Source organism: Streptomyces sp. TP-A0356, from assembly GCF_001417775.1.
In the GTDB taxonomy this organism is placed as follows: domain Bacteria; phylum Actinomycetota; class Actinomycetes; order Streptomycetales; family Streptomycetaceae; genus Streptomyces.
On the sequence record NZ_BBZJ01000024.1, the window covers coordinates 114011 to 170988 of the forward strand.

General features: G+C 69.2%; 50 protein-coding genes, 1 tRNA gene, 1 pseudogene and 1 riboswitch (2 of these 53 running past the window's edge). Of the genes and pseudogenes, 27 read left to right on the forward strand and 25 right to left on the reverse strand.

The window, feature by feature from the left end; translation table 11 throughout:
- Positions 1 to 1732 carry the 3' portion of a transglycosylase domain-containing protein gene (locus tag ASC56_RS25970; RefSeq protein ID WP_055493966.1) on the forward strand. 938 nt of this gene lie to the left of the window's left edge, so only the last 1732 of its 2670 coding nucleotides appear in the window; its start codon lies beyond the left edge, outside the window; it ends in the stop codon at positions 1730 to 1732.
- Between the two features lie 128 nt (positions 1733 to 1860).
- A complete protein-coding gene (locus ASC56_RS25975; protein ID WP_055493967.1) occupies positions 1861 to 3366 on the forward strand; it encodes a glycosyltransferase family 87 protein in 1506 nt (501 codons plus the stop codon).
- Positions 3367 to 3449: 83 nt separating this feature from the next.
- Here the strand turns inward: ASC56_RS25975 and ASC56_RS25980 are convergent, their stop codons facing one another.
- The 3 genes from ASC56_RS25980 to ASC56_RS25990 form a co-directional block, all read right to left on the reverse strand.
- On the reverse strand, positions 3450 to 4481 hold the full coding sequence (locus ASC56_RS25980; protein ID WP_055493968.1) for an alanine racemase: 1032 nt from the start codon (positions 4479 to 4481) through the stop codon (positions 3450 to 3452).
- 120 nt (positions 4482 to 4601) lie between these two features.
- Positions 4602 to 5720, reverse strand: coding sequence for a peptidoglycan bridge formation glycyltransferase FemX (gene femX / locus ASC56_RS25985; RefSeq protein ID WP_055493969.1), 1119 nt, complete (start codon positions 5718 to 5720; stop codon positions 4602 to 4604).
- 160 nt (positions 5721 to 5880) lie between these two features.
- Positions 5881 to 6189 carry a hypothetical protein gene (locus ASC56_RS25990; protein WP_055493970.1) on the reverse strand — a complete coding sequence of 103 codons (309 nt, stop codon included), beginning with the start codon at positions 6187 to 6189 and terminating at the stop codon, positions 5881 to 5883.
- Between the two features lie 263 nt (positions 6190 to 6452).
- On the opposite strand from ASC56_RS25990, the gene rpsF reads away from it, so the two are divergent.
- The 4 genes from rpsF to rplI all read left to right on the forward strand — a co-directional run bounded on the left by rpsF (position 6453) and on the right by rplI (position 8181).
- Entirely contained in the window at positions 6453 to 6743 is a 291-nt protein-coding gene (rpsF, locus tag ASC56_RS25995) for a 30S ribosomal protein S6 (protein WP_055493971.1), read from the forward strand.
- Positions 6744 to 6818: 75 nt separating this feature from the next.
- A complete protein-coding gene (locus tag ASC56_RS26000; RefSeq protein WP_055493972.1) occupies positions 6819 to 7397 on the forward strand; it encodes a single-stranded DNA-binding protein in 579 nt (192 codons plus the stop codon).
- 82 nt (positions 7398 to 7479) lie between these two features.
- Positions 7480 to 7716: a 30S ribosomal protein S18 gene (rpsR, locus tag ASC56_RS26005; RefSeq protein WP_003949403.1), complete on the forward strand. Its 237-nt coding sequence runs from the start codon at positions 7480 to 7482 to the stop codon at positions 7714 to 7716.
- A gap of 18 nt (positions 7717 to 7734) precedes the next feature.
- Positions 7735 to 8181: a 50S ribosomal protein L9 gene (rplI, locus tag ASC56_RS26010; protein ID WP_055493973.1), complete on the forward strand. Its 447-nt coding sequence runs from the start codon at positions 7735 to 7737 to the stop codon at positions 8179 to 8181.
- A 191-nt stretch (positions 8182 to 8372) separates the two neighbouring features.
- On the opposite strand, the gene ASC56_RS26015 is transcribed toward rplI, so the two are convergent.
- The gene (locus ASC56_RS26015; protein WP_055494043.1) at positions 8373 to 9710 is read right to left on the reverse strand and encodes an MATE family efflux transporter; all 1338 of its coding nucleotides are present in this window, start codon (positions 9708 to 9710) and stop codon (positions 8373 to 8375) included.
- A gap of 459 nt (positions 9711 to 10169) precedes the next feature.
- On the opposite strand from ASC56_RS26015, the gene dnaB reads away from it, so the two are divergent.
- Together dnaB and ASC56_RS26025 are read left to right on the forward strand one after the other, a co-directional pair.
- A complete protein-coding gene (gene dnaB / locus ASC56_RS26020; RefSeq protein ID WP_055493974.1) occupies positions 10170 to 11645 on the forward strand; it encodes a replicative DNA helicase in 1476 nt (491 codons plus the stop codon).
- Positions 11646 to 11720: 75 nt separating this feature from the next.
- On the forward strand, positions 11721 to 13106 hold the full coding sequence (locus tag ASC56_RS26025; RefSeq protein WP_055493975.1) for a serine hydrolase: 1386 nt from the start codon (positions 11721 to 11723) through the stop codon (positions 13104 to 13106).
- A 76-nt stretch (positions 13107 to 13182) separates the two neighbouring features.
- On the opposite strand, the gene ASC56_RS26030 is transcribed toward ASC56_RS26025, so the two are convergent.
- From ASC56_RS26030 to ASC56_RS26040, 3 genes are all read right to left on the reverse strand, one after another.
- Positions 13183 to 13635 carry a GNAT family N-acetyltransferase gene (locus ASC56_RS26030; protein WP_055493976.1) on the reverse strand — a complete coding sequence of 151 codons (453 nt, stop codon included), beginning with the start codon at positions 13633 to 13635 and terminating at the stop codon, positions 13183 to 13185.
- 53 nt (positions 13636 to 13688) lie between these two features.
- Entirely contained in the window at positions 13689 to 14147 is a 459-nt protein-coding gene (locus ASC56_RS26035; protein ID WP_055493977.1) for a MarR family winged helix-turn-helix transcriptional regulator, read from the reverse strand.
- 132 nt (positions 14148 to 14279) lie between these two features.
- Positions 14280 to 15146: a GNAT family N-acetyltransferase gene (locus ASC56_RS26040; RefSeq protein WP_055494044.1), complete on the reverse strand. Its 867-nt coding sequence runs from the start codon at positions 15144 to 15146 to the stop codon at positions 14280 to 14282.
- Positions 15147 to 15385: 239 nt separating this feature from the next.
- On the opposite strand from ASC56_RS26040, the gene ASC56_RS26045 reads away from it, so the two are divergent.
- A complete protein-coding gene (locus tag ASC56_RS26045) occupies positions 15386 to 16018 on the forward strand; it encodes an HAD family phosphatase (RefSeq protein WP_055493978.1) in 633 nt (210 codons plus the stop codon).
- Positions 16019 to 16436: 418 nt separating this feature from the next.
- Positions 16437 to 17915, forward strand: coding sequence for a globin domain-containing protein (locus ASC56_RS26050; RefSeq protein WP_234377059.1), 1479 nt, complete (start codon positions 16437 to 16439; stop codon positions 17913 to 17915).
- Between the two features lie 22 nt (positions 17916 to 17937).
- Here the strand turns inward: ASC56_RS26050 and ASC56_RS26055 are convergent, their stop codons facing one another.
- The 5 genes from ASC56_RS26055 to ASC56_RS26075 all read right to left on the reverse strand — a co-directional run bounded on the left by ASC56_RS26055 (position 17938) and on the right by ASC56_RS26075 (position 21745).
- Positions 17938 to 18420, reverse strand: coding sequence for an NUDIX domain-containing protein (locus tag ASC56_RS26055; RefSeq protein WP_055493979.1), 483 nt, complete (start codon positions 18418 to 18420; stop codon positions 17938 to 17940).
- A gap of 129 nt (positions 18421 to 18549) precedes the next feature.
- Positions 18550 to 19455: a LysR family transcriptional regulator gene (locus ASC56_RS26060; RefSeq protein WP_055493980.1), complete on the reverse strand. Its 906-nt coding sequence runs from the start codon at positions 19453 to 19455 to the stop codon at positions 18550 to 18552.
- A gap of 258 nt (positions 19456 to 19713) precedes the next feature.
- Positions 19714 to 20868 carry a cystathionine gamma-lyase gene (locus tag ASC56_RS26065; protein WP_055493981.1) on the reverse strand — a complete coding sequence of 385 codons (1155 nt, stop codon included), beginning with the start codon at positions 20866 to 20868 and terminating at the stop codon, positions 19714 to 19716.
- Positions 20865 to 21356: a low molecular weight protein-tyrosine-phosphatase gene (locus ASC56_RS26070; protein WP_055493982.1), complete on the reverse strand. Its 492-nt coding sequence runs from the start codon at positions 21354 to 21356 to the stop codon at positions 20865 to 20867. The genes ASC56_RS26065 and ASC56_RS26070 overlap by 4 nt, the downstream gene beginning before the upstream one ends.
- An 8-nt stretch (positions 21357 to 21364) precedes the next feature.
- The gene (locus ASC56_RS26075) at positions 21365 to 21745 is read right to left on the reverse strand and encodes a phage holin family protein (RefSeq protein WP_055493983.1); all 381 of its coding nucleotides are present in this window, start codon (positions 21743 to 21745) and stop codon (positions 21365 to 21367) included.
- 59 nt (positions 21746 to 21804) lie between these two features.
- On the opposite strand from ASC56_RS26075, the gene ASC56_RS26080 reads away from it, so the two are divergent.
- The 4 genes from ASC56_RS26080 to ASC56_RS26095 all read left to right on the forward strand — a co-directional run bounded on the left by ASC56_RS26080 (position 21805) and on the right by ASC56_RS26095 (position 24134).
- Positions 21805 to 22122 carry a cupin domain-containing protein gene (locus tag ASC56_RS26080; RefSeq protein ID WP_055493984.1) on the forward strand — a complete coding sequence of 106 codons (318 nt, stop codon included), beginning with the start codon at positions 21805 to 21807 and terminating at the stop codon, positions 22120 to 22122.
- Between the two features lie 166 nt (positions 22123 to 22288).
- Positions 22289 to 22501 carry a DUF5326 family protein gene (locus tag ASC56_RS26085; protein ID WP_055493985.1) on the forward strand — a complete coding sequence of 71 codons (213 nt, stop codon included), beginning with the start codon at positions 22289 to 22291 and terminating at the stop codon, positions 22499 to 22501.
- 250 nt (positions 22502 to 22751) lie between these two features.
- A complete protein-coding gene (locus tag ASC56_RS26090; protein WP_234377060.1) occupies positions 22752 to 23597 on the forward strand; it encodes an IclR family transcriptional regulator in 846 nt (281 codons plus the stop codon).
- Between the two features lie 99 nt (positions 23598 to 23696).
- On the forward strand, positions 23697 to 24134 hold the full coding sequence (locus tag ASC56_RS26095) for an SsgA family sporulation/cell division regulator (RefSeq protein ID WP_055493986.1): 438 nt from the start codon (positions 23697 to 23699) through the stop codon (positions 24132 to 24134).
- 165 nt (positions 24135 to 24299) lie between these two features.
- Here ASC56_RS26095 and ASC56_RS26100 read toward each other — a convergent pair whose 3' ends face one another.
- On the reverse strand, positions 24300 to 25748 hold the full coding sequence (locus ASC56_RS26100; protein ID WP_055493987.1) for a YibE/F family protein: 1449 nt from the start codon (positions 25746 to 25748) through the stop codon (positions 24300 to 24302).
- 71 nt (positions 25749 to 25819) lie between these two features.
- Positions 25820 to 25975: riboswitch (TPP riboswitch) on the forward strand.
- Here ASC56_RS26100 and thiC point away from each other — a divergent pair.
- Positions 25968 to 27752, forward strand: coding sequence for a phosphomethylpyrimidine synthase ThiC (gene thiC, locus ASC56_RS26105; protein ID WP_055493988.1), 1785 nt, complete (start codon positions 25968 to 25970; stop codon positions 27750 to 27752). It overlaps the preceding riboswitch by 8 nt.
- Before the next feature lie 91 nt (positions 27753 to 27843).
- Here the strand turns inward: thiC and ASC56_RS26110 are convergent, their stop codons facing one another.
- From ASC56_RS26110 to ASC56_RS26125, 4 genes are all read right to left on the reverse strand, one after another.
- A complete protein-coding gene (locus tag ASC56_RS26110; protein WP_055493989.1) occupies positions 27844 to 28659 on the reverse strand; it encodes a glycosyltransferase family 2 protein in 816 nt (271 codons plus the stop codon).
- Between the two features lie 306 nt (positions 28660 to 28965).
- Entirely contained in the window at positions 28966 to 29832 is an 867-nt protein-coding gene (locus ASC56_RS26115; RefSeq protein WP_055493990.1) for a hypothetical protein, read from the reverse strand.
- 194 nt (positions 29833 to 30026) lie between these two features.
- A complete protein-coding gene (locus ASC56_RS26120) occupies positions 30027 to 31136 on the reverse strand; it encodes a metallophosphoesterase (RefSeq protein WP_267887638.1) in 1110 nt (369 codons plus the stop codon).
- A gap of 227 nt (positions 31137 to 31363) precedes the next feature.
- Positions 31364 to 32476 carry a LacI family DNA-binding transcriptional regulator gene (locus tag ASC56_RS26125; protein WP_055493992.1) on the reverse strand — a complete coding sequence of 371 codons (1113 nt, stop codon included), beginning with the start codon at positions 32474 to 32476 and terminating at the stop codon, positions 31364 to 31366.
- 459 nt (positions 32477 to 32935) lie between these two features.
- On the opposite strand from ASC56_RS26125, the gene hisC reads away from it, so the two are divergent.
- The 6 genes and pseudogenes from hisC (at position 32936) to ASC56_RS26160 (ending at position 42915) form a co-directional block, all read left to right on the forward strand.
- Positions 32936 to 34015 (forward strand): histidinol-phosphate transaminase, encoded by a 1080-nt coding sequence (gene hisC, locus ASC56_RS26130; protein WP_055493993.1) that lies wholly within the window; start codon positions 32936 to 32938, stop codon positions 34013 to 34015.
- Positions 34016 to 34260: 245 nt separating this feature from the next.
- Positions 34261 to 35264 (forward strand): annotated as a pseudogene (locus ASC56_RS38430) (IS5 family transposase).
- Between the two features lie 279 nt (positions 35265 to 35543).
- Positions 35544 to 37052, forward strand: coding sequence for a cytochrome ubiquinol oxidase subunit I (locus tag ASC56_RS26145; RefSeq protein ID WP_055493995.1), 1509 nt, complete (start codon positions 35544 to 35546; stop codon positions 37050 to 37052).
- An 18-nt stretch (positions 37053 to 37070) separates the two neighbouring features.
- On the forward strand, positions 37071 to 38078 hold the full coding sequence (gene cydB / locus ASC56_RS26150; RefSeq protein ID WP_055493996.1) for a cytochrome d ubiquinol oxidase subunit II: 1008 nt from the start codon (positions 37071 to 37073) through the stop codon (positions 38076 to 38078).
- A 99-nt stretch (positions 38079 to 38177) separates the two neighbouring features.
- Positions 38178 to 41729 carry a thiol reductant ABC exporter subunit CydD gene (gene cydD / locus ASC56_RS26155; RefSeq protein WP_055493997.1) on the forward strand — a complete coding sequence of 1184 codons (3552 nt, stop codon included), beginning with the start codon at positions 38178 to 38180 and terminating at the stop codon, positions 41727 to 41729.
- A 118-nt stretch (positions 41730 to 41847) separates the two neighbouring features.
- Positions 41848 to 42915 carry a M23 family metallopeptidase gene (locus tag ASC56_RS26160; RefSeq protein ID WP_055493998.1) on the forward strand — a complete coding sequence of 356 codons (1068 nt, stop codon included), beginning with the start codon at positions 41848 to 41850 and terminating at the stop codon, positions 42913 to 42915.
- Between the two features lie 67 nt (positions 42916 to 42982).
- Here the strand turns inward: ASC56_RS26160 and ASC56_RS26165 are convergent, their stop codons facing one another.
- The 4 genes from ASC56_RS26165 to ASC56_RS26180 all read right to left on the reverse strand — a co-directional run bounded on the left by ASC56_RS26165 (position 42983) and on the right by ASC56_RS26180 (position 47573).
- Positions 42983 to 43852: an HAD hydrolase family protein gene (locus ASC56_RS26165; RefSeq protein WP_055494048.1), complete on the reverse strand. Its 870-nt coding sequence runs from the start codon at positions 43850 to 43852 to the stop codon at positions 42983 to 42985.
- A gap of 94 nt (positions 43853 to 43946) precedes the next feature.
- The gene (locus ASC56_RS26170) at positions 43947 to 44849 is read right to left on the reverse strand and encodes an LLM class flavin-dependent oxidoreductase (protein ID WP_055493999.1); all 903 of its coding nucleotides are present in this window, start codon (positions 44847 to 44849) and stop codon (positions 43947 to 43949) included.
- Between the two features lie 78 nt (positions 44850 to 44927).
- Complete coding sequence (locus tag ASC56_RS26175) at positions 44928 to 45488, reverse strand: RNA 2'-phosphotransferase (protein ID WP_055494000.1); 561 nt, start codon at positions 45486 to 45488, stop codon at positions 44928 to 44930.
- Positions 45489 to 45818: 330 nt separating this feature from the next.
- A complete protein-coding gene (locus ASC56_RS26180; RefSeq protein ID WP_055494001.1) occupies positions 45819 to 47573 on the reverse strand; it encodes an SDR family oxidoreductase in 1755 nt (584 codons plus the stop codon).
- Between the two features lie 304 nt (positions 47574 to 47877).
- On the opposite strand from ASC56_RS26180, the gene ASC56_RS26185 reads away from it, so the two are divergent.
- From ASC56_RS26185 to ASC56_RS26210, 6 genes are all read left to right on the forward strand, one after another.
- Entirely contained in the window at positions 47878 to 48840 is a 963-nt protein-coding gene (locus ASC56_RS26185) for an ABC transporter ATP-binding protein (RefSeq protein ID WP_055494002.1), read from the forward strand.
- Positions 48830 to 49738: an ABC transporter permease gene (locus ASC56_RS26190; protein ID WP_055494003.1), complete on the forward strand. Its 909-nt coding sequence runs from the start codon at positions 48830 to 48832 to the stop codon at positions 49736 to 49738. The genes ASC56_RS26185 and ASC56_RS26190 overlap by 11 nt, the downstream gene beginning before the upstream one ends.
- Positions 49735 to 50646, forward strand: coding sequence for an ABC transporter ATP-binding protein (locus ASC56_RS26195; protein ID WP_055494004.1), 912 nt, complete (start codon positions 49735 to 49737; stop codon positions 50644 to 50646). The genes ASC56_RS26190 and ASC56_RS26195 overlap by 4 nt, the downstream gene beginning before the upstream one ends.
- 10 nt (positions 50647 to 50656) lie before the next feature.
- Positions 50657 to 51376, forward strand: a complete 720-nt coding sequence (locus ASC56_RS26200) for an ABC transporter permease (protein WP_055494005.1) — start codon at positions 50657 to 50659, stop codon at positions 51374 to 51376.
- A 174-nt stretch (positions 51377 to 51550) separates the two neighbouring features.
- Entirely contained in the window at positions 51551 to 51793 is a 243-nt protein-coding gene (locus tag ASC56_RS26205) for a hypothetical protein (RefSeq protein ID WP_055494006.1), read from the forward strand.
- A gap of 345 nt (positions 51794 to 52138) precedes the next feature.
- Positions 52139 to 52223 (forward strand) — tRNA-Ser (locus ASC56_RS26210).
- A 19-nt stretch (positions 52224 to 52242) separates the two neighbouring features.
- Here ASC56_RS26210 and ASC56_RS26215 read toward each other — a convergent pair.
- The 4 genes from ASC56_RS26215 to efeB form a co-directional block, all read right to left on the reverse strand.
- Entirely contained in the window at positions 52243 to 53067 is an 825-nt protein-coding gene (locus ASC56_RS26215; RefSeq protein WP_055494007.1) for an HAD family hydrolase, read from the reverse strand.
- Entirely contained in the window at positions 53064 to 54341 is a 1278-nt protein-coding gene (gene serS / locus ASC56_RS26220) for a serine--tRNA ligase (RefSeq protein WP_055494008.1), read from the reverse strand. The genes ASC56_RS26215 and serS overlap by 4 nt, the downstream gene beginning before the upstream one ends.
- Before the next feature lie 534 nt (positions 54342 to 54875).
- A complete protein-coding gene (gene pheA, locus ASC56_RS26225) occupies positions 54876 to 55808 on the reverse strand; it encodes a prephenate dehydratase (RefSeq protein WP_055494009.1) in 933 nt (310 codons plus the stop codon).
- 144 nt (positions 55809 to 55952) lie between these two features.
- Positions 55953 to 56978, reverse strand: partial view of an iron uptake transporter deferrochelatase/peroxidase subunit gene (gene efeB / locus ASC56_RS26230; protein WP_055494010.1) — the 3' portion only. 267 nt of this gene lie beyond the right edge of the window; 1026 of the gene's 1293 nt are visible here — the last part of the coding sequence; the start codon falls outside the window, past its right edge; its stop codon occupies positions 55953 to 55955.

The window sequence follows — 56978 nt, forward strand, 5'->3', positions numbered from 1 at the left end:
GATGGTCAAGGGTGCCACCTACTACGACCCGGCGGGTGCGACGTCCATCGACCCGGCCGCCACTCCCCAGGCCAACAGCAAGCGGGCCCTGGCGCAGATGCAGGACACGCTCAACAAGATGGTCCAGTACGGCCACCTGAGCGCCGCGGAGAGGGCCAAGTACACGACACTGCCGAAGGTCCAGAACCCGCGGTCCAACTCCCGGCTCAGTGGTCAGATCGGTTATCTGGTCGACCTGGCCAACAGCTATCTGCTCACCCACAGCAAGGAAACCGGGATCACCCCGGACAAGCTGCGGCAGGGCGGCCTCTCGATCTACACGACGTTCGACAAGAAGAAGGTCGAGGCACTCGAGAAGGCCGTCAAGAACGTCCAGCAGGCCAACATCAAGCCCAAGCTACGCCCGGACACGGACAAATTCGTCCAGTTCGGTGGAGCTTCCGTGAACCCGTCCTCCGGTGCCATCGAGGCGATCTACGGCGGTGAGGACGCCACCAAGCACTTCACCAACAACGCCGACTCGACCGGTGCCCAGGTGGGTTCCACGTTCAAGCCGTTCGTGCTGGCGGCGGCCATGCAGGACGGCATCCTCAATCGCCACGGAGGCCCGTCGCAAGCCCAGGACGAACGCACCCAGATCTCGCCCAAGAGCCTGTACAGCGGCCAGAACAAGCTCAAGATCAAGAAGTATGACGGGACGGTCTGGACCGACAAGGACGGCAAGGAGTGGCTGCAGACGAACGACGGCAACGAGTCGGTGGGCAACCCGCCCACCTACCAGATCGACCTGCGTGAGGCGATGCGGCTCTCGGTCAACTCCGCCTACGTCCAGCTCGGCATGGATGTCGGCCTGGACAAGGTCGAGCAGGCGGCCGAGAGTGCGGGCATCCTGAAGTCCAGCCTGGCCAGTTCCAACTACCCGTCGTTCTCCATCGGCACCTCCTCCCCGAGCGCGATCCGCATGGCAGGTGCCTATGCCACCTTCGCCGCCAGCGGCAAGCAGAACGACCCGTACTCGGTCGACCATGTCAAGAGCAAGGACGGGTCGGTCTTCCAGCACGCCAAGAAGCCCACGGATGCCTTCACCAAGGCGGTCGCCGACAACGTGACCGACGTACTGAAGACCGTGGTCGACAAGGGCACCGGTACCGCCGCGCAGCTGCCCGGCCGTGACGTCGCGGGTAAGACGGGTACGACGGACGGCAACAAGTCCGCCTGGTTCGTCGGGTACACCCCGCAGCTGGCGACCGCGATCGGCATGTACCGCCTGGACGACAACGAGACCAGCAAGAACCGCCAGTTCCTGCAGATGTATGGAACCGGCGGTCAGAAGAAGATCCACGGTGCCTCGTTCCCGGCGGAGATCTGGCACGACTACATGGCAGAGGCGCTCAAGGGGCTGCCCTCGGAGCCGTTCCCGACGCCCGAGCCCATTGGTGTGGTGGTCAACGCGAACCCGAGTCCGAGCGTGACGCCCAGCCCCACGCCGAGCCAGTCGGCGAGCCCGACGCCGAGCCCGACGCCGAGCAAGTCGCTGCTCTCTCCATCGCCGTCGCCGAGCGACACCTGTGGAGCCTTCGGCTGGAACTGTGTTCCCAACGGCGGCACCGGCAATGGAGGCACCGACGCCGGCAGTACGGGCGGAGTGACCCCGAGCCCGTCGGGCACCACCGGCACTGGAACCTCCCGGGGCGGTGGCAACGGGGGGATCTTCGCAGGTCCGCACGGATAACCGTCACTGGCTGTGTTTCACGTGAAACCCTCCGTTTCACGTGAAACATCGACCGAAGGGGGCCGTCACACCGATCAGGTGTGGCGGCCCTCGGCATTCTCCTAGGTGAATGCGGCAGGATGAGCCTCATGCCCAGTGCAGAGACGACGCGAGCGAGCGTCCATGAGCCGGACCGGGTGCGGCCCACCAGGGAGGACGAGGTTGCCGCGGCCGGCAGTGAGTTGATCGGCGGTCCCATCGGACGACGTGCGCTGCTCGGGACGTCCTGGTGGACTCCCGTGCGGGTCGTGGCGCTCGTCGCGATCGGCATGTTCGTCCTTGGCATGGTCCAGAAGCTGCCTTGCTACGACAGCAGCTGGTTCTTCGGCGCCAGCTCGCAGTACACGCATGCGTGCTACTCGGACATCCCGCACCTCTATCAGGGACGCGGATTCGCCGACGGGCTTGTGCCCTACTTCGACAAGCTCACCGGCGACATGGACTACCTTGAGTATCCGGTGCTCACCGGTGTGTTCATGGAGGTCGCCTCGTGGCTGACGCCCGGCAGCGGCGCGCTCCAGCCCCGTGAGCAGACCTACTGGATGGTCAACGCCGGAATGCTTCTGGTGTGCGCCGTGGTCATCGCGGTGTGCACCGCGCGGATTCACCGCCGGCGCCCCTGGGACGGCCTCCTGGTCGCCCTCGCGCCCGCCTTCGCGCTGACGGCCACCATCAACTGGGATCTGCTCGCCGTCGCTCTGCTGGCCGCCGCGATGCTGATGTGGTCGCGTGGACGGGCTCTCGCCTTCGGCATCCTCGTCGGGCTTGCCACGGCCGCCAAGTTCTATCCGTTCCTGGTGCTCGGCCCGCTCCTCGTGCTGTGCTGGCGGGCGGGCAAATGGCGGGAGTTCTGGGCCGCGATGCTGGGTGCCGTGGGCGCGTGGCTCGCGGTCAACGTGCCGGTGATGTTCCTTGCCCCCGAGGGCTGGGCGAAGTTCTACCGCTTCAGCCAGGAGCGCGGGGTCGACTTCGGTTCGGTCTTCCTGTTCATCTCGAGGTGGCTCAACATCGAGATCACCAAGGATGTCGCCAACACCTGCGCGATGATCATGATGTTGGTCGTCTGCGCGGGTATCGCCGCGATGACGCTGACGGCCCCGCGCCGCCCGCGCTTCGCACAGCTCGCCTTCCTGATCGTCGCGGCGTTCATCCTCACCAACAAGGTCTACTCGCCGCAGTACGTCCTGTGGCTGGTCCCCCTCGCCGCGCTGGCCCGGCCGCGCTGGCGGGACTTCCTGATCTGGCAGGCCTGCGAGGTGGCGTACTTCCTGGGCATCTGGATGTACCTCGCCTACACGACCAGCGGAGACGCGCACAAGGGGCTGCCGACGGAGGGGTACCAACTCGCCATCGCCATGCACCTGCTGGGGACGCTCTACCTGTGTGCCGTCGTCGTACGCGACATCTTCATGCCGGAAAGGGACATGGTGCGCCGTGCCGGTGACGACGACCCGTCAGGCGGTGTGCTGGACGGGGCGCCGGACGTCTTCGTGCTGGGCACCGCCGCCCATCCGCCGCGGCACGCGGTGCACGGCGACGGGCCACAGGTGGAGTGGGGCAGCCGGGACGAACCCACGGGCGACGGTTCGCTCTGAGCGAACAGCGTGCGGAGCACCACGCACAAGGCCGTACACGGGCTCCGTGTACGGCCTTTGCGGTTTGGTCGTCCCGCCCTGGCTCAGCGGTCGACGAGCCGGTCGAACTGCGTGGTGGTGTGCCGCAGATGGGCCACGAGTTCGTCCCCGACCTTGGGCTCGGTGGCGTCCGCGGGAATGAACAGGATCGAGACCTGCATGTGCGGGGGCTCGGCGAACCAGCGCTGCTTGCCCGCCCAGACGAACGGTGAGAGGTTGCGGTTCACCGTCGCGAGGCCGGCTCGGGCGACGCCCTTGGCGCGCGGCATGACACCGTGCAGGGCCTTCGGGGCCTCCAGGCCCACCCCGTGCGACGTTCCGCCGGCCACGACGACCAGATAGCCGTCGGAGGCCGCCTTCTGCTGCCGATAGCCGAAACGGTCGCCCTTGGAGACGCGCGTGACGTCCAGGACGGCCCCGCGGTACTCGGTCGACTCATGGTCCCCCAGCCACAGCCGGGTGCCGATGCGGGCGCGGAAGCGGGTCTGCGGGAACTGCTGCTGCAGCCGGACCAGGTCGTCGGCCTTGAGGTGACTGACGAACATCGTGTGCAGGGGCAGCCGGGCCGCGCGCAGTCGGTCCATCCAGCCGATGACCTCCTCGACGGCGTCGGAGCCGTCCGTGCGGTCCAGCGGCAGGTGGATGGCGAAGCCCTCAAGACGGACGTTCTCTATGGCGGCGTGCAGCTGCGGCAGTTCCTGCTCCCTCACGCCGTGCCGCTTCATCGAGGACATCACCTCGATGACCACACGGGCGCCCACGAGCCCGTACACGCCGTCCACGGACGACACCGAGCGGATGACGCGGTCCGGCAGCGGCACGGGTTCCTCGCCCCGCCGGAACGGCGTCAGCACCAGCAGGTCGCCACCGAACCAGTCCTTGATGCGGGCCGCCTCGTACGTCGTGCCCACGGCGAGGACGTCCGAGCCCAGGCGCGTGGCTTCTTCCGCCAGCCGCTCGTGGCCGAATCCATAGCCGTTGCCCTTGCAGACGGGGACAAGCCCCGGGAACTGCTCCTGCACGTGCTTGTGGTGTGCCCGCCAGCGCGCGGTGTCGACGTAGAGCGTGAGCGCCATGGCCGGTCCCGGAACCTTTCTCGTGGCTGCCGTGTGTCAGAGGTCTGAAGGGGAATTGTGACGGATCCGCCGGGCCGGCGGCCGATGCCGGGCCTTGTGAGCGGCCCGGTGCGGGCGGCGTCAGCGGCGCGACATGTAGATGTCGAGCGCCTTGTGGAGCAGCTTGTTGAGCGGGAAATCCCACTCGCCCAGGTACTCGGCTGCCTGGCCGCCCGTGCCCACCTTGAACTGGATCAGGCCGAAGAGGTGGTCCGTCTCGTCCAGCGAGTCGGAGATGCCGCGCAGGTCGTAGACGGTGGCGCCGAGCGCGTAGGCGTCGCGCAGCATCCGCCACTGCATCGCGTTCGAGGGCCGGACCTCACGGCCGATGTTGTCGGAGGCGCCGTAGGAGTACCAGACGTGTCCGCCGACGATCAGCATGGTCGCCGCCGACAGGTTCACGCCGTTGTGGCGTGCGAAGTAGAGCCGCATACGGTTGGGGTCCTCGGTGTTGAGGGCCGTCCACATGCGCTGGAAGTACGACAGCGGGCGGGGCCGGAAGTGGTCGCGCACGGCCGTGATCTCGTACAGCCGCTGCCATTCCTCAAGGTCCTGGTAACCGCCCTGGACCACCTCGACGCCGGCCTTCTCGGCCTTCTTGATGTTGCGGCGCCACAGCTGGTTGAAGTTCTTGTGGACCTCTTCCAGGGAGCGGTTCGCGAGCGGCACCTGGTAGACGTAGCGGGGCTGCACATCGCCGAAGCCGGCGCCGCCGTCCTCCCCCTGCTGCCAGCCCATGCGGCGCAGCTTGTCGGCCACCTCGAAGGCACGTGGCTCGATGAAGTCGGCCTCGATGTCGCGCAGGCGCTTCACGTCCGGGTTCTGGATGCCCTGCTTGATGGAGTTGGCCTCCCAGCGCCGGATGATCACCGGCGGGCCCATCTTCACGGAGAACGCGCCCTGGTTCTTGAGGTGCGCGAGCATCGGCTGGATCCAGTCGTCGAGGTTCGGCGCGAACCAGTTGATGACCGGACCCTCGGGCAGGTACGCGAGATAGCGCTTGATCTTGGGCAGCTGGCGGTACAGCACCAGGCCCACGCCGACGAGTTCGCCGTTCCTGTCGAACCAGCCGAGGTTCTCGGAGCGCCACTCCGCCTTGACGTCTGCCCAGGCCGGGACCTGCATGTGGCTCGCCGCCGGCAGGCTCTGGATGTACGCCAGATGCTGCTCGCGACTGATCGTCCTCAGGGTCAGGCTCATTCGGGGCGCTCCTCGGGCTGGTGTGTCCCCATGGGTACAGGGGCTCCGGCTCTCGCGCCGAAGCCTACTGCGCCCTGCGAGCGCCCCGTCTGGCCGCATCCAACCTGTGTGACCGCCGGGTCGTCCGGCGGGCCCCGTGGTCGGCCGGTGACCTCGTGGATCAGAGACCGCCGAAGAGACCGCCGTGGGCCATGCCGAGGAAGAAGCCGATGGCCGAGGCGCCGAGTCCCAGGATCAGTCCGAAGCGCTCGCGGGTGGTCACCGAGATGTACTGCCCGTACGCACCCGTGAAGATCCCCACCAGGCCGGTCCAGGAGCTGATCAGATGCAGGTTGTGGAACATCGCCGTGACGAAGGCGGTGACCCCGAGCACCAGGGTCACCGCGAGAAAGGTGTCCTGGACGGGATGGGCCTTGCCGTCCGTGGCGAAGAGGGAACCGGTGGTGTTGGGTCGCAATACCTGTGCCATGGGGCACCTCCTGCGGAAGGCGGCGCATCGTAGCGCCATACACACCCGATGTGTACAGATTGACGGCCTTGGCGGCCGGATTTCAACCGGAAGCTCGTGTGCGGGTACTCTGTACCGTCTGCACCGGTGTCTGCCCAGGCCGAGCCGGGTCAACCGCCGACTGGCCCCGATTGTCAGTGGCGGCCGATACCGTTGCGTACGCATCACAACCCTCCTGCCACGGAACGACCGTGGCCGCTGAGTCCAGAGGAGGTGGGTTCCACATGCGTCACTACGAGGTGATGGTCATCCTCGACCCCGATCTCGAGGAGCGCGCTGTCTCCCCGCTGATCGAGAACTTCCTTTCCGTCGTCCGTGATGGTGGCGGAAAGGTCGAGAAGGTCGACACCTGGGGCCGTCGTCGTCTCTCGTACGAGATCAAGAAGAAGCCCGAGGGCATCTACTCGGTCATCGACCTGCAGGCCCAGCCTGCGGTCGTCAAGGAGCTCGACCGCCAGATGAACCTGAACGAGTCGGTCCTCCGGACCAAGGTCCTCCGTCCCGAGACCCACTGAGCCTCCGGCTCAGGCGATCTCGGGATTCGAGTAGCAGCACAAGCAGCCAGCAGCAAACCCGCCGAGAGGTTCCCCATGGCAGGCGAGACCGTCATCACGGTCGTCGGCAATCTTGTCGACGACCCCGAGCTGCGCTTCACCCCGTCCGGTGCGGCGGTCGCGAAGTTCCGCGTCGCGTCCACTCCCCGCACCTTCGACCGCCAGACGAACGAGTGGAAGGACGGCGAGAGCCTGTTCCTGACCTGCTCGGTCTGGCGCCAGGCGGCGGAGAACGTCGCCGAGTCGCTCCAGCGAGGCATGCGCGTGATCGTGCAGGGTCGGCTGAAGCAGCGGTCCTACGAGGACCGTGAGGGCGTCAAGCGCACGGTCTACGAGCTGGACGTCGAGGAAGTCGGCGCCAGCCTGCGCAATGCCACGGCCAAGGTCACCAAGACCGCCGGCCGCGGTGGCCAGGGCGGTTACGGCGGCGGTGGCGGCCAGGGCGGCGGCCAAGGTGGCGGTGGCTGGGGCGGTGGCCCCGGCGGCGGTCAGCAGGGCGGCGCTCCGGCCGACGACCCGTGGGCGACCGGCGCTCCAGCCGGTGGCCAGGGCGGTGGCGGCGGCTGGGGCGGTGGCTCCGGCGGTGGCGGCTACTCGGACGAGCCCCCCTTCTAGGCCTCGGTGCCGGGTCCCTGGGGACCGGCCGGGTCGAGGGTGGGTCCGTATCCCAACTTCTTGATCACACAGGAGAAACACCATGGCGAAGCCGCCTGTGCGCAAGCCGAAGAAGAAGGTCTGCGCCTTTTGCAAGGACAAGGTCACGTACGTGGACTACAAGGACACGAACATGCTGCGGAAGTTCATTTCCGACCGCGGCAAGATCCGTGCCCGCCGCGTGACCGGCAACTGCACGCAGCACCAGCGTGACGTCGCCACGGCCGTCAAGAACAGCCGTGAGATGGCGCTGCTGCCCTACACCTCCACCGCGCGATAAGGGAAGGGTGACCGACTCATGAAGATCATCCTCACCCACGAGGTCTCCGGCCTCGGTGCCGCGGGCGACGTCGTCGACGTCAAGGACGGTTACGCTCGCAACTACCTGATCCCGCGGAAGTTCGCGATCCGCTGGACCAAGGGTGGCGAGAAGGACGTCGAGCAGATCCGTCGCGCTCGCAAGATCCACGAGATCCAGACCATCGAGCAGGCCAACCAGGTCAAGGCCCAGCTCGAAGGTGTGAAGGTCCGTCTGGCCGTCCGCTCGGGCGACGCCGGCCGTCTGTTCGGTTCCGTCACCCCGGCCGACATCGCCTCGGCGATCAAGGCCTCCGGTGGCCCCGAGGTCGACAAGCGCCGCATTGAGCTGGGCTCGCCGATCAAGACGCTGGGCTCGCACCAGACGTCCGTGCGTCTGCACCCCGAGGTTGACGCCAAGGTCAACATCGAGGTCGTCGCGGCCTGAGCGCAGCACTCGCTGAAGCGACACAGAGGGCCGCACCCTTCGGGGTGCGGCCCTCTGCGCTTGCCAACGAATGTCCGACCAGGAGGTGCGGGGCCTCGTTGTTTCACGTGAAACATGGTGAGCTGTCGGCTTTCGCCGATGCCTCGTGGCGCCTGCGCCGCCGTGCACATCCTCCTCCATGCGCCTTCTCGTCAGCGTGTCGCTCCCGTCACGATCCAGCGCCCCGAGCGAGCGCGCAGCCACAGCGTGAGCATCCGCACGGTCATCATCAGAGTCATCGCCGCCCACAGAGCGGTGAGCCCGCCGCCGATGACCGGCACGAGCAGGGCCACGGGAGCGAAGACCGCCAGGGTCAGCACCATCGCCCAGGCGAGGTACCTTCCGTCGCCCGCGCCCATGAGCACGCCGTCCAGCACGAAGACCACGCCGCAGATGGGCTGCGCGACGGCCACGAGCGCCAAGGCGGGCAGGGCCGCATGGTGGACGGCCGTGTCACCGGTGAACAGCGGCAGGAAGAGCGGGCGGGAGACGAGGACCAGGAATCCGAGCCCGATCCCGGCGGCGATACCCCACTGCACCATGCGGCGGCAGGCCTCGCGGGCGCCCTCCGCGTCGTCTGCGCCGAGATAGCGGCCGATGATGGCCTGCCCGGCGATGGCGATCGCGTCGAGGGCGAAGGCGAGCAGACTCCACAGCGACAGGATGATCTGGTGCGCGGCGATGTCGGCGTCCCCGAGCCTGGCGGCGACTGCTGTGGCGATCATCAGGATCGCCCGTAGCGAGAGGGTTCGCACCAGCAGGGGCACTCCCGCCTGAGCGCAGGCACGTATCCCGGCCGCGTCCGGTCGAAGTGAAGCGCCGTGTCGGAGGGCGCCATGGACGACGACGTAGAGATAGACAGCGGCCATGCCGCACTGGGCGATGACGGTGCCCCAGGCGGAACCGGCGATGCCCAGGCCGGCACCGTAGACGAGCCCCGCGTTGAGGGCCGCGTTCGCGATGAAGCCCGCGATGGCGACGTACAGCGGTGTCCTCGTGTCCTGCAGTCCGCGCAGGACACCGGTCGCGGCGAGCACGATCAGCATTGCGGGGATGCCGAGTGCCGAGATCCGCAGATATGTCGTGGCGTACGGGGCGGCGGTCTGCGAGGCTCCGAAGAGGTCCACGATCCCGGGCGCCGTGGGCAGGACGACGACGATGACGGCGATACCGAGCAGCAGAGCCAGCCAGATGCCGTCCATGCCCTGGCGGATGGCGGCTCTGAGATCGCCCGCGCCGACCCTGCGCGCGACTGCGGCCGTGGTGGCGTATGCGAGGAACACGAACACGCTCACCGCGGTGGTCAGCAGCGCCGAGGCCACGCCGAGGCCGGCCAGCTGCGCGGTGCCGAGGTGGCCGACGATCGCGCTGTCGGCCATCACGAAGAGGGGTTCCGCGACGAGTGCGCCGAAGGCCGGAACGGCCAGCGCGACGATCTCCCGGTCGTGCCGGCGTCGAGTGGCGCCGGGTGGCGCGAGAGCGGGTGTCATGGCCACCAATCTAATCGTCCACAGGTAAGAGATGTGATGGGCTATTGTCCCTTACTTCCTGGTCGGCGGGGTGTGGTGCTGTGCACCGTTCGCGGCGATCTTGGCCCGAGAGGTGAAGTTTTTCTTCTGCACAGCCAGTGGACGGGAAAGACGCAGCTCAGGGCGGGTGTGATGAGGTCACTGAGGGCTTGTTCACAGGGCTGTCCACCGTGTCGTGCACAGGTTTTGCGGAGTTCTCCACAGCATCGGGGCCGTCGTCCACATGGCCTGTGGATAACCAGATTGGCTGACGGTGCCGACGGGCCTACCGTGGTCCGGCGCCCACTCCCCCTCCGTGCTCGGAAATCGCGCAGAACCGACGCGTCTGAACCGGAGCTGGGCCTCTCAGTTTGTCAGTGTCGTGTCCTAGAAATGAGGGGCACGGCGAGGTCCGCGCGGCGGACGGGAGGAGGCGGCCCGGTGAGCATTTCCGAGCCCTTGGACGATCCGTGGGCCGACAGCGGGCCCAGCGATCGTGTCCCCGCCTCCCGCCGGCGACGCGACGGTGGCCCGGGCCGTGACGAGCAGCACGAACGAGGCCCGGACAGTGGCTCCTGGGACGGCTCCGGCCCCTCCTTCGAGCGCGTTCCGCCACAGGACCTGGACGCCGAGCAGTCCGTCCTCGGCGGCATGCTCCTGTCCAAGGACGCCATCGCGGACGTCGTCGAGGTCCTCAAGGGCCATGACTTCTACCGGCCCGCGCACGAGACGATCTATCAGGCGATCCTCGACCTGTACGCGAAGGGCGAGCCGGCCGACCCCATCACGGTCGCGGCCGAGCTGACCAAACGCGGCGAGATCACCAAGGTCGGCGGTGCCTCGTATCTGCACACGCTGGTGCAGACGGTGCCGACCGCGGCGAACGCCGAGTACTACGCGCAGATCGTGCACGAGCGCGCGGTCCTGCGCCGCCTGGTGGAAGCGGGCACACGCATCACACAGATGGGGTACGCGGCCGACGGCGACATCGACGAGATCGTCAACAGCGCCCAGGCGGAGATCTTCGCGGTCACCGAGCAGCGGACGGCCGAGGACTATCTGCCGCTCAGCGACATCATGGAGGGCGCGCTCGACGAGATCGAGGCGATCGGCTCGCGGTCGGGGGAGATGACCGGCGTACCGACCGGCTTCACCGACCTCGACCAGCTCACCAATGGCCTGCACCCCGGCCAGATGATCATCATCGCGGCCCGCCCGGCCATGGGTAAGTCGACGCTCGCTCTGGACTTCGCGCGGGCGGCGTCCATCAAGCACAACCTGCCGAGCGTGATCTTCTCGCTCGAAATGGGCCGCAACGAGATCGCGATGCGTCTGCTGTCCGCGGAAGCCCGCGTGGCCCTGCACCACATGCGGTCGGGCACGATGACGGACGAGGACTGGACCCGGCTCGCGCGCCGTATGCCGGACGTCTCGGCCGCCCCCCTCTACATCGACGACTCGCCGAACCTCTCGATGATGGAGATCCGCGCCAAGTGCCGGCGCCTGAAGCAGCGCAACGACCTGAAGCTGGTCGTCATCGACTATCTGCAGCTGATGCAGTCGGGATCCAAGCGGTCCGAGAGCCGGCAGCAGGAAGTCTCCGAGATGTCGCGAAATCTGAAGCTGCTGGCCAAGGAGCTGGAGCTACCGGTGATCGCGCTCTCGCAGCTGAACCGAGGCCCCGAGCAGCGCACGGACAAGAAGCCCATGGTGTCCGACCTGCGTGAGTCCGGCTCGATCGAGCAGGACGCCGACATGGTGATCCTGCTGCACCGTGAGGACGCCTACGAGAAGGAGTCGCCGCGCGCGGGCGAGGCGGACATCATCGTCGGCAAGCACCGAAACGGCCCGACGGCGACGATCACGGTCGCCTTCCAGGGCCACTACTCCCGTTTCGTGGACATGGCGCAGACCTGACCCGTCGTCCTTCCTGTGCGCGGCGCCGAAGGAAATGCACTCGACGCGGCATGTGGGGCCGGGTGGACTGTGCCCATGACGACATCTCAGGACGAGCTGCTTCCCGCCACCCACCGGGCCCTGTTGCACCGCATCGCCGTGGCACAGGCCGAGGGAAGAGCCCCCTCGTTGGTGGCGGCGGTCGTCCGGGACGGGCGGACGGTGTGGCATGGCTCGCGCACCTGTGTGGACGGCCACGCCCCGGACGAGAACGTGCAGTACCGGATCGGCTCGATCACCAAGACCTTCACCGCGGTTCTCGTGCTGCGGTTGCGGGACGAGGGGCTGCTGGACCTCGGGGATGCGCTGGAGAAGTATCTGCCCGGCACCGGAGCGGGGGAGGCGACCATCGCGGAACTGCTCTCGCACACGGGTGGTCTGGCGGCCGAGTCGCCCGCCCCGTGGTGGGAGCGCACGCCGGGCTCGCTGCGCCCAGAACTCGTTGATGTGCTGGGTGAGCAGCCCCTGCGGCATCCGGTCGGCCGCAGGTTCCACTACTCCAACCCCGGCTATACGCTCCTGGGCGCCCTGGTCGAGGAGCGTCGCGGGGCCCCTTGGGAGGACGTGCTGCGACGCGAAGTGCTCGGGCCCCTGGGCCTGCACCGGACGAGTGTCCAGCCGCAGGCTCCGCACGCGGGTGGCTGGGCCGTGCATCCGTGGGCCGATGTGATGCTCCCGGAGCCCGCCGAGGACCTCGGGCGGATGACCCCGGCCGGTCAACTGTGGTCAACCACCGGTGACTTGGCGCGCTTCGCGGTGTTCCTGGCCCGCGGTGACGACCGGGTCCTGAGCGCTGAGGCCGTCCAGGAGATGCGGACGCCCGCCGCGCCGTCCGAGGCCGCGGACCTGGCGGCAGGCTATGCCTACGGTCTCGGGCTGGAGTTCCGGCACCGGGACGGCCGCCTGCTGGTCGGGCACTCCGGCTCCCTGCCGGGCTTCCTCGCGAGCCTCACCTTCAGCGTCGAGGACGATGTGGCGGCCGTCGTGCTGGCCAACTGCACCGCAGGTCCGCTGGTTTCCGGTGTCGCCGCCGATCTTGTGGGCATTGTGGCCGAGGCGGAACCCCGGATCCCGGAGCCGTGGCGGCCGGTGTCCGATGTCGACCGGGCGGTCCTGGAGCTGACGGGGCAGTGGTACTGGGGCACCCAGGGCTATCTGCTGCGGCTGACGGCCGACGGCGGTGTCTCTCTGGAACCGCTCTCCGGTGTGGGTCGACACGCACGGCTGCGCCCGAACGGGGACGGCACGTGGACCGGGCTCGACGGCTACTACGCGGGAGAGCTTCTGAAGGCTGTACGGAGGCCGGACGGATCCGTGAGCCATCTGGACCTCGGGTCATTCGTGTTCACGCGGCAGCCGTACGACGACGGGGCTGCGGTGCCCGGTGGAGTGGACCCCGAGGGCTGGGGTGGCACTCGATAGACGCCGCCCGCCGTCATACAGGGGCCCGTTTCACGTGAAACAGGCCCCTGCACCCTGAGCGGGTCCTTGAGGGGTGTCAGAGCGTCCGCTTGAAGCCCACGTGTGACGCCTCGAAGCCCAGACGCTCGTAGAAGCGGTGGGCGTCGGTACGGGTGGCGTCGGAGGTCAGCTGGACCAACCGGCAGTCCTGGCGGCGGGATTCCTCGACCGCCCACTCGATCAGCTGTGTACCCAGACCGGCGCCACGCTCGTCGGCGTGGATGCGCACGGCCTCGATGAGCGAGCGGGTCGCACCCTTGCGGGACAGGCCGGGAATGATCGTGAGCTGGAGGGTGCCCACGACACGGCCGTCGCGTACGGCGACCACCAGATGCTGGTTCGGATCGCCGCTCAGCCGCTCCAGGGCGTTCAGGTAGGGCGTCAGGTCGTCCGGGGACTCACGACGGGCGCCCAGCGGATCGTCGGCGAGCAGGGCCACGATCGCCGGGACGTCGTCCGTGACGGCGGGGCGTATCTCAAGATCTCCCATGGGGGGCACCCTATGCGGGCCGGCGCTCCCTCGGGCCGACAGGAGGCGCGGTCCTACGTGGGCACTTTGAGCGACTCGACCACCCGGACCAGAGGAGCCAACTCGGGGTTCTTCGCCGCCTCGTCGAGTGCCTCGCGAAGGGCGGCGTCATTGGTGGGGCGGGCCTCTTCCAGGAGCGCGAGCCCGGACTCGCTGACGCTGGTGTAGATACCGCGCCGGTCGTGCGTACAAAGGTAGCGCGAGAGCAGGCCGCGGTCCTCAAGGCGCGTGACCAGACGGGTCGTGGCGCTCTGGCTGAGGACCACCGCATCGGCGACCTGCTTCATCTGCAGCATGCCGCCTTCGCCGTCGTGCTGCCGACTGAGCACATCGAGCAGCGAGTACTCCCGCACGCTCAGGCCGTGCTTGGCCTGGAGGGCCCGCTCGATGTGTGCCTCGATCCTCCCGTGCAGCAGGGAGAGGGCGCACCAGCCTTGAGCAAGGGCGGTGAGCGCGGGGTCCGTCGCTGTCATGGCGTTCTCCTCCGTCCCGGAGCGGCTCCCTTCCAGGATAGAGCACCACCGCAATATCCGGCGATAGCATGTAGCACGCGTATGCAAGTATTCTTCCCGGCGAGACGGCACGCGCTTCCCGTTCCTGTGGATTCAGCCGGCCGCCACCGTCAGCGGAGCGAAGCGCCGTGTCCAGTCGCCGGGCAGGTCGGGGGTCCCGTACGTCATCACCGCGTTGAAGCCGACGGAGGTGAGCCCATGCTCCTTCAACCAGGTCAGCAGAGCCTCGTGCCGCACGTCCACGTCGGTGCGCAGCGGCCGGTCCGTGTGGGCGGCGAGGGACGCGACGAGGGCTTTCGTCGTCTCCGTGTCGCGGGCGACGAGTGGTCCCACGACATGGGTGTCCATGTTGGGCCAGAGGGCCGCGTACCCGGTGATCCGCCCGCCCTCCTCGGCGACGCGCAACTGGTCGGCGAAGGCGGGCAGCCGCGTGATCAGATGCGTGCGGTCGGCACCGAAGACCTCCTCGTCGAGCCGGACCAGGGTGGAGAGGTCCTCCCCGGTGGCGGGACGTGTGGCGACGGCGGAGCAGGGTCCACCGGCCCTGAAGTGCCCGCGCACCATTTCCGAGGTGCCGGTGACCTTGAAACCCAGTTCCTCGTAGAGAGGACGTCCGTACGGGGTTGCGTAGAGGGTGAGCGGGGTGGTGCCTGCCTCAGCCACCACATGGCGCATCAGTCGGCGGCCGACCCCCTGGCGGGCATGCCGCTCGGCGACGAGGACCATGCCGATGGCGCACAGATCCGGACGGTCCCCGGTCCCGTACCCGGTCACGACACAGGCGGTGACGAGACCACCCTCGGGATCGTCGATGCCGTAACCCTTTCCGGCGGCGAGCAGCAGCCCCCACTTGTGTTCCTCCCGGGGCCAGCCCCGGTCCTCGGACAGGTCGGCGCAGGCGTGGAGATCGCGGTGCGTCAGACGGCGGATGGGCAGATCGGCGAGGGCAGGTGTCGACACGCAGGTCAGGCTGTCTGACATGTGCCACTGGCGTCCACCTGTTTGCGGTGGAGCGCACACGCTTTTGGCCATGTCATGCCCGACAGAACAGCACAGCGCGGTACAGGGACGGATGTTTCACGTGAAACGGCGTGGCTTCGGCCACGATCGGTCGGCAGTCGGCCGATGACCGGTCACGGCCGGGCACAACCAGGGTGTGCCTGTGATGCCGGGGGAGGTGGCCGTTAGCCTCCTCGCCCATGGCGAGGCTTCATCTCTTCGATCTCGACGGGACGTTGTTGCACGGGACGTCAGCCCCCGTGGAGATATCCCGGCAACTGGGCCTAGAGGCCGAGACCGTGGCACTGGACCGGGCGGTCGCGACCGGGCTCATCGGTCCCCCGGAGTACGCGGCACAGGTGCACGCCCTTTGGTCGGAGCTCACGGAGACGCATGTGACCGCGGCCTTCGTGGCGGCTCCCTGGTTGTCCCGCATCCAGGAGGTGTGGGCGGCGATCCGCGAGAACGGTGACTACTGCGCCGTCGTCTCCCTGTCGCCCTCCTTCTTCGTGGAGCGGCTGACGGAGTGGGGCGCGCATGCGGCGTTCGGCTCCCGCTTCCCCGCGCTGCCCTTCCGGGAAGCGGTGGACCCTTCGGGAATACTCAGCGCCGCGGCCAAGGTGCGGATCGCGGAGCGGCTCTGCGTGGAGTTCGGTGTGCGGCGCGCCGACTGTGTCGCCTATGGCGACTCGATGTCGGACAAGGACCTGTTCGACGCGGTGCCGGTATCCGTCGCGGTCAATGGCGACCGGCATCTGGCGGGCCGCGCCACCCACTCCTATGTCGGGCGGGATCTGTGGGATGCCTATGAATTGGTGCGGGGCGCCCGGTAATTGAGGGAAACCCGGGTTCGCCCCGGCCCTCCCTTCCTGGGCGGGCCACGGGGGTACTTGTCTGTGGGACGGTGACCGGTATGGTCGAGTCCGGTTGGCGTCCCGTGTGGTGTGCGCACGTCTCGCAGGACGCGAACGCAGGCCAGTGCAGCCTAACGGGACGGAGAGGTCGAAGACCCGCATTCTCTGTTACGCGGCCGGGGGTGGGCCCGGGGTGGGATGCTGCGGTGCGAGAACTGCGGCCAATGTCACACTCTCGTCTTACTTGTCCGTACGCGGCGGAATTCCGGGTTGAATGTGGCCGCATTGGCCGTCAGGGACTCAACGGGGAAAGCAAGGCAGTCGGCGGGGGAAACAGGCACCCTCCGACCGGGGAAGTGCGCAGACCTACCGAAAGATGTTCGAGGCGAGGCACACCATGGACGCTCCGACCACCATGTCGGCCGACAACGGCACGTCCGGCGGCAGCGGCGGGGGCGGCTGGTTCACTCCCCGCAAGAAGCCCCAGGCGCCCGCGAGCGGAGAGCAGGAGACGCGCGAGGCCGGCCGTCCGGCCGCGATCCGTCCCGTCGGCCGGCGACACCCCGGTGCGGGGACGGAGCCGCCGCGAATAGACCGGACGCCGCGGGGCGCGACCGCACCGACGGAATCTCCTCGCGCCGAACCGGAGCCCGCACACGAGGCGGGCCGCCCCGCCGCCCACGACGTCCCGCAGACGGATGCCCGGCCCGAGCCACGGGTCCCGCCTCAGGGGACCGCATCCATCCCCAATGCCTCTCCCGACGCCGTGCTGATCCGGCGGACCATGGCCGAGATCGGGCCGATCGCCGACAAGGTCACCTCGTACTTCTACGCTCTCCTCTTCGTGCGCCACCCGGACCTGCGATCGCTGTTCCCCGCCGCGATGGACACCCAGCGGGACCGGTTGCTCAGAGCGCTGCTGACGGCGGCCGAACACCTCGACAACACCGACATCCTCGTCGCGTATCTGAAGAACCTCGGCCGTGGCCACCGTAAGTACGGAACCCGGCCCGAGCACTACCCTGCGGTCGGCGAGTGCCTCATCGGGGCGCTGAGCAAGTACGCCGCCGCGATCTGGAACGCGGAGACCGAGGCTGCCTGGGTGCGGGCGTACACGACGATCTCCCAGGTGATGATCGACGCGGCCGCCGCGGACGAGCTGCACGCCCCGGCCTGGTGGCACGCGGAGGTCGTCTCGCACGACCTCCGCACCCCGGACATAGCGGTGATCACCGTCCGGCCCGACCAGCCGTACCCGTTCCTCGCCGGGCAGTACACAAGCCTGGAGACGCCCTGGTGGCCGCGGGTGTGGCGGCACTACTCCTTCGCATCGGCGCCGCGCTCCGACGGACTGCTCTCCTTCCATGTGAAGGCCGTCCCGGCGGGCTGGGTCTCCAACGCACTGGTGCACCGGGCCCGGCCCGGCGACATCATCCGTCTCGGCTCGCCCGCCGGCACGATGACCGTCGACCACACCACCGACAGCGGACTGCTCTGCCTCGGCGGTGGCACCGGGATCGCACCTATCAAGGCCTTGGTCGAGGATGTCGCCGACCACGGCGAGCGGCGCCCGGTCGAGGTCTTCTACGGCGCCCGCACCGACCACGACCTGTATGACATCGACACCATGCTGCGGCTGCAGCAGAGCCACCCCTGGCTTTCGGTACGTCCCGTCGTCGACGAGCAGGCGCACCTGCAGCTTCCGGACGTCATTCGCAAGTACGGGCCGTGGGGCGAGTACGACGCGTATCTCTCGGGTCCGCCTGGCATGATCCGCAGCGGTGTGCACGCGCTGAGGGACGCCGGCATCCCGTCGGAACGCATCCGCCACGACTCGGTGGAGGAACTGGTGGGGGCGGAGGCCCACATCTCGTAGGAGTGCCTCCTCCTGCCGGATGTCAGCCCAGGTCGGGTGCGTGCATGGCCCGTACGCCCTCGATGTTCCCGTCGAGGTAGTGCCGCAGTGACAGGGGTACGAGATGGACGGACGCGATGCCGACCCGGGTGAAGGGCACCCGTACGATCTCGTACTCGCCGGCGGGCTCCTCGACCTCGGGCCCGTGCCGCAGGCGCTCGTCCATGGACTCCAGACGGCAGACGAAGAAGTGCTGGACCTTCACACCGGTCGAGCCGCCGTCCTCACCGATGTGCTCGACCGTGTCCACGAAGCACGGCACCACATCGATGATCTTTGCCCCGAGTTCCTCGTGCACCTCGCGGTGGAGCGCTTCGACGACGGTCGTGTCCGACGGCTCGACCCCGCCTCCTGGAGTGACCCAGTAGGGATCGACGCCGGGCTTGGTCCGCTTGATCAGAATCAGGTCGTCACCATCGAGCAGGATGGCGCGGGCGGTGCGCTTGACCACGGGGCGAACGGTCATGGGTGAAATGTGGCCCAGCCTGTTCCACGTGAAACATCGCCCGCCCCACACAGCGGCCAAGTCCATGTGAACTTCGAGTGGCGCACCAGGGCGGACCGCGGCCGAGGGGCCGCCATCCCCGGATACCGGTCAGCCCCAGTCGGCCGAGGTCCGCAGCAGCCACTCGTGCGCCCGTGCGATATGGGGCATGGCCAGGGTGCCGGTGCGGACCACGAGGAAGTAGGTCCGCAGCGGAGGCACCGCCGGTTCGTGCAGGGCCACCACGTCGCCCCGCTCCAGTGCTGAGGCACAGAGATAGCGCGGCAGCACGGCCAGCCCGGCGCCTGTGGCAGCGCAGGCGAGGACCGCGCGCAGATCGGGGACGATGACGGTGCCGGAGGCGGCCGGGCGGGAGTCGAAGACGGAGGCCCAGTAGCGGGCGACGAAGGGCAGTGACTCGTGCACCTCCACCACCGGAAGGTTCTCCAGCGCGTAGGCGCCCCTGCGGCGCAGCCGGCCGGGGCCGATGCGGGAGGCCCAGCGCGGGGCCGCGACCAGTACATGCTCCTCGTCGCAGAGCGGGGTGGCCGTGAGCAGGGCGCCGCGTGGCCGTGCCGTGGTGATGGCCAGGTCGTGGTGTCCGGCCGCGAGCCCCTCAAGGGTCTCCTCCGTATTCCCGAAGGAGGCACGCAGGGCGAGCCCCCGGCCGTCATCGTCGGTCAGGTCCGCGAGCGCGGGCAGGGCGCGCTCGGCCGTGAACTCCGGCGGCCCGGCCAGATGGAGGCTGCGCAGCGACGACTGCTCGTCGAGCCCGGTCTCGGCGATCTCCACGAGAGCGTCGAGATGGGGCGCGGCCTTGTGCGCGAGTTCGTCGCCGATCGTCGTCGGGGTGACACCGCGGGCCTGGCGCAGGAAGAGCGGACGGCCCAGTTGCCGTTCCAGGGCGCGGATCTGGGAGGTGACCGCCGGCTGCGAGAGGCCGAGCAGCGCCGCCGCACGGGTGAAGGAACCGGCCCGGTGCACGGTCACGAAGGTGCGCAGCAGGGCCAAATCCATGGTGCGCCCTCCCCTCCCAGCACCCCGACCGCGGCCAACTATAAATAAGTCGATAGGTCTCTGTCGCTACTGTGATTGGACACTGACACAGAGTCAACTAGCCTTGTTTGCACGGTTCTTCGCGCGCGGAACCGGGACGGTCCGAGCCACGAGGGGGGAGGCTCGGACCGTCCGTTGTGCGTAGTGGGGTACCCCGAGGCAGCCCGCCGTCGTCCCGGCCGTGCGGAGCGAATGCGCCGGCCACCGTTCAGGGCATGGTCACCGCGCCGACTCGTCCAGCGCACGCAGCACATCCGCCACCAGGTCCTCGGGGTCCTCGGCACCGGCCGAGAAACGGATGAAGCCCTCTGGCACCGCGTCCCCGCCCCAGCGTCCGCGCCGCTCGGCGGTGGATCGTACCCCTCCGAAACTGGTCGCCTCGTCAACGATGTGCAGTGCGTCCAGGAAACGGTCGGCACGCGCGCGTGTGGGCAACGAGAACGACACCACGCACCCGAAGCGCCGCATCTGCCGCACGGCGATCTTGTGCGAGGGGTCGTCGGGCAGCCCCGGGTACCGCAGCCCGGTCACCTCGGAGCGGCCGCGCAGCGCTTCGGCGACCGCGAGGGCGTTGGCGGTCTGCCGGTCGGCGCGCAACTGAAGCGTGGCCAGCGAGCGGTGCGCGAGCCAGGCCTCCATGGGGCCCGGGATCGCGCCGACGATCTTGCGCCAGCGCCGTACGGAGGTCATGGGACCGGCGTTGCGGGACACCACGTATCCGAGCAGGAGGTCCCCGTGCCCGGTGAGCATCTTGGTGCCGCTGGCCACGGAGAAGTCGGCGCCCAGTTCGAGGGGCCGCTGGCCGAGCGGGGTCGCCAGGGTGTTGTCGACGGCGACGAGGGTGCCCTGAGCATGGGCAGCGGCGACGAGCCGCCGCACGTCACAGACGTCGAGCCCCGGGTTCGAGGGGGTCTCGATCCACAGCAGCTTCGCGCCGTCGAGGACGCCGAGCTGGGCGTCGTCGCCGGTCGGCGCGGTGCGCACCTCGATGCCGTACGCGGTCAGCTGCTCGCGTACCAGCGGCAGCACCTGGTAGCCGTCCGCGGGCAGCACCACTGCGTCGCCGGCGCGCAGTTGGGAGAAGAGGACGGCCGAGATCGCCGCCATGCCGGAGGCGAAGGCGAGCGTCTCGACGTCGTCCTCGCCGGGCGCCTCCAGCTCGCCGATGGCGCGCTCCAGATGCGTCCAGGTGGGGTTCTCGTCACGGCCGTAGGCGTACGGGCCGGTCGGCTCGCCGGGCAGGTGGAAGTGCGCGGCGAAGACGGGACCCGGAAGGGTCGGCTCGTGCTTGACCGGCTCGGGCAGTCCCGCCCGCACCGCGCGCGTACCGTCGCCCATCCCCGCACCGGACGTGTCGACATCCCCTGACGTCATGCTGCCTGTCCCTCCACATGCTCGCGTACGGCGGCGAGCAGGCCGGGGCTCGCCGCCTCCACCATCTCAAGACACGCCTCGAATCCCTCCATCCCCCCGTAGTACGGGTCCGGTACGTCGAGGTCGTCGTCGGCGGCCGGGTCGTACGAGCGCAGGAGCCGGACCTTCGCCGCGTCCTCCGGGGTGGGCGCGAGACGGCGCAGGACCTTGAGATGGCCGGAGTCGAGGGCGATCACGAGGTCGAGGCGTGAGAACCAGGAAGGCCGGAACTGGCGAGCGATGTGATTGCTGTCATAGCCGTTGTCCTCCAGCACGGCGACGGCGCGCGGATCGGCGCCGTCCCCCTCGTGCCAGTCACCCGTGCCCGCGCTGTCGACCTCCACCAGCTCGTCGAGACCGGCCTCCTCCACCCTTGCGCGGAAGACGGATTCGGCCATCGGGGAGCGGCAGATGTTGCCGGTGCAGACGAAGCAGACGCGGTAGGTCATGGGGCTCATCAGTCCTTGTCGTCGGGCAGCACGATGTGCAGCGCCCAGGAGACGATCGAGATGATCAGGCCTCCGAGGACGGCGGTCCAGAAGCCCTCGACATGGAAGCTCAGATTCAGCTTGCCCGCCAGCCACGAGGTGAGCAGCAGCATCAGGGCGTTGACGACCAAGGTTATGAGGCCGAGCGTCAGGATGAACAGCGGGAAGGTCAGCACCTTCACGATCGGCTTGACCAGGAAGTTCACCAGGCCGAAGAGCAGCGCGACGACGATCAGCGTGCCGATCTTCTTGCCGGTGCCGGAACCCGTCAGGGTGATCTTGTCGAGCAGCCAGACCGCGACGGCCAGGGCCCCCGCGTTGGCGAGCGTCTTGACTACGAAATTCTTCATGTGTCTGATCGTGACAGACGCGACCAGAGGCGAGTACCGAGCGAGGGCGGACAAGGGCGATGAAGGCATTCCGGCTGGACGAACTGGAGGCGGAGCGCGCCGCCAACGACGGTGCCTACCTGCAGTTCCTGAGGGAGCGGAACATGTCGGTCGGCCTCTACGCGCTCGGCGCGGGCGACTTGGACCCACAGAAGCCGCATCAGCAGGACGAGGTGTACGTCGTCGTCAGCGGGCGTGCCTCGATCACCGTCGGCCTGGAGACCACCCAGGTCGGGCGTGGCAGTGTGGTGTACGTGCCCGCCGGGGTCGCCCACAAGTTCCACCACATCACCGAGGACCTGAGGGTTCTGGTGGTGTTCTCTCCGCCCGAGAGCTGAGGCCCGTCTCGGGGTTCCCTAGGGGGACGATCAGGGGCGGACAGGGGATGCGCGTGCCCCGTTGCGCCCCCTGGCGGTCCTAGCATCGAAGCAGGACATCGAAGGACCCGGAAGCACAGCCCCGGACGGTAGGCGGGGCGACGGGCCAAGAGACAAGGACAAGGCGATGCGAGAGATCTTCGCGGGTTTGCCGTGGTGGGTGAAGTGGGTCGCGGTGCCGGTCATCGCCCTGGTCGTCTTCGGCGGCGTGATCGCGACCGTCATCGGCTTCGTCATCGGGCTGCTGTTCAAGGTGCTGCTCTTCGTCGCCCTGGTCGGCGGACTGATCTACGTCGTACGGAAGTTCATGTCGAGCTCGTCGTCCCGCGGCGACTGGTGAGCGGTCCCGGAGCGGGGTGAGCCGATGGCCCCTGCGTCGTACGGGAGTTGCCGGGGAGATGTCCGTAACAGGAGCCCGGTAACAGGAAGCTGGGGTTCCCTCGGGCGAGGGAAGTTTTCCCGGGGATGCCGTCGGCGGGCGGCGGCAGACCGTTAGAGTCCGGAACTCGGCGCGCGGCAGGCCCCGTGCGCGGCGCATCCCCTCCCGTGTTCTCGCGCGGGAGGCCCATCTCGCGCTCCGGGAGTGACCTTTGGCCACGGTTGGCACCGCACCCGCGGACTCACCCGCCCCGCCCGCACAGCGACGCTCGTCACCGGCGGAGGCGCACCTCCAGCCCGCGCAACCGCAGTCCACCACACTCATCGGATCCGTGCAGCGGGCGATGCGGCTGCTGGAGGCCGTCGCCGACCGTGAGTACGGGGCCCCCGCCAAACAGCTGGCCCGTGAGGTCGGCCTGGCGCTGCCCACCGCGTATCACCTGCTGCGCACTCTGACCCACGAGGGCTATCTGCGCCGGGAGAAGGGCCTGTTCTTCCTCGGTGAGGCGGCCGAGCGGCTGAGCGGCAGCGCAGCCCAGCAGAAACGTCGCAGCATGGTGAACGACGCGCTCGCACGATGGCGTGATTCGATCGGCGCCCCTGTGTACTACGCGGTGTATCGCGAGGGTGAGATCGAGGTCCTCAGTGTTGCCGACAGTCCGGGCACCCCGGCGGTCGAGGAGTGGGCCGACTTCCGGGAGACCGCACATGCCCACGCGATCGGCCAGTGCCTGCTCTCCCAGCTCGACGACGAGGCCCGCCGTGACCACCTCGCTCGGTACCCGGTGCAGTCGATCACGCCGTACACGGTGCGTGACGGGCGGGCGTTTCTGCGGCGGCTGGAGGGGCTGGGACGCATGGAACCCGTCATCGAGCGCCAGGAGTACGCGCTCGGGACGTCCTGTGCCGCGGTTCCCCTGACGGCCGGAGCGACGGCTGCGGCGGTGGCCATCTCCCTGCCCTCGCACCAGGCCGACCGGCTGCTCCCGGCGGCACGTCAGCTGCAGGCGGAGATCGGGAGACTGCTGGGGACACTCCCCCTCTCTATCAGCATCTGAAAACTCACTCCTTGTGATCTGCCGTGTACGTTCAGCAAACTTCCAGCAGGTGTCAGGGGGTCATTCCTGGCCAGTCGACGGCTACTGACGGGGTAGGCGATGCGCGAGTCGGTACAGGCAGAGGTCATGATGAGCTTTCTCGTGTCGGAGGAGCTGTCATTCCGCATTCCGGTGGAGCTTTACTACGAGACCTGCGATCCCTATGCCGTGCGGCTGACCTTCCACTTGCCTGGCGATGCGCCGGTGACCTGGGCGTTCGGACGTGAGCTGCTGGTCGACGGGGTGGGTCGGCCGTGCGGCGACGGGGACGTGCACATCGCGCCCGCCGAGCCGGACGCCTTCGGAGATGTGCTGATCCGGCTGCAGGTGGGCGGTGACCGGGCGCTGTTCCGGTCCGGTGCGGTGCCGCTCGTGGCCTTCCTCGATCGCACGGACAAGCTGGTGCCGCTCGGGCAGGAGGGCTCCCTCGCGGACTTCGACGCGCATCTGGACGAGGCGCTGGACCGGATCCTGGCGGAGGAGCAGAGCACGGGCTGAGGCGGCGTACGGCGCCGTAACGGTTCCTCGCCGACGGTAGGGGTCGGTTGGGTGCCGTAACGGTTCCTCGCAGGCGTACGGGGCCTCGGCGGGTGCCGTAGCGTTTCTGCGGGCGGCGCAGTGGGCGCCGTAACGCTTCTGCGTGGCCGTCCGGCCCGGTGCGTCTCACCGCTTGCGGCGGCGTCCCCGTCCACTACGGGCCGGTGCCGCGGCCGGGGCGGCGGTCGTACCCGGGCGGTCGGCCGCGACCACGAGGGCGGCCAGGGCCGTGGTCACCGGAACCGAGGCGACCAGGCCGATCGAACCGACGAGGGTGCGCACGATCTCCTCGGCGACCAGTTCGCTGTTGGCGACGGTGACGACACTGCTCTGCGCGATCGAGAAGAGCAGCAGCAGGGGCAGGGCGGCGCCCGCGTATGCCAGGACCAGGGTGTTGACGACCGAGGCGATGTGGTCGCGGCCGATGCGGATGCCCGCACGGTACAGGCCACGCCAGCCCATCGACGGATTCGCCTCATGCAGTTCCCAGACCGCCGACGTCTGTGTCACCGTCACGTCGTCGAGGACACCCAGCGAACCGATGATGACGCCGGCGAGCAGCAGACCGCTCATGTCGATGTGCGGGTAGAGACCGTGGATCAGACCGGTGTTGTCGTCCGTGTTGCCCGTGAGTGCGGCCCAGCTGATGAACTGCGAGCCCAGCACACCGATCAGTGACAGCGAGATGAGCGTGCCGAGCACCGCTACGGAGGTGCGGGCCGAGAGACCGTGGCACATGTAGAGGGCGATCAGCATGATGGCGCTCGATCCGACCACGGCCACGAGCAGCGGATTCGAGCCCTGCAGGATCGCCGGCAGGATGAAGAGGTTCAGCACCAGGAAGCTGACGGCCAGTGCGACGAGTGCCATGACACCGCGCATCCGGCCCACGATCACCACGGCGACGGCGAAGATCCCGGCGAGCAGCGCCATGGGGAACTTGCGGTTCACATCGGCCACCGAGTACTGCAGTTCCCTGGGAGCGGAGGGCTCGTAGGCGACCACGACCTTCTCGCCCTGATGCAACTGGCGTGACTGGTCCGGCTGGACGACCTCCGTGAAGGTGCGGCCCTGGTCCGCGCCGGTGTCGACGCGAACTGTCGCCTTCTTGCAGGTGCCGGCGGCCTGCTGCTGGGCCGAGGAGCCCTCGGCGGTGGAGGTGTCGCCGGTCGGGGTCCCACCCGAGGCGTTCACGGACTTGCAGTCCACCTCCACGACCCTGGTGACCGTGGCCTGCTGGGTCTGCCGGTCGAAGCCGACGCCGGTGCGCTTGTGCGGCGGGACACCGCCGGGCCACAGCACCACGAGACCCACCACGACCGCCGCGGTGAACGGGATGAGGATCGCGGCGATGACTCTGCGCAGGTGCCGCGACACGGGGGCCGCGGGGCCATGGCTGTGGGAGTGGCCGTGTCCACCGCCGGATCCATGATCGCGGCCACCTCCGGGGCCGGGCCCGCGCCCGTCTCCGGGGCCATGGCCACCTCCCCGTCCATGGCCGTGTCTGTCGCCTGGGCCATGGCCATGGGGCGGCTCTGAGGAGGGGGGCGGGGGCGGATACTGCGTCGTGGTCACCGACCGATCATCGCAAGAAGGCGCAAGGCCCACTGTTCAGCTCGTGTAATTAGACGCTAGCGTGAGGGGACCTTTGCACACGCGGGAGCTCGGAGCACCGGGCTGAGAGGGCGCTGACCTCCGCAGACGCGATGTTTCACGTGGAACATCGCCGGCGGAAACCGCTGCGTCGACCGCTGAACCTGTTACCGGGTAATGCCGGCGTAGGGAGTAGGTCTCATGACCATGAAGGACGCACGCACGCCTGCCTCCGTCCAGGGTGAACAGCCCCAGGAGGCCGGGAAGTCCATCGGCTGGCACAAGGCATACGTCGGGGGTTCGCGCCCCGATCTGCGGGTGCCGGTCCGCCAGGTGCACCTCACCAACGGGCGGTCCATCGCCCTGTACGACACCTCCGGCCCGTACACCGATCCACTCGTCGAGACCGATGTCCGCAGGGGTCTGGCACCGCTGCGGGAGAACTGGATCATCGCCCGCGGCGACACCGCGGAGTACACCGGTCGCCCCGTCCGCCCCGAGGACGACGGGATCAAGCACACCGCGCCCCGTGGCGGGCTCCGCAACCTCGACGCGGTGTTCCCGGGACGGCCGCGTCAGCCGCGCCGTAGCCGTGACGGCAAGGCGGTCACCCAGCTCGCCTACGCACGGCGCGGCGAGATCACCCCCGAGATGGAGTTCGTGGCGATCCGGGAGAACGTCTCCCCAGAGGTCGTACGCGAGGAGATCGCGGCGGGTCGCGCCGTTCTCCCCGCGAACGTCAACCACGCGGAGACCGAGCCGATGATCATCGGTAAGCGGTTCCTGGTGAAGGTCAATGCCAACATCGGCAACTCCGCGGTGACCTCCTCCATCGAGGAGGAGGTCGAGAAGATGACCTGGGCCACCCGCTGGGGCGCCGACACGGTCATGGACCTGTCGACCGGCCGCAACATCCACACCACGCGCGAGTGGGTGCTGCGCAACTCGCCCGTACCGATCGGCACGGTGCCGCTCTATCAGGCCCTGGAGAAGGTCGACGGGAAGGCCGAGGAGCTGACCTGGGAGATCTACAAGGACACGGTCATCGAACAGGCCGAGCAGGGCGTGGACTACATGACGGTGCACGCGGGCGTGCGTCTGCCGTATGTGCCGCTGACCGCGAACCGCAAGACCGGCATCGTGTCGCGGGGCGGCTCGATCATGGCGGCCTGGTGCCTGGCGCACCACAAGGAGTCGTTCCTCTATGAGAACTTCGAGGAACTGTGCGAGATCCTGGCGGCGTACGACGTCACGTACTCGCTCGGCGACGGCCTGCGGCCGGGCTCGATCGCGGACGCCAACGACGAGGCGCAGTTCGCGGAACTGCGCACGCTCGGGGAACTCAACCGGATCGCCCGGCGTTTCAACGTACAGACCATGATCGAAGGCCCGGGGCACGTCCCGATGCACAAGATCAAGGAGAACATCGACCTGCAGCAGGAGATCTGCGATGAAGCTCCGTTCTATACGCTCGGGCCGCTGACGACGGACATCGCGCCGGCGTACGACCACATCACCTCCGGCATAGGTGCCGCGATGATCGCCTGGTGGGGCACGGCCATGCTCTGCTACGTCACGCCCAAGGAGCACTTGGGGCTGCCCAACCGCGACGACGTCAAGACCGGCGTCATCACCTACAAGATCGCCGCCCACGCAGCCGACCTCGCCAAGGGGCACCCGGGCGCGCAGGAGTGGGACGACGCGCTGTCCGACGCGCGCTTCGAGTTCCGCTGGGAGGACCAGTTCAACCTGGCGCTCGACCCGGACACGGCCCGTGAATTCCACGACGAGACGCTTCCGGCAGAGCCGGCCAAGACGGCCCACTTCTGCTCGATGTGCGGACCGAAGTTCTGCTCGATGAAGATCTCCCAGGACATCCGCCGCGAACACGGTGGCACCCGGAAGGAGATCGAGGAGGGCATGGCCCAGAAGTCGAAGGAGTTCGCGGCGGCGGGGAACCGCGTGTATCTGCCGTTGGCGGAGTAGCCCGCGGCCGGCAACAGGGGCCCCGGTCATGGCTGGGGCCCTCTGCGGCTGCCTCATGACGTCGCCTCGCAGGCCCGAGTTCGCGAGTGGCTCAGGCCGATCGGTCCTGCTTTCGCGGCGGCATCGGTCGGCGGGCCGCGGTGAACAGACGTGCCAGGGTGGCCGATCTGCCGCTGTCCGCCTTCTGCGGGGTGATGGCTGCCACTCCCTCGTCGAGCCAAGAATCCCAGGCGGGCCGCTCCTGCGGCCGCAGTCGGCCATGCGCCACGGCCATGTCCAGGATCGCCCTGCCGATCTCGTGGGCCATGCTGCCGCCGTTGTAGCGGAACCGGCTCTCGATGATGCCAAGGTGACAGACGCTCGCCGTACCACCGTCGAGGGCGATGGAAATGTTGAGGAATGCCTCTACACCGAAGTCGGCCGGCAACGTTTTCCGGATGTGCTCCGTCCTGATCGCCCGGTATCCAGTCAAGGAATTGGCGCCGAGGAATCCGACCTCCGGAAAGAGCTCGGCGGTCAGGGGTTCGTAGATGGTGAATGTGGAACTCAGTATCGTCCCGGGGTAATCGTATTCGTAGTCGCCGACGATGTGGGCGGCGGTGCCGGATGCCGCGGCGTCGCGCAGCACGGCCGGCACATTGTCCTTCGACGACACGAGATCGGCGTCGAGGAAGCAGACCCACTCGGTCCGGACCTCCGCGAGAGCCGCGTTCATCGCCGCGCCCTTGCCGCGCGGTCCGCGCAGGACCTCTGCCCCGGCCCTGGCTGCCTCCGTCGCGGTGTCGTCGGTCGACGCACTGTCGACGACCAGGACACGGTCGCCGGGGTGTGCGGCGGAGCGCGCTTGCTCGACGATCGTCGCCACGGTGGCTTCTTCGTTGTAAGCGGGTATGACAAAGGTGAACATTCGATTCCTTTTCCCAGCCCCGGCGTGGGCAGGTCGCACAGACGAAAACGATCTTCGCTGGAAACCATACGTGGCGTGCTGGGAATGTGCGGCGTCGGATGCTTTCGGTACGCCGTGGGGCCGGAATCGAAACCGTTCTGTCGATATGGTGAATCAGGAGTGAAAGTCCGCAGCGGTCATGGTGGGCTGTTTCCGGCGTCCGTCCCGAGGAAGAGGTGAACGCCGTCCTGAACGGTTACGTTCCCGGACGGCGTTCGTCTTTCCCCGGAGTCCCCCGAGGGAACATCGGAGACGGGAGGGGGCCCCTCACTCCGGCTGGTGCTCCGGTCCCCCGAAGTCCGGGCTGGTGAAGTCCGGGCTGCTGAAACTGGGGCGCGGGCCCGCTGCGGGGCCGCTCTCGGGGCTGCTGAAGCCCGGACGGTCGTAGCCGAGGTGCGGAATGCGGCTGGGTGTCGGTTCCGGCGTCTTCCGGCTCAGCGCGGCCGCGCCCGGGTCGCTGAGCGCCTCACGGAGGAACGGCAGGATGCCGCGCTCCAGCAGCGCCTCGTGCCAGGCCTCCCTGGCCCGGGCCACCTCCGCCGTCAACTCCGCCCGGGCGCCCGCCGCGTGATCGGAGGCGCTGTTGCGCAGGGCGGTGACCAGCAGGCCGATCGCGGCGATCAGGATCGCCGCCGCGGTCACCGCGCCGAACACCCACCCCGTGATCAGGAGGGTCCGGGCGAACGCCTGGTCGGGGTTGACCATCTTGAGGATGTAGCCCACGAGCAGGAAGATCGCCGCGGCGGCACCGGCGAGGAAGGGAGCGAGCACCGCGGCGACGGCACCGGCTCCGGCGCTCGCGGTGGCCTCTCCCACGGTCGCGGCGAGCCCCAGGACGTCCGCGTCCGGCTCCGTGACGCCGGCGGTGCTCTCGTGGACGGACGGGGTGGACGGCGCCGGCCGGCGCAGTTTCTCGCGGACCTTCACGTAGTGGAAGTACTCGGTGGCCGCCGCCGCGGTGATGAGGGCGGTGGCGTTCAGCGCCATGGTGCGCAGCTGTTCGGGGTTGAGCCGCTGTCCCACAGCGGCCAGATCCGGACGGTGTGGTGCGGAGCGCAGCGCCTCATCGAGGATCCGCTCGTAGTCCTGGCGGTCCTCGCTCAGCAGGTGCTGCGGAACGCTGTTCATGTGCATCCCCCGATGCTCCGTAGGGCTTGGGGCTCGGCATGCTGACGAGCCGTCGGGCAGAAACGGAGGGGAGCCTGCTACGGATAAGCCGATGGTAGAGCGGTTACGGCACACGGTGACAGGGGGTTTCCAGAAATTGCCTCCTGGTCGGGGCCCCGTTCGGCAATCCGCCGTCCGGGGGATGCCTGCCCGGTGAACGCTCAGCCGACCAGGGGAAGTTGCTGGACCAGCAGCTTTCCGGCCATGGTCACGCCGCCGTCCATCGCGATCGCCAGCCCGTCCGCGTAGATGTGCGGACCCTCGACGACCGGACCCGCGCCGTCCTGGTCGTCCTCGGAGCCGACCTCGCCCAGGAGGTACGGGATGGGGCTGTGGCCGTGGACGATGCGCCTGCCACCGTAGGTGTCCAGCAGGGACCGTACGGCGTCGGCGCCGCCCTCGTCGCGGAAGGAGAAGCGCTTGGTGAACTTCCTGAACAGGTCCCACACCTCGTCCGCGTCGTTGCGCGTGAGCGTCTCGCGGATGGTGTCGTTGACCGCTTCGATGGAGTCGCCGTAGTCGAGGTAGGCGGTGGTGTCCGAGTGGACCAGCAGATGTCCGTCCACCTCCTCCACCGCGTCCAGACGGGCCATCCACTGGAGGTGGTGGTCCTGAAGGCGGTCCATGTCCGTCTTCTGGCCGCCGTTGAGCAGCCAGGCCGCCTGGAAGGTGGCCGTGCCCGCGCCGGAGTTGACGGGCGTGTCGCCGAACCGCTTGGCACCGAGCAGCAGCAGCTCGTGGTTGCCCATGAGCGCCTTGCAGTAGCCGCCTGCCGCGGCGGCCTCCGCGGACAGCCGCATCACCAGGTCGATCACGCCGATGCCGTCGGGCCCGCGGTCGGTGAAGTCGCCCAGGAACCACAGCCGTGCCGTGCCCGCGGACCAGTGCCCCTGGGCGTCGATGAGGCCCTTCTCCTGGAGGGCCGCAACGAGTTGGTCGAGATAGCCGTGGACGTCCCCGACGACGAACAGCGGGCCGGGGCCGTCGGCGGGCTGCGGGGCTGGTGCGGTCGTGGGATCCACGGTCACCTGGAGCGTGTCATCGCGGTTGATGACCGGGAGGTCCCGCTCGGTGGGCGTGTACGCGTCGGAGTACCCCTGCGGGTACCCCTCGGGTTCCGCGACGGGCGCGGCGGCCTCGCCGGGCGGCGTGCTCTGCGCGTACGGACCGGTCTCGTGGACGTACGCAGGCACCCGGAAGTCGCGCAATGTCGCCGTCCGCTCCACCTCGGGTCCCTGACCGGCCCCCTGAGTCATCGACCCCTCCACCATCGCGCCGCATCTGCACCCCATCGGACTGCCTGGTCGCAGCGGCCCGCGGTGCCGTGGGCCCATCATAGGAATGCGGATCGCGCCATGTGATGACCCAGGGGTGGTGAATCGGGGCGGGACCCCGGCTGACCGCGGCATTCGCCCCATATAGGCGGTGCTTTCCCTCTCGCGAGCCCGGCGGTGCGCCGTCCGCGGGCAACCTGTGCGTCACCCGCGGGTCACCGACGCTACCCCTGCTCGGGCGACCGGGGCGGGCTGATCGTCGTGCGGGGTGGTCGCCGCTCCGAGGACGTCCGCACGATCAGCTCTGTCGGTATCACCTGCTCGACCGGCCGCTCCGACTCGACTCCCTCGATCGCGTCGATGAGGAGCTGGACCACGGCGGTGCCGATCCGGCGTGGCTTCAGTGAGAGAGTCGTGACGGACGGTTCGGTGTTGGCGTACACGGCGGACTCGCTGCAGCAGACCAGCAGCAGGTCGTCGGGGACGCGCAGTCCGTAGCGGCGGGCGGCGGCCAGCAGGTCGGTGCCGTTGGGGTCGAAGAGCCCGTAGACCGCGTCGGGACGGTCGGGGCGGGCCAGCAGCCGGTCGGCGGCGACGGCGCCCGCGCACGGGTCGTGGGCCGGGTAGGCCTCGTAGACCGGATCCTGCCCGACACGCTCGCACCAGTTCAGGTACGCGGTGGTGGACAGGTGCGTGTACGTGTCGGTGGTGGTGCCGGTCAGCAGCCCGATCCGGCGGGCGCCCGCCGCCGCCAGGTGGTCGAGGATGTCCAGGACCGCGGCCTCATGATCGTTGTCCACCCAGGCGGTGACCGGGAGTGAGCCGGCCGGGCGGCCGTCGGAGACGACGGGTAAGCCCTGCCGGACCAGCTCGCTGACCACGGGGTCCTGGTCGGACGGATCGATGACGACCGTGCCGTCCAGGGCGACGTTCGACCACACGTCGTGGCGGGAGGTCGCGGGCAGGATGACCAGGGCATAGCCCCGGGCGAGCGCGGCCGAGGTGGCGGCTCTGGCCATCTCCGCGAAGTACGCGAACTCGGTGAAGGTGAAAGGTTCATCCCCGTACGTCGTCACGGTCAGGCCGATGAGGCCCGATTTGCCCGTACGGAGGGTGCGGGCCGCGGCGGAGGGGCGATAGCCCAGCCGGTCGGCGACCTCGCGGACATGGCGTCGGGTGGCGTCCGGCAGCCGGCCCTTGCCGTTGAGGGCGTCGGAGACGGTCGTGATGGAGACCCCGGCGGCGGCGGCCACGTCTCTGATGCCCGCCCGGCCCGGCCGGCTGCCCCGGCGGGAGGTCTCTGCCCGGCTCACCTGGTGCTTCCCTGCTGCTGTCATGGCGAGCCGATAGTAGGGCTCATGCGGTGGGGTAGTGCGGACGCATATGCACTCGTTGACAGGCACGTTTCTGCATGGTCAATCTTCCCCAAAGGCCTTAGGAATCAATGGAGTTGAGCTATTCAACGATGATACGTAGTGTGTTGGCGCGCATGAGCCTGCCAAGGTGCCCATATTTCGAAGAGGTCTCAACTCACCTTCACGAGGGATGCGCGCCACGGCGTGAGCTACCGGCGCGCGGGACAAGGGAAGACGCGCCCCTGATGCGCGCGCCTTGATCCGGCGATACTCCGGTTCATACGGCTTCATACGGCGACGCGCGCCTTCTGGTTCACCGATGTGCCCGGGAGGGACCCGGATGTCCACAGCCCATTCGCAGCGGCGTCGAATCCTCATAAGGTGAGAAGCATTGGAACCGGTGGCGGTCATGAGCCGGTGGTGTGCGCGAGGAGGACTGCGGTGAGCGAGACAAGCCCGAGGCTGCGTGCCGTGCTGGAGGGTATCCCCACCTACAGGCCCGGCAAGCCCGCCGCGGCGGGGTGCCAGGTGGCCTACAAGCTGTCCTCGAACGAGAATCCTTACCCGCCGCTGCCGGGCGTGATGGAGGCGGTGACCGAGGCGGCGTGCTCCTTCAACCGCTACCCCGACATGGCGTGCTCCGGGCTGCTGAGCGAGTTGTCGGAGCGCTTCGGCGTGCCGTCGTCCGACCTCGCGGTCGGCACCGGCTCGGTCGGCGTCGCCCAGCAGCTGATCCAGGCCACGAGCGGCCCGGGCGACGAGGTGATCTACGCCTGGCGGTCCTTCGAGGCGTACCCGATCATCACCCAGATCAGCGGTGCGACGTCGGTGCAGGTGCCGCTGACCGAGGGCGAGGTGCACGACCTGGACGCGATGGCCGACGCGATCACCGACCGCACCCGGCTGATATTCGTCTGCAACCCGAACAACCCGACCAGCACGGTGGTGCACCGGGAGGAGCTGGAGCGCTTCCTCGACCGGGTGCCGGCCGACGTGCTGGTGGTGCTCGACGAGGCGTACCGGGAGTTCATCCGCGACGTCCGGGTGCCGGACGGCGTCGAGCTGTACCGCCGGCGGCCGAACGTCTGCGTCCTGCGCACCTTCTCCAAGGCGTACGGCCTCGCCGGGCTGCGTGTCGGCTTCGCGATCGCCCATGAACCGGTGGCCGCGGCGCTGCGCAAGACGGCGGTGCCGTTCGGGGTGAGCCAGCTGGCGCAGGAGGCGGCCGTCGCCTCGCTGCGCGCCGAGGACGAGCTGCTCGGCCGGGTCGGCTCGCTGGTGTGCGAGCGCATCCGTGTGGTCGACACGCTGCGCGCCCAGGGCTGGACGGTGCCGGAGACCCAGGCGAATTTCTTGTGGCTGCGGCTGGGGGAGCGCACGGTGGACTTCGCCGCCGCCTGTGAGCAGGCCGGTGTGGTCGTGCGGCCCTTCCCGGGCGAAGGGGTGCGCGTGACGATCGGTGAGGCCGAGGCGAACGACATCTTCGTGAAGGTGGCGGAGGGCTTCCGCAAGGCGTCCTAGTTGTCCTAGTGCTGCGACCGGAAAGGTTCACCGGCTCGCGGCGTCCGGCACGGCACCTCGCCGCGTTGTCGCATCGCCCGAGTACATCCAGTACGCGGGCGACGCTCCGCCTTGCGATGCACCGCACCGGACGCCGCGAGCTTCCCGGCAAACCTTTCCGGCCACAGCACTAGGGCCTGTGTGAGGTCGTGATCAATCTCGGGTTCTGGTCCCGTGCGGGGACGGGACCTGGTAGGACGATGGATGTGACACGTAGGCAACTCACCGACGAGCAGTGGAAGTTCATCGAGCCGTACCTGCCGATAGGCGAGTACGGTCCGTACCCCGAGCGGCTGCGGGAGCAGTTCGAGGGGGTGATCTGGCGGTTCCGGTCCAGCGCCCAGTGGCGCGAGATGCCCTCCGAGTTCGGACCGTGGGCGACCGTCTACGGGCGCTTTCGCGTCTGGCGGGACGCCGGAGTCTTCTCCGCTCTTCTGGAAGGCATGATCGCCGAGGCCGCTCGCCGGGGACAGACGGACTTATCCCTGGTCAGCGTGGACTCCACTACTTCCCGCGCCCACCACGACGCGGCCGGGATGCAGCTCGGCAAGGACATCATGGACGCCCTTGAGGAAGCCGCCGCCGAGCAGGAGCGGGCCCAACAAAAAGGGGCGGCCCGCCGGGACAGAACGGGCAGGACGGCGGCGACGACCCCGAGCAGGAAGAGCGACGGCGTATCAGGCGACGGCGCAAGCTCCGCTTGAACCAAGCCCTGCTCGGCAGATCCCGTGGTGGACTGACGAGCAAGATTCATCTCGCCGCGGACCGCAGGTGCCGCCCGCTGTCCCTCGTGCTGACCGCAGGACAGGCCGCTGACAGCCCGCAGTTCGTCCCCGTGCTGCAGAAGATACGGGTCCGTCTTCCTGTCGGCCGGCCTCGAACCCGGCCCGGCGCTGTCGCCGCGGACAAAGCCTACTCGTCCCGCGCTAACCGTTCTTACCTGCGGAAACGCAACATCAAGGCAGTCATTCCTGAGAAGAAGGACCAGGCCGCCAACCGTAAGAAGAAGGGCCGCCGAGGCGGCCGCCCCACGTGCCACGACAGTGATCTTTACAAGGAGCGGAACACGGTCGAGCGGCTCATCAACAAGCTGAAGGCCTGGCGGGGCATCGCCACTCGATACGACAAGACGCCCGAGAGCTACCTCGCCGGCCTCCACCTCCGTGCCTCAATGATCTGGATCAACGACCTGCTGAAGGCAACTGGCTGATCACAACGTCACACAGGCCCTAGCCCCCTGCACGCGCACGCGAGAGGCGGCACCCCGGGATTCGTTCCCGGGGTGCCGCCTCTCTCATGAGCTGTCTCTCATGAGCTGTCCGACCTGGCGCATCGCTTAGGGGCCCCCTCCCGTAGGCCGCGAAACCGTATGCGCCATAATTGCTTGTGAATGTGAACGCGTTCACAAGCGCGCCGATTGCTCCGTCGATGTGCGTGACAAGCGGGGCAAACCGCCGCTCGTGATCGCGGCGAGGTAAGGAGAGACGACGTGAACCTGGCTCTGGCGCCGGAGACACTGGCGCGATGGCAGTTCGGCATCACCACCGTCTACCACTTCCTGTTCGTGCCGCTGACGATCTCGCTGGCCGCCCTGACGGCCGGCCTGCAGACCGCCTGGGTGCGGACGGAGAAGGAGAAGTACCTCCGGGCCACGAAGTTCTGGGGCAAGCTTTTCCTGATCAACATCGCGATGGGTGTCGTCACCGGCATCGTCCAGGAGTTCCAGTTCGGCATGAACTGGTCCGCCTACTCGCGCTTCGTCGGTGACGTCTTCGGTGCGCCGCTCGCGTTCGAGGCCCTCATCGCCTTCTTCTTCGAGTCGACGTTCATCGGGCTGTGGATCTTCGGCTGGGACAAGCTGCCGAAGAAGCTCCACCTCGCCTGCATCTGGATGGTCTCGATCGGCACCGTCCTGTCGGCGTACTTCATCCTCGCGGCCAACTCCTGGATGCAGCACCCGGTCGGCTACCGGATCAACAAGGCGAGGGGGCGCGCCGAGCTCACGGACTTCTGGCACGTCCTGACCCAGAACACCGCGCTCACCCAGGTCTTCCACACCCTGACCGCGTCCTTCCTCACGGGCGGCGCGTTCATGGTCGGCATCGCCGCCTTCCACCTGGTCCGCAAGAGGCACATCGCCGTGATGAAGACGTCGCTGCGGCTGGGGCTGGTCACCGTCGTCATCGCCGGCCTGCTCACTGCGGTCAGCGGCGACCTGCTCGGCAAGGTCATGTTCAAGCAGCAGCCGATGAAGATGGCCGCTGCCGAGGCCCTCTGGAACGGTCAGAGTTCCGCGCCGTTCTCGATCTTCGCCTACGGCGACGTGAGCAAGGGCCACAACACCGTCGAGCTGTCCGTCCCCGGCGTACTGTCGTTCCTCGCCAACGACGACCTCAGCTCCTACGTCCCCGGCATCAACGACACCAACAAGGCCGAGCAGCAGAAGTACGGCCCCGGCGACTACCGCCCCATCATTCCCGTCACCTTCTGGGGCTTTCGCTGGATGATCGGCTTCGGCATGGCGTCCTTCGCCATCGGACTGGCCGGGCTCTGGCTCACCCGCAAAAAGTTCATGCTGCCGCACCATCTGCGGGTCGGTGAGGACGAGGTGCCGCACCTGGTCCTCTTCAGGAAGAAGGCGCTCGGCCCCACGGTCACCACCTGGTACTGGCGCATAGCGATCTGGACCCTGGCCTTCCCGCTGATCGCCAACTCCTGGGGCTGGATCTTCACCGAGATGGGCCGTCAGCCGTGGGTCGTGTACGGCGTTCTGCGCACCCATGACGCGGTCTCCCCCGGTGTCTCCCAGGGCGAGGTGATCACCTCGATGACCGTGTTCACCCTGCTCTACGCGATCCTCGCGGTCGTGGAGGTCAGGCTTCTGACGAAGTACGTCAAGGCCGGACCGCCCGAGCTCAGCGAGGCCGACCTCAACCCGCCCACCAGGATCGGCGGCGACTCCCATGACGCCGACAAGCCGATGGCCTTCTCGTACTAGGCCGAGGGAGCGCTCATCATGCAACTTCACGACGTCTGGTTCGTCCTCATCGCGATCCTCTGGACCGGCTACTTCTTCCTGGAGGGCTTCGACTTCGGGGTCGGCATCCTGACCAAGCTGCTGGCCCGCGACCGCCTTGAGCGGCGCGTGCTGATCAACACGATCGGTCCCGTCTGGGACGGCAACGAGGTGTGGCTGCTCAGCGCGGGCGGCGCGACCTTCGCCGCGTTCCCCGACTGGTACGCCACGCTCTTCTCCGGCTTCTATCTGCCGCTGTTGGTCATCCTGGTCTGTCTGATCGTGCGCGGTGTCGCCTTTGAGTACCGGGCGAAGCGGTCCGAGGAGAAGTGGCAGCGCAACTGGGAGACCGCCCTCTTCTGGACCTCACTGATCCCGGCGTTCCTGTGGGGTGTGGCCTTCGGCAACATCGTGCGGGGCGTGAAGATCGATCAGCATCTGGAGTACGTGGGCAGCGTCTGGGATCTGTTCAACCCGTTCGCGCTCCTCGGCGGTCTGGTGACGCTGACGCTGTTCACCTTCCACGGAGCGGTGTTCACCGCGCTCAAGACCGTGGGGGACATCCGGGAGCGGGCACGGAAGCTGGCCCTGTCGGTCGGACTGCTGACCGCCGTGGTGGCACTGCTCTTCCTCGCCTGGGCGCAGATCGACCGGGGTGACGGCAAGAGTCTGGTCGCGATGATCGTGGCGGTGGTCGCACTGGTCGCCGCGCTCGTGGCGAACCAGGTCGGGCGTGAGGGATGGTCGTTCGCGTTCTCGGGGGTCACCATCGTGGCGGCCGTCGCGATGCTCTTCCTGACGCTCTTCCCGAACGTCATGCCGTCCACGCTCAACGCGGACTGGAGCCTGACGGTCAGCAACGCCTCGTCGAGCCCCTACACCCTGAACATCATGACGTGGTGTGCCGGGATCGCCACGCCGATCGTCCTGCTCTACCAGGGCTGGACGTACTGGGTGTTCCGCAAGCGCATCGGAACCCAGCACATCGCCATGGAGGCGGCGCACTGATTCCGCTCGGTGGGCGTGTTTCTCACGGAACACGCCCACCTGGGATCGCATGGCGTGTTTCACGTGAAACACGCCCGATGGTCAAAGGGTGTGTTTCACGTGAAACCTATCGATCCACGACTGCTCCGCTACGCCCGTGCCACCCGCCTCTTCCTCGGGGCGGTCGTCGGTCTGGGTGCCGTCGGCGCGGTACTGGTCATCGCCCAGGCGATGCTGATCGCCGAGGTGGTGGTCGGCGCCTTCCAGCACCACTCCTCGGTCGGCGAGCTGCGCACCCCCTTGCTGCTGCTGATGGTCGTGGCGGTCGGCCGCGCGCTGGTCTCATGGCTCACCGAACTCGCCGCTCACCGGGCGAGCGCGGCGGTGAAGTCCGAGCTGCGGGGACGGCTGCTGGAGCGGGCGGTGGCCCTCGGTCCCGGGTGGCTGGGGACACAGCGGACCGGATCGCTGGTCGCCCTGGCCACACGGGGAGTCGATGCGCTCGATGACTACTTCTCGCGCTATCTGCCGCAGCTGGGGCTTGCCGTCGTCGTCCCGGTGGCGGTCCTCGCGCGGATCGTGACCGAGGACTGGGTATCGGCGGCGATCATCGTCGGCACGCTGCCGTTGATCCCGCTCTTCATGATCCTCATCGGCTGGGCCACGCGCTCCCAGATGGACCGGCAGTGGCGGCTGCTGTCCCGACTGTCCGGACACTTCCTCGACGTGGTCGCCGGACTGCCGACACTCAAGGTCTTCGGCCGCGCCAAGGCGCAGGCCGAGTCCATCAAGCGGATCACCGGCGAGTACCGCCAGGCAACCATGCGGACACTGCGGATCGCCTTCCTGTCGTCCTTCGCGCTGGAGTTGCTGGCCACGATCTCGGTCGCGCTTGTCGCGGTGACCATCGGCATGCGGCTCGTCCATGGCGACATGGACCTGTACGTCGGGCTGGTCATCCTCGTTCTTGCGCCGGAGGCGTATCTACCGCTGCGACAGGTGGGCACGCAGTACCACGCGGCGGCGGAGGGCCTCTCCGCTGCCGAGGAGATCTTCTCGGTGCTGGAGACGCCCGTGCCGTCCTGTGGGACGCGGCGCCTGCCGGAGGGAGAGATCACCTTCGAGCGCGTGACCGTCCGCTACCCCGGACGGTCGTCCGACGCGGTGTCCGATGCCTCGTTGACGGTCGCACCCGGTGAGACGGTTGCCCTCGTCGGAGCGAGCGGCACGGGCAAGTCGACCCTTCTCCATGTCCTGCTCGGGTTCGTGCCGCCCACCGAGGGGTGCGTACGGGTCGGGGGAGTCGATCTCGCCTCGGCCGATCTGGAGGAGTGGCGCTCGCGGATCGCCTGGGTGCCACAGCGGCCGCATCTGTATGCGGGCACCATCGCCGAGAACGTACGGCTGGCGCGGCCGGACGCGGACGACGCGGCCGTGCGGAGGGCGTTGGGCGATGCCGGTGCGCTGGAGTTCGTGGATGCGCTGCCCGCCGGGGCCGGCACCGTGCTCGGCGAGGACGGGGCGGGACTCTCCGCCGGCCAGCGGCAACGGCTCGCCCTGGCCCGGGCGTTCCTCGCCGACCGCCCGGTGCTGCTGCTCGACGAGCCGACGGCGTCCCTGGACGGGGAGACCGAGGCGGAGATCGTGGAGGCGGTGCGCCGGCTGGCGGTCGGCCGGACGGTGCTGCTGGTCGTGCACCGTCCGGCGCTGCTCGGGCCGGCGGACCGGGTCGTACGGCTGGACGCCGAGGAGCACGCCGCGACGAGCGGTGCCGCACATACCGCGGCCGTTGCCTCGCCCCGCCCCGGGACAGCGGAGTTGGCGTTCGGCCACGACGAGCAGACGTACGCCCCCTCCCCAGCGAGCCGCGGTGGGGTGCTCGCCCGTGTCCGTGCCATGGCCGGTCCCCGCCGCGGCCGGCTCGTCCTCGCCCTGCTGCTGGGCGCTCTCGCGCTTGGGAGCGCCGTCGGGCTGATGGCCACCTCCGGGTGGCTGATCTCGCGGGCTTCCCAGCAGCCTCCCGTGCTGTATCTGATGGTCGCCGTGACGGCCACGCGGGCGTTCGGGATCGGGCGGGCGGTGTTCCGGTACGCGGAACGGCTCGTGTCGCACGACGCCGTGCTGCGGATGCTGGCTGACGCCCGGGTCGCCGTCTACCGGCGCCTGGAGCGGCTCGCACCGGCCGGGTTGCGGATGACCCGGCGCGGCGATCTGCTGTCGCGGCTGGTCGCCGATGTGGACGCGTTGCAGGACTACTGGCTGCGGTGGCTGCTGCCCGTGGGCGCCGCGCTCCTCGTGGCGGCCGGCTCTGTCGGCTTCACCGCCTGGCTGCTGTCGGAGGCCGGTGTCGTCCTCGCCGTGGGGCTGTTGGCGGCCGGGGCGGGCGTCCCCCTGGTGACCGCAGCCGTGGCGCGTCGGGCGGAGGGGAGGCTGGCACCCGCCCGGGGAGTGCTGGCGACCAGGGTGACGGACCTGCTCACCGGGACGGCCGAGCTGGCGATCGCCGGAGCGCTGCCCACGCGTACCGCCGAGGCGCGACGGGCCGATGGTGTGCTCACTCGTATCGCCTCCCGCGCCGCCACCGCCACCGCGCTCGGCGACGGGCTCACCGCGCTCGTCACGGGCCTGACCGTCGCGGCCGCCTCCCTCGTGGGCGCGCAGGCCGTGGCCGCCGGCCGGCTCGGGGGCGTGGCCATGGCGGTCGTGGTGCTCACCCCGTTGGCCGCCTTCGAGGCGGTCCTGGGTCTGCCGTCGGCCGTGCAGCACCGGCAGCGGGTGCGCAGAAGCGCCGAGCGCGTGTACGAGGTGCTGGACGCCCCCGAGCCCGTGCGCGAGCCGGAGCGGCCAGGGCCGGCGCCCTCGTCTCCCTTCCCCCTCGTCCTGGAGGGAATCACCGCTCGTTACGACGGTCGGCAGCGGGACGCGCTCACCGGGCTCGACCTCACGCTGGAACAGGGCCGCAGGATCGCCGTGGTCGGAGCATCCGGTGCGGGCAAGACGACGCTCGCACAGGTGCTGCTGCGGTTCCTTGACACGGCCGCAGGCTCGTACACGCTGGGCGGCACGGACGCGAAGACGCTCGACGGCGACGACGTACGACGTCTGGTCGGGCTGTGTGCCCAGGACGCGCACCTCTTCGACAGCTCGGTACGGGAGAACCTGCTGCTCGCACGGAAGGACGCGAGCGAAGGGGAGCTGCGCGGCGCGCTGGCGCGGGCGCGGCTCCTCGACTGGGCCGACGGGCTGCCCGACGGTCTCGACACGCTGATCGGCGAGCACGGCGCACGGCTGTCCGGCGGCCAGCGCCAGCGGCTCGCCCTGGCCCGCGCGCTACTGGCCGACTTCCCCGTCCTGGTCCTCGACGAGCCCGCGGAACACCTCGACCTGCCGACGGCGGACGCGCTCACGGCGGATCTGCTGGCCGCCACGGAGGGCCGTACGACGCTGCTGATCACCCATCGACTGGCGGGCCTCGAAGCGGTCGACGAGGTGATCGTGCTCGCTGAGGGCCGGGTGGTTCAGCGGGGCGCGTACCCGGAGCTGGCGGCGGTGGAGGGACCGTTGCGGGAGACGGTGCAGCGGGAGGCCCGGGGAGATCTGCTGCCAGGGCAGGCGGGAGAGGCGGGATCGGCGGTCCGGGCCCTCGTCGGTGCCCGCAACCCTTCACCCTGACGCCCGAGCGGAGTTCCCACCGGTCGAGGGATGTCCTGGGCCATCCGTGGTCGCCCGTTCCCCCAGCCGTACGAGCTGAACAGGGCCTCGGCCCCCGCTGTGGGTCACGATCGCTGATATGCACTCATCTCACCGGGGTTCCCTGCTCGTTCCGGTCCTCATATGCGCGGTCGCGGTGTTCCTGGCGCGGCCCACCGAGGTCGAGGTCGAGGCCGAGGGCGGGGCGGGAGGCGGTCAGGCGGACTCCGGCGTCAGCGCCCGCGTGGCGCGGCTGTACGAGGATGCCACCGTGGTGACGCGGCGGTACGAGGTGGGACGCCGGGAGGCCGAGAAGCAGCGCGCCAGGGCGCGGCGGTCCGGACAACTCCTCGCGCGGGAGCGCAAGCACATCGCGGTGCTGCACAAGGACCTGGGCCGGATCGCGCGCGCCCAGTACCGCAAGGGGGGCGGGCTGCCGTACACCGCCCAGATGCTGCTCGCGGACACTCCCGAGAAGCTGATGCGAAGTCAGCATGTGTACACGCAGGCGGACCTCGCCGTGGAGAACGCGGCCGCCAGGAGCCGCCGGGCGGAGGCCCGGCTCGCCGAGGAGCAGGCATGGGCGGCCGCGCAGTGGCGTTCCCTGGAGAGACGGAACCGCGCGCTGGCCGGGAGGAAGAGGGAGATCGAGGCGCAGCTGGAGCGGGCGCGGCAGGTGCTGCAGAGCCAGGCCGACGCGTCCGCCGCCACGGGCTCGTGTCCGGGGGCCGTACGGCTGGGACGGCCGTACCCGAAGCCCAGGCGCAGCTGGGTGACGCCGGTGGAGTCCTACCGTCTGTCAGCGGGCTTCGGCAGCGGCGGCGCCCACTGGGCGCACCGGCACACCGGCCAGGACTTCGCGGTGCCGATCGGGACGCCGGTGCGGTCGGTCGGGGCGGGGAAGGTCGTGAAGGTGGCGTGCGGGGGTGCGTTCGGCATGCAGATCGTGGTCGAGCATCCGGGCGGCTACTGGACGCAGTACGCCCATCTCGCGGCCGTCACCGTCGTCCAGGGCGAACGGGTGGCCGTGGGACAGTGGATCGCCCAGTCGGGCACGACGGGCAACTCGACGGGTCCGCACCTGCACTTCGAGGTGCGGTCCACTCCGGAGCTGGAGTCGAGCGAGGATCCGGTGCCGTGGCTGACGGCGCGGGGCGTGAAGCCCTGAGGGGTGCCTGTCCCCAGAGAGCACCTCCCCACCGGGGCGCGGCTCCTCCAGCGCTGCTCGCCGGGGACTACATCCGCTCCGCGAGGATCCGCTCGATCACCACTGCCACCCCGTCCTCGTTGTTGGCGACCGTCCGTCCGGAGGCCGCGGCCACCACGTCCGGGTGCGCGTTGCCCATCGCGTACGACTGGCCCGCCCAGGTGAGCATCTCCACGTCGTTCGGCATGTCACCGAAGGCGACGACCTCCTCGTGGGAGATGCCGCGCTCGGCGCAGCACAGCGCGAGCGTGCTCGCCTTGGAGACGCCGGGGCCGCTGATCTCCAGCAGCGCACTGGGGCTGGACCGGGTGATGGTCGCGCGGTCGCCGACGGCGAGGCGGGCCAGGGTGAGGAAGGCGTCCGGGTCCAGCTCCGGGTGGTAGGCGAGGATCTTGAGGACCGGTTCATGGGCGCCGGGGCCGTCCGGGGCCAGCAGTTCCTCCGCGGGCGCGAGGAGGTCCGGGATCTCCATGTGCAGCTTCGGGTACGCCGGCTCCTGGTGGAAGCCGTACGTCTGCTCGACGGCGTACACCGTGCCGGGCGCGGCGTCCCGCAGCAGGCGTACGGCGTCGAGGGCGTTCTCCCGGGCCAGCTCCCGGACCTTGACGAAGCGGTGGGTGCCCGGGCCGCCGTGCAGGTCGACCACGGCGGCGCCGTTGCCGCAGATCGCCAGTCCATGACCGTGGACATGGTCGCTGACGATGTCCATCCAGCGGGCGGGACGACCCGTGACGAAGAACACCTCGATGCCGGCATCCTCGGCGGCGGCCAGTGCGGCGACCGTGCGCTCGGAGACCGACTTGTCGTCGCGCAGCAGAGTGCCGTCGAGGTCTGTCGCGATCAGCCGGGGTGGAACGGTGGGCGCCGGCGTCTCGGGCTGTCTGGTCGCTGAGGTCACGGGCCCCATTCTGACGCATATGCCCGCACGGCCGTGCGGGAGTCCGCACAGGTGAGTGGTGACGCTGCTCACCAGCGCGCTCACATCCGGTCGCTCAGCCCAGCTGGGCCGGGGCCTCCATGGCGATCCGTTCGAAGACCTTGGTGTCCGCCGCGAAGTCGGAGTCGGGGATGGGCCAGTGGATCACGAGGTCGGTGAAGCCCAGCTCCGCGTGGCGGCCGGCGAAGTCGACGAACGCGTCGAGGGACTCCAGCGGCCGTCCACGGTCGGGGGTGAAGCCGGTGAGCAGGACCTTGTCGAGCTCCGACGCATCGCGGCCGATCGTGGCGCATACGTCGGCCAGCTTCTCGGTCTGCGCGCGCAGGGCCCGCAGCGACTGCTCGGGGGTGCCGGTCTCGTAGAGCTTGGGATCGCCGGTCGTCACCCAGGCCTGACCGTGCCGGGCGGCGAGCTTCAGTCCGCGCGGCCCGGTCGCGGCCACCGCGAACGGCAGCCGGGGCCGCTGCACACAGCCGGGGATGTTGCGTGCCTCGTGCGCGGAGTAGTAGTCGCCCTCGTGCGAGACGGAGTCCTCCGTGAGCAGCCGGTCGAGCAGCGGGACGAACTCGCCGAACCGGTCGGCACGCTCGCGCGGGGTCCACGGCTCCTGGCCGAGCGCGGTGGCGTCGAAGCCGGTGCCACCCGCGCCGATGCCCAGGGTGATCCGGCCGCCGGAGATGTCGTCGAGGGAGATCAGCTCCTTGGCGAGGGTGACCGGGTGCCGGAAGTTCGGGGAGGTCACCAGCGTGCCGAGGCGCAGCCGGTCGGTGACGGCGGCCGCGGCCGTGAGCGTCGGGACGGCGCCGAACCACGGGCCGTCGCGGAACGACCGCCACGACAGGTGGTCGTAGGTGAACGCGGTGTGAAAGCCGAGCTGCTCCGCACGCTGCCATGCGGAACGCCCGCCCTCGTGCCAGCGGACGTACGGCAGGATCACGGTGCTCAGACGCAGACTCATGCATCGAGCGTAAGCGGAGCCGAAGAGTGGTCGCTTCGCCGGCTTGATCAACGGCACCCTGCAACCGCGGGGGGAGCGTCAGTGCGGGCCCGGAAACCGCAGGTACCGCGGTGGTACGGCCTTGGTGAGCCATACGCCGTTGGCGCTGACGTGGAAGAGATGTCCGTCACGGTGCATGGCGCCGGCATCCACCGCCAGGACGACCGGACGGCCACGGCGGGCACCGACACGGGTGGCGGTCTCGCGATCGGGCGAGAGGTGCACGTCGTGCCGGTTCATGGGCCTGAGGCCCTCCCTGCGGATCGTGTCGAGGTTGTGGGCCACGGTCCCGTGGTAGAGGTACGCGGGCGGGGTGGCCGGGGGAAGCCCCAGGTCCACGTCGATGCTGTGGCCCTGGCTGGCGCGGATGCGGGTGCCCTCGATCGCGAAGCGCTTCTTGTCATTGGCGGCGACCACATGATCCAGCTCGTCGCGGGTGATCCCGAAGCCGTGCGCGGCCGCCGCGGCGAGCAGCGTGTCGATCTCGACCCAGCCGCCCTCGTCGAGGGTGAGACCGATCCGCTCCGGTTGGTGGCGCAGGTGCTTCGAGAGGTACTTCGACACCTTCACGGTGCGTCTCTCATGGTTCCTTTCTGTCATCTCTCCAGCGTGCGGGAGAGACGCGGATCACGCACATGATTTTGCTCCCGATGTTTGGTCCACAACCAAGTGTGGTTATCCACAGGGGAATTGGCGATTCTGTGGACAACTGAGCGTGTTCTGTGCTCTGTTCGTCAACTAGGAGCGGATTGCCGGACTCTGTGGTAATCAGATCCAAAATGCTGTGGCGACGGGCGTCAAGGCGTCGACAGGGCAAGTGATGGCCGTCAACTCACAGGCGCCGCAGTCGATGCGATCGACAAAGTTGTCCAACTCCCTGGCACGTCAAGTGTCACGGCCAACCCACGGCCGAGAACCGTTCCTTGGGCGTCAGAGCGGCGGCTCCCAACGTGCGATCGCCCGCAGCGCGCGGGGCGTGAAGCGGGACATCAGACGCGCACCACGTGCCTCCGGGGTGACGGGCACGACGGCCTGGTTGCGCACGACGGCCCGCAGGATCGCGTCGGCCACCTTCTCCGGCGGATAGCCCCGCAGGCCGTACCAGCGCGCCGTCCTCTTCCGCCGTCGTGTCTCCTCCTGCGCGTCCACGCCGGTGAAGCGCGCCGTCGACGTGATGTTCGTGTCGACGAGGCCGGGGCAGATCGCCGACACCCCGATGCCCTGTGGGGCCAGCTCCGCGCGCAGGCACTCGCTGAGCATCAGGACCGCCGCCTTGGAGGTGCTGTAGGCGGGCAGCGCCCGTGAGGGCAGATACGCGGCCGCCGACGCGGTGTTGACGATGTGGCCGCCCTGTCCGCGCTCGGCCATCTGCTTCCCGAAGAGCCGGCAGCCGTGGATGACACCCCACAGGTTGACGTCGAGGACCTTCCGCCAGTCCTCGGCGGTCGTGTCGAAGAAGGAGCCGGACAGGCCGATCCCGGCGTTGTTGACGAGCACGTCCACGACGCCGTACTCGGCGGCGACCTTCTCGGCGAGCTTCTCCATGGCCCGCTCGTCCGCGACGTCGGCCGTCTCGGCCCAGGCCTCGGGGGCCCCGACCAGCCGGGCCTGCCCCGCCGTGCGGGCCGCGCCCTCCGTGTCGCGGTCGACGGCGACCACGCGCGCGCCGGCCTCGGCGAAGGCGAGCGCCGTGGCCCGCCCGATGCCGCTGGCCGCGCCGGTGACCAGCACGAGCTGCCCGCCGAACCGCTCCGCGTACCGTCCGCTGCCCCCCGGGACCGGCCGGCCGCCCTCGGCAGCGGTCACGAAGTCCGTGATCCAGGCGGCCAGTTGATCGGGACGGCTGCGCGGGATCCAGTGCTTGTCGGGCAGTGTGCGGCGGGTCGACTCCGGGGCCCACCGCTCCAGTTCGTCGTAGAGCCGCTCCGACAGGAACGCGTCCCCGAGGGGCGTGATGAGCTGCACGGGCGCGTGCGCGTACGCGTCGGGACGCGGGTGGCTGAGCCGGGACCGTACGTTGTCGCGGTACAGCCAGGCGCCATGGGCCGCGTCCGTGGGCAGCGACGGGGTCGGATAGCCGTCGGCGGGCATCTTCTCGACGCGCTGGAGGATCGTGGGCCAGCGTCTGCCGAGGGGTCCGCGCCAGGCGAGCTCCGGCAGAACGGGTGTGTGCAGCAGGTACACGTACCAGGACTTGGCGCCCTGGCTCAGCAGCTGGCCCAACCGGCGCGGGGTGGGCCTCCTCGTGCGCTGCTTGATCCAGTGCCCGAAATGGTCCAGGGACGGCCCGGACATCGAGGTGAAGGACGCGACGCGGCCCTCGGTGCGCCGGACGGTGACGAACTCCCAGGACTGCACCGAGCCCCAGTCGTGACCCACCAGGTGCACCGGCCGGTCGGGGCTGACCGCGTCCACCACCGCCAGGAAGTCGTCCGTCAGCTTCTCCAGGGTGAAACCGCCGCGCAGCGGCTTCGGTGCCGTCGAACGGCCGTGGCCGCGGACGTCGTACAGCACGACATGGAAGCGGCCGGCGAGGCGGGCGGCCACCTGCGACCAGACCTCCTTGCTGTCCGGATAGCCGTGCACGAGCACCACCGTCGGCCGCGCGGGGTCCCCCAACTCGGCGACGCACAGCTCGACTCCACCCGTCCGCACCCGGCGCTCGCGCGCCCCCGTGAGACTCACTCGCCCTCCCTCGAGCAGGCCAGGTCCCGACCGTCGGCTCCACTGCGGTACGTGTCCGTGACGGGACACCGTGAATGTGGCAGTTGTTAGAGGCTGCGTCAACAGGAGGCTGCGCGGCTGTGGACAACCACGGCAAGCTGTGGACAACCACGGCAATGGGGACACCGCGACCCCCTGCGGCCTGCCAGGGCGGTCGACCTCAGGGCTGACCCCTACGGGCCCGTACGACTGGAGTCTGACCCGTAGACAGCTCTGCGGTCTGACGACGGCAGTGCCCCGTGTCACTACCGTCGATGCCGTGACTGTGATCGCGACCGAAAGCCTGAGCAAGCGGTACCCGAGGGTGACCGCGCTTGACCGGCTCTCCGTGGACGTCGGACCCGGTGTGACGGGGCTCGTCGGTGCCAACGGAGCCGGCAAGTCCACACTGATCAAGATCCTGCTGGGTCTGTCCCCCGCCACCGAGGGCCGCGCCGAGGTGCTCGGACTCGATGTCGCCACCAAGGGCGGCGACATCCGCGAGCGCGTCGGCTACATGCCGGAGCACGACTGTCTGCCGCCCGATGTCTCGGCCACCGAGTTCGTCGTCCACATGGCGCGGATGTCCGGCCTGCCCCCGACCGCCGCCCGTGAGCGCACCGCGGACACCCTGCGCCACGTCGGTCTGTACGAGGAGCGCTACCGCCCCATCGGCGGCTACTCGACCGGCATGAAGCAGCGTGTGAAGCTCGCCCAGGCCCTGGTGCACGACCCGCAGCTGGTCTTCCTGGACGAGCCGACCAACGGCCTCGACCCGGTCGGCCGCGACGACATGCTCGGCCTGATCCGCCGCGTCCACACGGACTTCGGCATCTCGGTCCTGGTCACCTCCCATCTGCTCGGCGAGCTGGAGCGCACCTGCGACCATGTCGTCGTCGTCGACGGCGGCAAGCTCCTGCGCTCCAGCTCCACCCGGGACTTCACCCAGACCACCACGACCCTCGCGATCGAGGTCACCGACACCGACGCGCACCCCGACGGCACGCGCGCGGTGCGCGACGCGCTCCACGCGCGCGGGGTGACCGCACACGACGGCAGCGGACTGCCGGGTGCCGGTCGCGTCCTGCTGCTGAGCGCGGAGGGCGAGCAGACGTACGACCTCGTCCGGGACGTCGTCGCCGACCTGGGCCTCGGCCTGGTGCGCATGGAGCAGCGCAGGCACCACATCGCGGAGGTCTTCAAGGACAGCGACGAGCAGCGGAAGGAGGCGGTCGGCCATGGCGGTTGAGCAGCCCACGGCGCGCGGGGCCGAGCAGACCCGGATCCACAACATCGGCTACCGCTCGTACGACGGCCCGCGCCTGGGCCGCGCCTACGCCCGCCGGTCGCTGTACTCGCAGTCCCTGCGCGGCGCCTACGGCCTCGGCCGCTCGGTGAAGTCCAAGGTGCTGCCGATGCTGCTGTTCGTGGTGATGTGCGTCCCCGCGCTGATCATGGTGGCGGTCGCGGTCGCCACCAAGGCGAAGGACCTGCCCGTCGAGTACACGCGCTACGCGATCATCATGCAGGCCGTCATCGGCCTGTACGTCGCCTCGCAGGCGCCCCAGTCGGTCTCCCGCGACCTGCGCTTCAAGACGGTGCCGCTGTACTTCTCGCGTCCCATAGAGACCACCGACTACGTCCGCGCCAAGTACGCGGCCCTCGCCTCGGCGATGTTCATCCTGACCGCCGCGCCTCTGCTCGTCCTGTACGTGGGCGCGCTGCTCGCCAAGCTGGACTTCGCCCACCAGACGAAGGGGTTCGCCGAGGGGCTGGTCTCCGTGGCACTGCTGTCCCTGCTGTTCTCCGGAATCAGCCTGGTCATCGCGGCCGCCACACCCCGGCGCGGCTTCGGCATCGCGGCCGTCATCGCCGTCCTGACCATCTCCTACGGGGCCGTCTCCACCATCCAGGCCATCGCGCATGTGCACTCGGGCGACTCCACGGCCCTCGTGTGGATGGGACTGTTCTCGCCGGTCACGCTCATCGACGGCGTGCAGACCGCCTTCCTCGGCGCGTCCTCCTCCTACCCCGGAGGGCAGGGACCCTCGTCCGCGCAGGGAGTCGTCTTCGTCCTCGTCGTCCTGGGACTCATCGCGGGCAGCTACGGCCTGCTGATGCGCCGCTACCGAAAGGCCGGGCTGTGACCACGCTCACCATCGACCACGTCTCACGCTGGTTCGGCAACGTGGTCGCCGTCAACGACATCACGATGACCATCGGCCCCGGTGTCACCGGTCTGCTGGGCCCGAACGGCGCCGGGAAGTCCACCCTCATCAACATGATGGGCGGCTTCCTCGCCCCCTCCACCGGTTCCGTCACCCTCGACGGACAGACCGTGTGGCGCAACGAACGGATCTACCAGCAGATCGGCATCGTCCCTGAGCGCGAGGCGATGTACGACTTCCTCACCGGGCGTGAATTCGTCGTCGCCAACGCGGAGTTGCACGGACTGGGCGCGAAGGCCGCCCAAAGGGCGCTCGCCACGGTCGAGATGGAGTACGCGCAGGACCGGAAGATCTCCACCTACTCCAAGGGCATGCGGCAGCGCGTGAAGATGGCGTCCGCCCTGGTGCACGACCCGTCCCTGCTGCTGCTCGACGAGCCGTTCAACGGCATGGACCCGCGCCAGCGCATGCAGCTCATGGACCTGCTGAGGCGGATGGGTGCCGAGGGCCGCACGGTGCTGTTCTCGTCCCACATCCTGGAGGAGGTCGAGCAACTCGCCGCGCACATCGAGGTGATCGTCGCCGGACGGCATGCGGCCAGCGGCGACTTCCGGAAGATCCGCCGCCTGATGACCGACCGCCCGCACCGCTACCTCGTGCGCTCCAGCGACGACCGGGCGCTCGCGGCCGCGCTGATCGCCGACCCGTCGACGTCCGGCATCGAGGTCGACCTCGCCGAGGGCGCCCTGCGCATCCAGGCGGTCGACTTCGGCCGGTTCACCGCCCTGCTGCCCAAGGTCGCGCGCGAGCACGGCATCCGGCTGCTCACGGTCTCGCCGTCCGACGAGTCCCTCGAGTCCGTCTTCTCGTATCTGGTCGCGGCGTAGGAGGCCAAAGATGTACGACCCCACAGTCGCCCGGCTCACCTATCGGGGCCTGCTCGGCCGCCGCCGGGCCCTCATCCTCGGTGCGCTGCCCATTCTGCTGATCGTGATCTCCGCGATCGTCCGGGCGCTGACCGGCCCCGACGACCAGGTGGCCCACGACGTCCTCGGCGGCTTCGCCCTCGCCACGATGGTGCCGATCATCGGAGTCATCGCGGGCACCGGCGCGATAGGGCCCGAGATCGACGACGGCTCGGTGGTGTATCTGCTGGCCAAGCCGGTCAGACGGCCCACGATCATCTTCACCAAGCTGATCGTCGCGGTCGCGGTCACCATGGCGTTCTCGGCGCTGCCCACGTTCATCGCGGGCCTGATCCTCAACGGCAACGGCCAGCAGATCGCGGTCGCGTACACCGTGGCGGCGCTGGTCGCCTCCATCGCGTATGCCGCGCTGTTCCTGCTGCTCGGCACGGTGAGCCGGCACGCGGTGGTCTTCGGCCTGGTCTACGCGCTGGTCTGGGAGGCGCTCTTCGGCTCGCTGGTCTCCGGTGCGCGCACACTCAGCGTCCAGCAGTGGGCGCTCGCCGTGGCGCACAAGGTCTCCGCCAGCTCGCTCGTCACCTCGGACGTGGGCCTGCCCACCGCGACGGTGCTGCTGATCGCGGTGACCGTGGCCGCCACCTGGTACGCGGGGCAGAAGCTGCGGACGCTGACGCTCGCCGGCGAGGAGTGACGATTCCCGCGGGGCTCCGGCCGGCCACCGGTGGGGGTGCGGCCCGGAAACGGGCCGCACCCCGACCGGAATCGGCCCGTTCTTCTTTCCCATCTCGAAGGCATTTTTGACAGCGGCTTCACATCTGCCCAGGCACACTGGGCAAAGGGGATGCGCGGCGGAGAGGAACCGGGGATGGCAGCGGAAGCACCACGGGGTGACGGGGCGGACGGCGCCGCCGGGGACACCTGGGACGGCGTCGTCTTCGACGACGACTTCATACGCTCCGCTCCGACCGCGGAACCGTCCGCGCGCGCCCGGATGCTGACCGCGCGCTGGCGCAACCAGGCGCCCGACCCTCAGCCATGGCGTTCCGACGAGCCGCCCGCCGGCTGGTTCTTCAGCAAGGCGCGCCGCCGCAGGTGGCGCCGCCGGTAGCGGTCGTAGGCGCCGCCCGCCCGGCGCTCTCGCCCGGTGCGTTCTCTTCGCCGGTGCGCCTTGTTCAGGTGCGTTTTATTGCGTCTCGTCCAGGAGCGTTTTATTCGGTGGCGCCCGATTCGGCGGACGGGCACAGTGGTGACGTCCACGACGCCGGACCGAGCCGGCGCCACGTTCCGGGAGAGGAGCCGGCGATGTCCATGCACGGCAGTACGCCGAGCTCCCGACAGGGCAGCCCGCGGCGGGCTCCGGAGTAGTTACCCCTCCGTCGAGCCCGCCCCCACGGGGAGCTGCCCGGGGCGGCCGCTTCGAGCGCGCGATGGGCTTCGCGCGGGCCGCCCACCCGGAGGATTGGCCGAGTGGTAAGGCACCGGCTTGCTAAGCCGTGGTCGGGGTCGCCCCCGCGCGCGTTCGATCCGCGCATCCTCCGCGTACAGGTGTGGCCCTGGCTACGCCTGCTCCAGCAATCGCTCCAGCACCACCGCGATGCCGTCCTCGTCGTGCGAGAGCGCCACCTCGTCCGCGACCGCCCTGAGGTCCTGGTGGGCATTGGCCATAGCCACGCCGTGCGCCGCCCACGCGAACATCGGGATGTCGTTCGGCATGTCGCCGAAGGCGATCGTGTCCACGGCCTTCATGCCGAGACGCCGGGCCGCCAGGGACAGTCCCGTCGCCTTGGACAGGCCCAGGGGAAGGATCTCCACGATCCCCTCGCCCGCCATCGTCACCCCGACCAGGCCGCCGGCGATCTGCTGCGCCGCCTCGGCCAGTTCGTCGTCGCTCAGCGTCGGGTGCTGGAGGTACACCTTGTTCAGCGGCGCCGACCACAGGTCCGCCGCGTCCCTGATCGGCTGGTACGGGAACGGCCCCTCATGGACCCGGTAGCCGGGGCCGACCAGGACCTCGCCGTCCAGCCCGTCCCGGCTGGCGGCCAGCAGCAGCGGGCCCACCTCGGCCTCGATCTTCGCCAGCGCGAGTCCCGCGACCTGCCGGTCCAGCGTCACCGAGGTCAGCAGCCGGTGCTCTCCCGAGTCGTACACCTGCGCCCCCTGGCCGCACACCGCGATGCCTCGGTAGCCGAGGGCGTCGAGGATGGGGCGCGTCCAAGGGACCGCACGCCCGGTGACGACGATGTGCGCGGCGCCCGCCGCGGTGGCCGCGGCGAGCGCCTCACGTGTGCGCTCCGAGACCGTCCCGTCGGAGCGCAGGAGCGTTCCGTCGAGGTCGGTCGCGATCAGCTTGTACGGGAAACCGGTGAGCTCGGCCGTGCTCACTTGGCCACGGGCTCCAGCAGCTCCCGGCCGCCCAGGTACGGGCGCAGGACCTCGGGCACCCGCACGGAGCCGTCGGCCAGCTGGTGGTTCTCCAGGATCGCCACGATCGTGCGCGGTACGGCGCACAGCGTGCCGTTCAGCGTCGCGAGCGGCTGCACCTTCTTGCCGTCCCGCATGCGGACCGACAGGCGGCGGGCCTGGAAGGAGTCGCAGTTGGAGGTCGAGGTCAGCTCGCGGTACCTGCCCTGGGTCGGGATCCAGGCCTCGCAGTCGTACTTCCGTGAGGCGGATGCGCCCAGGTCGCCCGTCGCCACGTCGATGACCTGGAACGGCAGCTCAAGCGCGGTCAGCCACTGCTTCTCCCAGTCCAGGAGCCGCTTGTGCTCGTCCTCGGCGTCCTCGGGGTCGACGAACGAGAACATCTCGACCTTGTCGAACTGGTGCACGCGGAAGATACCCCGAGTGTCCTTGCCGTAGGTGCCGGCCTCGCGGCGGAAGCACGGCGAGAAGCCCGCGTAGCGCAGCGGAAGCTTGTCCGCGTCGATGATCTCGTCCATGTGGTACGCCGCGAGCGGGACCTCGGAGGTGCCGACCAGGAAGAAGTCGTCCTTCTCCAGGTGGTACACGTTCTCGGCGGCCTGGCCGAGGAAGCCCGTGCCCTCCATGGCGCGCGGGCGGACCAGGGCCGGCGTCAGCATCGGGGTGAAACCGGCCTCCACGGCCTGCGCCATCGCCGCGTTGACCAGGGTGAGCTCCAGCAGGGCGCCGACGCCCGTCAGGTAGTAGAAGCGCGAGCCGGAGACCTTCGCGGCGCGCTCGACGTCGATGGCGCCCAGTCCCTCGCCGAGCTCCAGGTGGTCCTTGGGCTCGAAGCCCTCGGCGCCGAAGTCACGGATGGTGCCGTGCGTCTCCAGGACGACGAAGTCCTCCTCGCCGCCGACCGGGACGTCCGGGTGCACGAGGTTGCCCAGCTGCTGCAGGAGCCGCCGGGTCTCCTCCTCGGCCTCGTGCTGCTCGGCGTCGGCCGCCTTGACGTCGGCCGCGAGCCGGCTCGCCTTCTGCAGCAGCTCGGTCTTCTCGTCGGCGGAAGCCTTGGGGATCAGTTTGCCGAGCGCCTTCTGCTCGGAACGGAGCTCGTCGAAGCGGACGCCGGACGACCTGCGCCGCTCGTCGGCGGAGAGGAGGGCGTCGACGAGCGCGACGTCCTCACCACGGGCGCGCTGGGAGGCGCGAACACGGTCGGGGTCCTCACGGAGCAGGCGAAGGTCAATCACGCCTCAAGGCTACCGGTGCGGAGTTCCGGCTCACGACTCTGTATTCGATCCGCACCCCAAGTTCCGTTATGCGGCAATTACGCTGCGTGTCAAGAAAAGGGGTGCCGGTCCCCGGACGGGGCAGTTCGGGTGCCGATCGTTGACCCGACTTCCTTGTGGAGCACGGGATTTGGTGTGCGCTTGTCCACAGGCTTCCACAGCCGCGATGCAGTTATCCACAGGCTGTGCGGAAGATCTGTGGACTTCGGAGGTGATCATTCCCAAAGTGGCGCGCAGGTCGGAGAATTCGCGGGTCAAACCGTCACCATCCGCACTTTCGGGTGGAAAGTGGTCGCCCCAAAGTGTTGATCGAGAGAAACAGGTGGACAACTGTGAGGGCCCTGACGATGGACGGGGGATGGATCCTCAGAGAGATTTGTCGACCCCCTGACGTCATGGTGTCGACTTGTCCCCAGATCGAGAAGCCCACCTGTGGATAACTTCTGTGGACAGCGAAAATCTGCAGGTAGGACCGGACACCCCGCAGCCGGAAGTCTAGAACCGGCCGTCCTGGCAGCGCGCCACCCAGTCCGCGGCCGACATGAACTCGTCGTCCGACGTCCCCGGCAGCGGGACCCGGACGTCGTCCGGCTTGGCGTCCGCACGTGGATACGAGCCGAGGAACCGCACCTGCAGGCAGATCCGCTTGAGCCCCATCAGCGCCTCGGACACCCGACGGTCCGAGATATGGCCCTCGGCGTCGATGCAGAAGCAGTAGTTCCCGATGCCCGCTCCGGTCGGGCGGGACTGCAGCAGCATCAGGTTGACGCCCCGCACGGCGAACTCACCGAGCAGATCGCGCAGCCCACCGGGGTGGTCGTCGCGCTGCCACAGGACGACGGAGGTCTTGTCCGCGCCCGTCGGCGCCGCCGGCCGTGCGGGTCTGCCGACCAGCACGAACCGCGTCTGCGCGTTCTCCGCGTCGTGGATGCCGGTCTCCAGCGCCTGCAGGCCGTAGCGCGCGGCGGCGAACTCGCCCGCGAACGCCGCGTCGTAGCGCCCCTCCCGGACCAGGCGGGCACCGTCCGCGTTCGACGCGGCCGACTCCCACACGGCGTCCGGGAGGTTGGCCTTCAGCCAGTTGCGCACCTGCGGTTGCGCGGCCGGGTGCGCGGTGACCGTCTTGATCTCGGAGAGCTTCGTGCCGGGCCGGACCAGCAGCGCGAAGGTGATCGAGAGGAGCACCTCGCGGTAGATCATCAGCGGCTCGCCCGCGACCAGCTCGTCGAGCGTGGTGGTGATGCCGCCCTCCACCGAGTTCTCGATCGGTACGAAGGCGGCCTCGGCCTCGCCGGTGCGGACGGCGTCGAGCGCCGCCGGCACCGACACCATCGGAACGAGCTCCCGGGTCGCGGCCTCCGGCAGCGTACGCAGGGCGACCTCGGTGAAGGTGCCCTCAGGACCGAGATACGCATAGCTGGCTGGCATGACCTCACCCTAAGGGATCCTTGCACCACGCCCGCCCGGGTCGCGTGGTCTCATGGGCCCCGGCGAACTCGGCTCACACCTGGGGAAATCGCAGCCCGTCCGGGGGACCCGGTCCAAGGGGCCCTCTCCCGGGAGACGCGGCTGTCATCCTTCCAGCAGCCGCTGCCCCACGTACTCCCCCTGCGCCGCCCCGCCCGGCACCGCGAACAGGCCGCTGGCCTCGTGGCGGATGTACGCGGAGAGCGCGTCGCCCCGGTCGAGTTTGCGCTGCACCGGGACGAAGCCCCGCAGCGGGTCCGCCTGCCAGCAGATGAACAGCAGACCCGCGTCGGGGCTCCCGTCGGCGTCGAAGCCGTCGTGGAAGGAGAACGGACGACGGAGCATCGCCGCGCCTCCGTTCCGGTCGGGCCGGGTGATCCGCGCGTGCGCGTTGATGGGCACGACCGGCTTCCCGTCCGTGCCGGTCTTCTCAAGGTCCATCGCGGTGGTCTCGGTGCCGCCGCTGAGCGGTGCCCCGTCGGACTTGCGGCGCCCTATGACCTGCTCCTGGGCCGTGCGCGAGAGCTTCTCCCAGTCGTCGAGGAGCATCCTGATACGTCGTACGACTGCGTAGGAACCGTTCGCCATCCATGCCGGGTCGCCCGAGGCGGGCACGAAGATGCGCTGGTCGAAGTCCGCGTCGGTCGGCTTCGGATTGCGTGTGCCGTCGATCTGGCCCATCAGATTGCGGGCCGTCATGGGATGCGCGGTCGCGCCCGGTGAGCGATTGAAGCCGTTCATCTGCCAGCGCAGCCGCGCCGCGCCGCCCGCGTCCTTCTGGATCGCGCGCAGGGCATGGAAGGCGACGAGGGCGTCGTCGGCGCCGATCTGCACCCACAGGTCGCCGTTGCTGCGGGACTTGTCGAGGTGGTCGGAGGAGAAGTCGGGCAGCGGGTCCAGGGCGGACGGGCGCTGCTTGTCCAGTCCCGTACGGGAGAAGAAGCTGTTCCCGAAGCCGAAGGTGATCGTCAGGGAGGACGGTCCGGCGTCACGGGCCACGTCGGTGTCGTCGTGCGCCGCGGCGTCGCCCGCCATCAGCCGCTCGGCGGTGGCCGACCAGCGGCGCAGCAGTGCGGCGGCCTCCTTGCGGCCCGCGCCCGCGGCGAGGTCGAAGGCGACGAGGTGGCCGCG

Coding starts and splice junctions, on each gene's coding strand:
- ASC56_RS26055 (WP_055493979.1), bottom strand. CDS start 18,420: ATGACCGTTCGCCCCGTGGTCAAGCGCACCGCCCGCGCCATCCTGCTC.
- ASC56_RS26015 (WP_055494043.1), bottom strand. CDS start 9,710: ATGACACCCGCTCTCGCGCCACCCGGCGCCACTCGACGCCGGCACGAC.
- ASC56_RS25990 (WP_055493970.1), bottom strand. CDS start 6,189: ATGGCACAGGTATTGCGACCCAACACCACCGGTTCCCTCTTCGCCACG.
- cydB (WP_055493996.1), top strand. CDS start 37,071: ATGCAACTTCACGACGTCTGGTTCGTCCTCATCGCGATCCTCTGGACC.
- ASC56_RS26050 (WP_234377059.1), top strand. CDS start 16,437: ATGGACGCTCCGACCACCATGTCGGCCGACAACGGCACGTCCGGCGGC.
- rpsF (WP_055493971.1), top strand. CDS start 6,453: ATGCGTCACTACGAGGTGATGGTCATCCTCGACCCCGATCTCGAGGAG.
- ASC56_RS26060 (WP_055493980.1), bottom strand. CDS start 19,455: ATGGATTTGGCCCTGCTGCGCACCTTCGTGACCGTGCACCGGGCCGGT.
- ASC56_RS26045 (WP_055493978.1), top strand. CDS start 15,386: ATGGCGAGGCTTCATCTCTTCGATCTCGACGGGACGTTGTTGCACGGG.
- ASC56_RS26025 (WP_055493975.1), top strand. CDS start 11,721: ATGACGACATCTCAGGACGAGCTGCTTCCCGCCACCCACCGGGCCCTG.
- rpsR (WP_003949403.1), top strand. CDS start 7,480: ATGGCGAAGCCGCCTGTGCGCAAGCCGAAGAAGAAGGTCTGCGCCTTT.
- ASC56_RS26070 (WP_055493982.1), bottom strand. CDS start 21,356: ATGACCTACCGCGTCTGCTTCGTCTGCACCGGCAACATCTGCCGCTCC.
- ASC56_RS26160 (WP_055493998.1), top strand. CDS start 41,848: ATGCACTCATCTCACCGGGGTTCCCTGCTCGTTCCGGTCCTCATATGC.
- ASC56_RS26190 (WP_055494003.1), top strand. CDS start 48,830: ATGGCGGTTGAGCAGCCCACGGCGCGCGGGGCCGAGCAGACCCGGATC.
- ASC56_RS26030 (WP_055493976.1), bottom strand. CDS start 13,635: ATGGGAGATCTTGAGATACGCCCCGCCGTCACGGACGACGTCCCGGCG.
- rplI (WP_055493973.1), top strand. CDS start 7,735: ATGAAGATCATCCTCACCCACGAGGTCTCCGGCCTCGGTGCCGCGGGC.
- ASC56_RS26205 (WP_055494006.1), top strand. CDS start 51,551: ATGGCAGCGGAAGCACCACGGGGTGACGGGGCGGACGGCGCCGCCGGG.
- femX (WP_055493969.1), bottom strand. CDS start 5,720: ATGAGCCTGACCCTGAGGACGATCAGTCGCGAGCAGCATCTGGCGTAC.
- ASC56_RS26085 (WP_055493985.1), top strand. CDS start 22,289: ATGCGAGAGATCTTCGCGGGTTTGCCGTGGTGGGTGAAGTGGGTCGCG.
- ASC56_RS25975 (WP_055493967.1), top strand. CDS start 1,861: ATGCCCAGTGCAGAGACGACGCGAGCGAGCGTCCATGAGCCGGACCGG.
- ASC56_RS26170 (WP_055493999.1), bottom strand. CDS start 44,849: ATGAGTCTGCGTCTGAGCACCGTGATCCTGCCGTACGTCCGCTGGCAC.
- ASC56_RS26110 (WP_055493989.1), bottom strand. CDS start 28,659: ATGTTCACCTTTGTCATACCCGCTTACAACGAAGAAGCCACCGTGGCG.
- ASC56_RS26080 (WP_055493984.1), top strand. CDS start 21,805: ATGAAGGCATTCCGGCTGGACGAACTGGAGGCGGAGCGCGCCGCCAAC.
- ASC56_RS26065 (WP_055493981.1), bottom strand. CDS start 20,868: ATGACGTCAGGGGATGTCGACACGTCCGGTGCGGGGATGGGCGACGGT.
- ASC56_RS26200 (WP_055494005.1), top strand. CDS start 50,657: ATGTACGACCCCACAGTCGCCCGGCTCACCTATCGGGGCCTGCTCGGC.
- ASC56_RS26095 (WP_055493986.1), top strand. CDS start 23,697: ATGCGCGAGTCGGTACAGGCAGAGGTCATGATGAGCTTTCTCGTGTCG.
- ASC56_RS26175 (WP_055494000.1), bottom strand. CDS start 45,488: ATGACAGAAAGGAACCATGAGAGACGCACCGTGAAGGTGTCGAAGTAC.
- ASC56_RS26115 (WP_055493990.1), bottom strand. CDS start 29,832: ATGCACATGAACAGCGTTCCGCAGCACCTGCTGAGCGAGGACCGCCAG.
- ASC56_RS26120 (WP_267887638.1), bottom strand. CDS start 31,136: ATGGTGGAGGGGTCGATGACTCAGGGGGCCGGTCAGGGACCCGAGGTG.
- ASC56_RS25980 (WP_055493968.1), bottom strand. CDS start 4,481: ATGGCGCTCACGCTCTACGTCGACACCGCGCGCTGGCGGGCACACCAC.
- ASC56_RS26125 (WP_055493992.1), bottom strand. CDS start 32,476: ATGACAGCAGCAGGGAAGCACCAGGTGAGCCGGGCAGAGACCTCCCGC.
- ASC56_RS26075 (WP_055493983.1), bottom strand. CDS start 21,745: ATGAAGAATTTCGTAGTCAAGACGCTCGCCAACGCGGGGGCCCTGGCC.
- pheA (WP_055494009.1), bottom strand. CDS start 55,808: ATGCCAGCCAGCTATGCGTATCTCGGTCCTGAGGGCACCTTCACCGAG.
- ASC56_RS26035 (WP_055493977.1), bottom strand. CDS start 14,147: ATGACAGCGACGGACCCCGCGCTCACCGCCCTTGCTCAAGGCTGGTGC.
- ASC56_RS26000 (WP_055493972.1), top strand. CDS start 6,819: ATGGCAGGCGAGACCGTCATCACGGTCGTCGGCAATCTTGTCGACGAC.
- thiC (WP_055493988.1), top strand. CDS start 25,968: ATGACCATGAAGGACGCACGCACGCCTGCCTCCGTCCAGGGTGAACAG.